Here is a 55758-nt window from a genome sequence, read left to right on the forward strand (position 1 = left end):
GGGCACCCCCCCCTACAACGCACCACCCGTTGTGTTAATAATCTTCACCCCCCCCCGCCGCACCCCAAACACACCCCGCCGGTGCAAAGCGCGGCGGGGGGCCGCGGGCGCCCCCCGCGGCCCCCGATCCGCTACGGGATGCACTTGATGTGAACCCCGTACACGTTCCCCCAGAACCCGTAGCGCTGCTCGTAGTTGACGGTCATCCCCGCGCTCAAGGGGATGTTGTGGTTGACCCCGTGCACGCTGATGTCGGTCACGCTTCCGCTGTTCCCCGAGCTCGTCTTCCACACCTCTGAGATGTTTGCCCAGCCGTCACCGACGCCGGCTTAGCAGTAGTCGTGGGTGTGGCTGTACTCATGCAGGGTGTTGTTGCAGCCAACGTTGGCGATTGCACCTGCCGGTGGCTGCCGTACGGCTGCTGTCGGCTGACGCGGTGCGCGCGCTGAGTCTGCTGGGTCTGCTCGGCGCCTACACCCTGCCCGGCTGGGTGGTCGGCCCGCTGCTGGACCGCTCGGACGGCGAGGAAGTGCTGGACACCCTCGTCCACGCCAGCCTGGTTCGGCTGACCGCCACCGATGCCCTCGGCGAGCCGCGCTACCGGCTGCACGACCTGATCAGGACGTGTGCCGTGAAGATCGCCGCCCCGCTGCCGACGGCGGACAAGCGGGACGCGATCACCCGGGTGCTGTCCGTTTGGCTTGAGCTGATCGGGCGCGGCACTGATTGGCTGCCTGGCGGGCTGCTGGCCGCCGCTCCCGGTCTGGCACCGCGCCGGTCGCTGCCCGATGCGGTCGTGGACCGGCTGATGGCCGACCCGGTCGGGTGGTTCGACACAGAGCGCGGCAACCTGCTCGGCGCGGTGAAACTGGCCGTCGACTGGGGCCTGGACGAGTTGGCCTGGGAGCTGGCGGCGGGCGCGGCGACCTACTACGACCACCGGTGTCTCTATCAGGACTGGCAGCATGGGCACCGGCTCGCGTTGGACGCGGCCGAGGCCGCCGGCAACGTGCGCGGCGCATCGGTGCTGCTACGCGGTCTTGGCCAGCTGCATATCTACCAAGACGAGTTCGACCGGGCCACCCGCGCCCTGGAGTCCTCCCTCGGGCTGTGCCAGGACGGTGGGGACAAACACGGCCAGGCGCTTTCGATGGCCATGCTGAGTACGGTCAGCCGCGTACAGGGCCGTGACGACGAAGCCCTCGAACGTGTCGAGCGCGCGCTGGCCATCGCGGCCGGTGAGGGCGACCGGCACATCGAAGCGCGGCTGTCCTGCTCCATGGCCGTGATGAAGCTCATGCAGGGTGAACTCGACGAGGCGGAGTTCTGGTTCGACGCGGCCTTGAGTCAGGCCAGGGCGCTGGGCGACGGGCATCGCGTGGCCGTCGTGCTGCGGCGGTTCAGTCGACTGCACGATCGGCGCGGTAATCCGGACGAGGCGCTGCGCTGCCTGTGGCAGGCGTTGGCCACCTTCGAGGAACTGGCCGACGAGCGGTGCGCCGCGTACACGCTGCTGGAAGTCGGCCGCGTGTACGCCGGTCAACACGACCGGGACCGGGCGAGTCCGGCATTGGAGCGCGCGGCGGGTGTTTTCCAGCGGCACGGTGACCGCCAGGACGAGGCCACGTGCTGGCAGCTGATCGGCGACCTGGACGCCGCCGCGGGCTTCCACCACCTGGCGCACCAGCACCGAGGGCGGGCGCTGCGGCTGTGGCAGATGATCGGCGACATGAACCAGACGAGAGCTCCAGCGCGACCGTCGTCGCCGTGAGGCGGCCACGCCTGTGATCGGATTTGTCTGTCCGATCTGTAGTCACTGCTGTGATGTGGGACCGGATCGAGCCGCTGGTGTCAGCCGATCCGGTCCGTGGCCGGCGATGGACCGGCCACCGCCGCACGCTTGAAGCCAGCGTATGGAAGTGCCGAACCTTGCTCGCCCTGGTGCGATCCGCCCGATGAGCTCGGGTCGTTGGACGACATCGACTGGACGGTCTCGGTCGGCTCCACCGTCTGCCGTTCCGGCTCGGCCCTGCCGCGCCCGACCTCGACCCCACCTATTCCTGGGCCCTCTCCCAACGTGGGCGCGCCCACTGTGCGGTGGGCAGCTATGACCAGGCCGTGGCTGACTTCACTGCCGTGCTCGACCTCGACCCCCAATGACGCCTGGGCCCTCACCTCCTGCGGAGAGTCCCACCGTCACGCCGGCCGCTATGACCAGGCAATCTCCAGCTTCACCGCTGCCCTCGACCTCTACCCCGGTGGGGCCGTTGCCGTACGGGAGTGTGAACGCGGCGTTTACGGCGTCACGGTCTCGTTCCAGGCCCCGGGTGAAGGCGTGCAGGTGGGGCAGACCGGCTGCGCGGACCTTGGTGATCCAGAGTTCGAGCGCGTCGGCATTTGCTGGGTGAGGCTTCAGGCGCTGGGCGAAAGCCCGGGTGAGGCTGGCAAGTTGGGTTGTCTCCGGGCATGCGGCGGTGAGCTTGGCCGGGAGCTCGTGATGCTCGGCCTTGAGGTTGTCGGGTCTGGCGAGCAGCATGCGGGCGAGTCTGCGTGCGGAGATGTGGCTGCGGGGAGAGTGCAGGAGCGAAGGCCTCGCGTGCTGGACAGCCGATTCCGGAAGCCCGAGCAAAACCCCTTGCCTAATGGTCAAGAAGTGTTGACCATTAGGGGCATGCCTACCGATGATCTTCCCGAGACGTTCCACGTCACCACTGACGAGCAGCTACGCGCCGTTTCCAATCTCACGCGTCACCGGATCATGGCCGTGCTCCGCTTCGAGCCCGCGACGATTACGCAGATCGCCGAGCGAGTGGGCCTTGCGAAGGGGAGTTCCAGCTACCACGTACGGCTGCTGGAGCGGGCCGGCCTGGTGAAGGTGGTACGAACGCGGAAGGTCCGGGGGGTCACCGAGCGGTACTACGCAATGGCCGCGCGGGCGATCGTGCTGCCGGATCCGGGCGAGGGAGGGCCGGATGTGCTGATGCGGCATGCGGTGGCGGACCTGGAGGCAGCGCCGGTGGATGGCGAGCGGCACGTACGGATGGCGCATCTGCGGCTCACCGAGGAGCAGTTCGCGGAGCTGGGCGCGCGGCTGCAGGCACTGGCGGACGAGTACCGGGAGCTGTCCGATCCGTCGCTGCCGGACGCGTCACTCGTCTTCGCGCTGTTCCACCCGACACCGCGCGAGCAGGCCGAAGGGGACGCCAAGTGACCTCAGAAGTCCGGAAGTTGCCGACCGGGTTCGCACGGCTGTGGACCGCGCAGACGGTGTCCTCGCTCGGTGACGGGGTGTCGCATGCCGCCCTGCCGCTGCTCGCGTTGACGTTGACGCGGGACCCGATGGCGCTCGCCGTCGTCACGGCCGCCGGAACGCTGCCGTGGCTGCTCTTCGGGGTGCTCGGCGGTGCGCTGGTGGACCGCTGGGACCGTCGGCGCACGATGTGGGTCGCGGACGCGGCGCGTGCGGTGCTGCTCGCGATACCGGCGGCAGCGGCCGCGCTCGGCGTGCTGAGCATTCCACTGCTCGCGGCCGTCGCCTTCCTGCTCGGCCTCGGCGGACTCTTCTTCGACACGGCCGCCACGGCCTATCTGCCGGATCTGCTCGGCCGCGACCCCGCGCTCCTGGAGCGTGCCAACTCCCGCCTGCGCGGCACCCAGACCGCGGCGTCCGGCTTCGCGGGGCCGCCTGCGGGCAGTGCCCTGCTCGCGCTCGGTCGGGCGGTTCCGCTGCTCGCCGACGCGGTGTCGTTCGCGCTCTCCGCACTGCTCGTACGGTCGCTGCCCGCCGCACCCCGGCCCGTACCGCAGGCCCGTGAGTCGCTGCTGCGGCAGGCGCGGGCCGGCGCCTCGTACGTATTCCGGGATCGGTTGCTGCTCGGGCTCGCGCTGCGTCCGGCGGTCGGGAACATCGCCTTCCTCGCCGTGGAGACCGTACTCGCCCTCTTCGCGCACGACCGTCTCGGCATCGACACCTTCGGCTTCGGCCTGCTCCTCACGGCGGAGGCCACCGGCGGTCTGCTCGGCGCGGGCATCGCCTCCTTCCTCGGCCGGCGACTCGGCACCGGCACCGCGCTGACCTGCACGGCCGCAGTCGAGGGACTCGCCATCCTGGGCCTTGCCGCCGCCCCGAACCCGTACGCCGCCGGCCTCGCCCTCGCCGTGTGCGGAGCGGGCATGGGCGCCACGATGGTGCTCGGCCCCTCCCTCCGACAGGCGATCGTCCCCGCCCACCTGATGGGCCGGGTCGCCTCCACCTCCCGCATGCTCGCCATGTGCGCCGCCCCGTTCGGCGCCTTCCTCGGCGGCTGGCTGGCCACCACCTACGACGTACGCACCCCGCTCTACACCGCCGCCGGCCTCCTCCTCACCATGACCGCCGTCACGTCGACCATGACCAGCAACCGCCAGGTTGAGGCGGCGCTGCGTGCCGCCGCTCCGGCCGGTGATCCAGATCACCCGGAATCCCGGGACCCCGTTCAGGAGGGTGCCATTTAGGGTTCCGCGAGGTCGTTGAGCCAGTGCTGAGCCCAGCTCGGCGTTGCCCGCCTCGGCCCGGAGCGTCGGGAGAGGCGGGCCACGTCCTCGCCCTTGATGTCGTGGCCCTCGGCGCGGAGCTGGGCGGTGGCGGCATCCAGGTGGCGGGTGTTCCACAGGACGACGGCGTTGAGGACCAGGCCGAGGGCGGTGAGCTGGTCCTCCAGGCCCTCCCCGTACGCCTGGCGATCTGGCCCCGGCCGCCGTGGCAGATCGCACGGGCGAACGCCGCGCCGAGCGGGGTGAGGTGGCCCTCGCGGCCGAACATCCGGATCCGAGCGCTCGTTGAGCCAGGTCCCGGCACCGCGATTGTGGTCCCCCCGGGGTGCTGGCACCGCCTCGTCGTCGACGAGCCGTGCGATCTCGTCGCGGTCATGTCCGGCCCAGCACCAGCCACGAGCCGGCCCCAGACGCTGCGAGTCAACACAGCGAGAGTGTGCTCCTGCGCCACGCCGGATGTGACGTTACGTGATCTTGTGAGCCAGATCCGCGATCGTGCCCCGTCGTGGCGAGGACTGCGACACAGCGGGTGGTCGAGGACCGGCTCTGGGATCTGATCGGGCCGGTCTCCCGCAGAACTTGGCTGCCTGGGCGTTGGCGAGTGCCTGGCCTCCGCTGGTGAGCTCGTCGTCCCGGGCCGCAACACCCCACCCATACCGGCAAAATGGCCCGCACCGAGCCTTCTGCAACACGCTTGAGCGCGGTGTCTGACCGGGCGCCGTTATCCTCGCTTCCGTGGGCGAGATCGTGGTGGTGCGCGAGGGCTCTGGGCCGGAGGTCCTGCTGGTGCATGGCGGTGCCGGCCCGCGGACGACGTGGGGTGCTGTCGCTGCCCTGGCGGAGAGGTGGACGCTGGCATACGTCCATCGCCGCGGCTATCCGCCGAGTCCACCACCGCAGGAGCGTCAGGACTTCGAGGTGGATGCCCTGGACCTGGCGCCGTTGCTTGCCGGCCGCCCGCATGTGGTCGCCCACTCCTACGGCGTCCTCGGGACGTTGATCGCGGCCGCTGCCGCGCCGGGCAGCGTGCGCTCGCTCACGTTGATCGAGCCGCCGCTCAACTACCTTGTCCCTGACGATCCCGAGGTGGCGCGGCTCGACCGCATAGGCGATGCGGTCCTCACTCACGGGATGGACATGGACCCGGCCGAGCTGCGAGAGTTCCTCCATCTCGCGGGCGCGCCCATCGGCGACGGCCCGCTACCCAAGGAGGTGGTCGCCGGGGTTCGGCGGGCGCACGGTGGTAGGCCGACCAGCGAGGCGCGCCCACAGCTCGTCGCGATCCGGGACGCCGGCGTCCCGGTGCTCGTCGCGTCCGGAGACCACGCGGCCGCGTTCGAGAGGATCTGCGACGCACTCGCGGATGCCCTCGGTGGCAAGCGCAGCGTGCATCCGGGCGCCGGTCACTTCGTCGCCGGAGCACCGGGCTTCGCCGGACAGCTTGAGGCCTTCCTGCGCAAGAGTGCCACGTGGCGAGGTTCTTCCAGCGGATGAGTGTGGCGGCGAGGGTGAGGGAGGCGGCGGACAGGTTGGCCGAGCGTTCATAGCAAGCGGGGCCCTGGACAGGGCTGTCAGCGGATGTTGGGAGGATGCGTACGTGAGTTCCAGGGTGTTCCAGCGAACGACGGTCGATGGAGTCGAGACCGCTTACCTCACGTCCGGCGAGGGCGAACCGCTGGTTCTGCTGCACGGGGGTGAGGGGCACCGCGGCCAGTTCGACACCTTCCGGCCATGGTTGGGCGACGGTATCCGCGCGATCAGCTACGACCAGCGCGACACCGGCGATACCCGCAACGGGCCCGAGCCGTACGACCTGGCCCGGCTGGCCGACGACTGCGCCAACCTCGTTCAGGCGCTGGGCCACGAGCGCGTACACGTCCTGGGTGCCTCGTTCGGCGGAATGATCGCCATGCAGCTGGCACTCCGCCACCCGGGACGCATCGCCTCGCTCATCCTGGCCGGGACGACCCCGAGCCTGGCCATGACCGAGAGCGTCACCGACCGCATCGCCACCCTCCAACCCGGCGAGCACACGCAATTCATACTGGACCTGGTGCTCACCCCCGAGGGCCAGGCAGCCGACCCGGAACTCGTGGCCGATCTTAGGCGCGCCCTGCGCAGCCGCCCCGCTGACGCCGACGCGCGCCGCGCGGCAGCGGCGCACGGCCATGACTGCACCGCCCGCCTGGCGGAGATCACTGCTCCCACGCTCGTTCTGCACGGGGCGGACGACTTGGTCATCCGGCCCACGGTCGCCGAGTTCATGGCGGCCCGGATCCCGGGGGCGCGCCTGGAGATCCTGCCGCACACTCGGCACGGCGTCACCTTCGAGGCTCGCCGACACGTGGCAGCACTCGTGCGCGATTTCGTCCTGGGCCATCCCGTCGCATAGGGGCGCGGCACCGTCCACGTCCGACGGTGGCTTTGGCCTGGTCGACGCTCTCAGCTTCGCCCGTACCAGCTACCGGCGCATGGGACCGGCTTCTGTGCTTCAGCACCACACGTGACCGTTCCGACGCGTACCGCGCCGACGTCGATGTCCAGGTTCAGTTCCCGCCGCTGTCGACGTACTTGCGGCATGTTGATGGCCGCCGCTGTTGCCAGGGCGTGGGGCAGCCGGGCCGGAAGCGGCCCGGTCGCCCCTTGCCCTGTGCGGGAGAGGTCACCTGCCCGGTTTCGGCAGCGAGCAGGTGGCCTGGGCTGTCTTGGCCGGGTCGCTCTCCGAGCGGGCGGTGAGGATGACGGCGCCCGTGCGTTCGGCGCCCGGCTTCGCGGTGACGGCGACGTCGACGGGGACGGAGGTGCCGGCGGCCGCGGCGGCGAGGCGGTTGGGGAGCCAGGCCGACCAGCCGCGTTGCGAGGTGGTGGCGGTCAGGCGGTAGATGTCGGAGGACAGGTGCGGCTGGTTGTGCGGGTCGGGCTGCCCGGTGTTGGCGAGGCTGAAGGTGCACACGGCCCGGCCCGTGGCGGGCGCGCTCGTGACGGAGCCCTTGCCGAGGGCGACTGCGCGGGGCTGCGGGCCGACTCCGTCCATGGACTTGATGCCGATGTCGTAGGAGAGTACGCCGGTGGCGTCGCGTCGCACGTTGAGGACGTAGAAGTGCAGCCGGTTGGCCTCGTCGACGTACTCGTACGAGCTGCCGGAGTCCGCTCCCGCGTGGAAGAGCGCGTCGCTGAGCTGCCGGTAGTCGCCCATCGTGATCTTCTGCGGAGTGCCGTCGGGGCGGGTGAAGTCCACCAGGCCGATGTCTTCGGGGTGGGCGTCGACCACCCAGGCGAACGGCGCGCGGTCGGCGTTCTTGGTCTTGCTGAGGAGGACGCCGCTGTCCGGTGTGAAGGAGTCCATGCCCATGCGGTCGACGACCTCGACGGTGTAGTTGTCGTAGCCGCCGCCGTCGCACAGCGGGTCGGTGGCCCGGTCGCAGGCCGGCGACTGGTCGCGGGCCATGGTGATGTTGACGCCGGTGAGCCCTTTCTCTCCGGGCGGGGCGGAGCGGGCGGTGACGCGGGCGACGACGGGGCCGGAGTCCTTGAGGGCGTCGCGGTCCAGGCGCAGGATGTTCCGCTCGTCGACCATGCCGAGTTTGAGCTTGTCGCGCAGGACGTGCTGGGCGCCCATGGAGCCGCCCGCGGTGGCGGGAACCTGCCAGCGGGTGTGCGGCCCGCCGGGGCCGTTGAACGAGCCGCGCGAGAGCATGCCCCAGATGCCGGTGTAGGAGCGGCTGAGTGGTGTCCCGTAGGGGTTGTTGTAGTTGTCGCCGATGCCCAGGATGTGGCTGAGTTCATGGGCGAAGGTGGCCATGCCGGAGCTCTCGGCCTGGGTGGAGGAGCCGTTTGCGGCGTTGGGCCAGATACGGGCGGCCGCCTGCCAGGACGTCCATGGCACATAGCGGGTCCGTGCCGCGTTTTGTCCGGAGGCGATGGGTGACGGGGGTCCCCAGGCGGCCGGCACGTCCTGGGCGGAGGCGAACTTCATCGGCCCGAACTCCTGCCAGGCGGAGGACTCGTCCACTCCGGCGGTGAGGTAGAAGACGAAGTCGAACTCGCCGGCTCTGCCGGCGCCCACGTCGGCGACCCAGGCCCGTTTGCCGTCGGCGCGGATGTCCTTGCCGCAGGTTTCGCCCACGGGGCAGGCTCCGGGGTTCATGCCGGGCTCGATGCCGTACTGGTAGGACTTGCCCGGCATGCGGTAGGCGCCGAAGGCGGTCAGGCCGACGCCGAAGCGGCCGCCGGAATCCTCCATCCAGTACTCGTTGATGGTGTGGCCGTGGTTGAGCGTGCCGGGCTTGTTGAGGAAGTCCTCGTAGAACTTGGGGAGCTGGGCGCGGGGGATGCCGGACGCGCTGGGCAGTGGATTGCCGAACTTGGCGGCGCCGGCGGCCTGGGTGACCGAGAACTCCTCGTCGGAGTAGTCCAGCAGTACGAGAGCGCCTTTGAACTTGCGCCGGGTGGGCTGGCGGTCGGGGTTCGCCCAGTCCGTGCCCGGGACGGAGCGGTATTCGGCCCAGGTCATGTCGTCGGGGTTGCGCCAGTGCTGAGGGTCGACCGGCCGGACCAGGGGCGGGCCCCAAGGCGCGGCATCCGGCGTCGCCCGGGCGGGCCCGGCTGCGACGGCTGCGACGACGCCGAGGAGCAGGGTGACGACACTGAGCCGACGCAGTCGACGTGGTCGTTGCGGGCGTCTGCGGTGCACGAACATGGCTCACCTCTTGCCTGGAGTCATCAGGGTCACGGTGTGCGGTGAATGACAGGGCAGGGAATGGCGCGTTCATGACAAATGATACGAACTGTGGTGGGGTGCGTTCCCGGTGCCACGGTAGAGCCGTGGACAGGCATGACGCCAGAGCGCCTGCGCGACCCCGGCCGGGGTCGCGCCACCGCGGCCGGAACACCACCTGCCGGGCAGACGGTGCTCCGCGAAGCGGTCGCGAGGCCGCGGGCGTGACCGGTCCGGAGCCTGGACGCTGTCGTACGCCGGTGATGTCCTTGAGACGCGCCATCGTCCACGCGGCCGGGGGGATGGAGTGGCAGGCACTGCGCGGCTGGTCGGGCGAGTGCGCGAGGTGGCGATGCTGGACCGGACGGTCCGAATACACGAGGCGCCGGTGTGCAACGCGTAGTGGAGGATGGCCAGTTGCCCCGGTGTGACCGAGAAGGTCTCGTTCACGGGGACGTTGTCGGTCTACGGGAAGGCGCGGTCGTATCGGTACGGTGAGCCGGTGCCGGCCGGGCTCTTACCGGCCAATATCACCTGGCAGTCAAGCTGTCCGACCGCCCGCACCGAGCCCCGCGTCGGGCGCTGCGCACGGCAAAAGCCCTGGTGGCGCGATTACGTTGAGTCCCAGTCGCGGTGCGTCTAGGGTCGGTTGCTTCGGCATGATCGCCGCGCAGCGCCCCAAGAGATGGAGTTGAATGTGGAACCGTCACCGCCTACCCATGCAGCCGACCGAACGGGTAGCACCGTGGGCCTCTTCTGGGTCAGCGGGGAAAGGGTGTACCTGGGCACGCCTCCCGCAACGGGGGAACCGGGTGTGCTGCTCTCCCCAGTGGGCGTGCGGATCACCGGCCCCGCGCCGCAGGCGTGGCGCTGGTCGGCTGTGATGGATCTCCAAGTGACGGAAGCCCCGGTCCGCTCCACGCTCGTGCGGTGGGCGACCCGCGGACTGTCCGTGGCCGCCGCAGCCCTCGACGCGTGGGTTCCCGGCAGCCCGGCCGAGATGACAGTCGCCATCACCACGACACAGGGGGACCGTATCGAGTCCCCGGTGTTCTCCGGCGCCGCGACCGCCTATACCCAGCGAGAAGTCGATCTGTCTTTGGGGCTGCTCGCCCGTTTCACGCGCGGCGAGTCCTCGCCTGCCGCCCTGACGAACTGGTGGAACGACGCCCAGCCTGGTGAAGTCCTGCGATCCCGTGAGCGCGAGGCCGTGCTGGAAGGCTGGCTGGGCATGGCATGACTCCCGCGAACCCAGGTGCAGGCCATCCGGTGCTCCGAGGCAATGGCGGTGCGCAACGCTCCCTCGGCTGCGGCCAGGCCTTCGAGTGTCAGCGTGAGTCGGCCCAGACAGGTGTGGGCCTGGGCACTCACCCCCGCGTTGCCCGCGGCCTCGGCTTGTTCGTGGGCGGCGACCGCGCCCCCCCACCGTGAACGACGACACGTCCGTCCGCCGCCGGTGGATGTACGCGGCGAAGGGCAACAAGGGGTGGTGTACCGCAGCATCAACGTGCAGAAGGCGAAGGTGACTATGAACAACCAGGAGACCGGCGTCAGGCTCGTACCGGTGAGGTAGGGCACCCCCGCAGGGCCAGCCGGCACGCGACGGCCGTCACCGGAGCCGGGCCGGCACGCGGCCCGTGGGCGGGCTTCGCGCCGAGGAAGCCAGTCAGATGCCCGGTTGCCGGGCGCCGATCTTGGTGTGTGGGTGTCGGCGTTCGGGAAGCTCTTGTCCGCAAGGAAGTTGATCTCGTCGAAGCCGGGGGACCGGCCACGCACAGGAAAGGGTGACCGCAAGGGGCACCGAAGGGTTCGCACAGCGGTCTGGTCGCCGCGATCCGAACCGTGTTCGCCTTCAGAGGCGGCGTTCCTGTCCTCCATGAGCTGTTCGGCTGACCCGGGCGGGACCGGGCAGTAGTGCTCCGGACAGGCCCAGTACCGCTGTTTCAGGTGCCTATCCGGCATCGCGAAAGGTGACGTCCAGGCAGTCCGGAGCATGGCCGAGTGGGGGCCGTGCGGGAGTGTCGTCGAGGTTCATCGTTGGCACAGCCTCGGGGGGTTGGACACCAGGCCGGCGTCAGCGCCTTTCGCCTGGCCTTCTGTCAGACCAGACGTACCGGGCTGTGGTTTCCCAGCCGTGGCGGAGAGCGGCACCATGTCCCGGAGCCCGCCGGGGAGGTGGTCTGATCGACCAGCGGCTACTCTGACCGGAATTGGTCAAGGGGGCAGCTGGAATGACATCCGACGGATCGTGGTACGTCCTGATTGAGCAGGACGACGATGTGGGCTACGCCGACGGCCATGACATCTACCGCTGGCAGCTCGCCGCCGAGCACAAGGCGCGGGACAAGGAGCACGCCTGCGCCTGGGCCAGGGAACTCCTTCAGACACACCTTCCCACGCGGCGGTACTACCGCGCGGACAGGCCGCACATACGCAGGATCTACCAGTTGGCCGATCATTCCTGGCTGGTCGCGATCAGGGAGGGCTATCACTCCCAGCACTTCCGCCTCTCCGTGGCCCAACTCGTCGGAACCGGCAAGGTCGCACCGGCACCCGAGCCGCCGCGACCGGAGAAACGGCGACGGCTGTTCGGCTGAGAGCGGCTGTATGTCGCCCGCGTGTCAACGGCACGGCTTCCGTATGGCTCAGGGCCCATTTTCGCTATGCGTCGACTCCGGCTACCGCGGGGCGGGCCCCCAGGGGTTCGGTCGATGAGGTGGGTCAGGATGGCAGCATGACGACCTGGTCCCGCGCGGTGCCCTGTACGTCGGCACCAGGCAGATCTCCAGGCCGCGCTGACCAATCTCCCGAGCTGCCCGACGAGCTGGTGCCGTCTCGCAAGCCGCGAGGCGGCACCAGCGTTTCAGCTTGACGGTTGAGAGTGGTGGCGAGTTCCTGTTCCGGGGCTGCCTTGCTGTGCGGGAGGCGGATCTCCCCGACGCGGTCGCCGCCTGCCATGTCCGAGCCGGGCTTCCACCACCACAGCGACAGGAGGCGAGCATCGCGGCGGGGGTCGGTGGGCGCCTCGTAAAGGGCCATGAAGCGGGCGGTCATCGGGCGGCCCTGCGGTGGCGGGTGAGGGCGGCGGCGCCAACCTGTTCCGCGGACAGGCATTCCAACTCCGCCTGAGGGCTGCCGGCGGGGAAGAGCCGGTCGCCCGTGCCGAGGACGGTGGGGAAGGTCAGCAGCCGGTACTCGTCGATCAGGTCCTCGGCCATGAGCTGATGCACGAGGCTGAGGCTCCCGGTGATGACCACGTCGCGTGCTTCGCGCTTGACGGCGTCGAGGACGTCCTCTGTGAGGACCCGCGAGTTTGCCCACGCCGCGGTGTCGGCGTCGGTGAGCGTGCGGGAGGCGACCAGCTTCGGGACGGCGTTCATGCGCTGGGCGAACGGGTCGTGGCGTCCGGGCCACAGCCGCGAGAAGAGCTGCCAGGTCGCGCGCCCGAGCAGCAGGACCCCGTCGTCCAGAGTGCGGCCGAGTCGGAACTTGTGTCTCCGGCGACGGCTTCAGGGCCGTACCGGAACGCCCAGCCGCCCAGCAGCGTGCCGGCAGAGCCGTCGGGGTCGGACACGATCCCGTCCAGGGTGATGAACTCGATGACGGTGACGCTCACGGTGAATCCTTTCGGTCAGGTGCTCACCGGTACATACCGGCGGCACCTGCTGGACTCATCGTTCCTGCGGGAAATCGTCGACGAAAATCTGCTGCGGGAGCCCGAAGGCGTCGAAGACGCGCGGGTCGGCGAAGACGACGTTGTACGTGACCTGGCCGCCGGTGACGGTGAGCACCTGGAGGGTGTGCAGCCGGTGCCCGCCGCCGGGCTCCGGCGCGTACGCTGCGAGCATCGGCTGCCCGTTCGCCGTGAGCTCCCGCATGACCCAGCCGGTTCCGCGCGTCCGGAAGACGCGGGCCAGGAACAGGCCGTAGTCGCTTCTGCCCCGGTACCACAGCGGGACCGGCGGCATCTCCAGGACCGCGTCGTCGGCCAGCAGCCGCACCAGTGCGGGCACGTCGGCGGCCTCGAACGCCCGCACGTACCGCTGGACCACCGCGCGCACCTCGGGATCGTGCGGCTCGCACACCGTATCGAGATCACCCACACCCGCGAGGGCGGCACGTGCGCGTTGCAACGCGCTGTTGACCGCCGCGACCGTGGTCCCCAGCTGCCCGGCGACCTCGGCCGCGGTGAACTCCAGCACTTCCCGCAGCACGAGCACGGCGCGCTGCCGCGCCGGAATGGACTGCACCGCCGCCACCCAGGCAAGGCGCAGGTCGGCCCAAGCCTGCACGTCGAACCGCGCGTCGGGAAACGGCTCCATCCAGGGGACGTCGAGCGCCGGCGCCAGCGGCGCCTCCGGATCGTCGCTCGGCGCGCCCAGCCCGGAGGGCAGCGGGCGCCGACCGCGCCCTTCCAGCGCGGTCAGGCACGCGCTGGTCGCGATCCGGTACAGCCACGTCCGCACCGACGCGCGCGCCGGGTCATACCGCTCCCGGGCCTTCCAGGCACGCAGCAACGTCTCCTGAACCAGGTCCTCGGCCTCGTGGAACGAACCCAGCATCCGATAGCAGAACGCCAGCAGCTCACCCCGGTACAGCTCGAAATCCACGGGCTCATCATGCCGCACGCCGCTCTCGGCCTGCCCGCAAGCACGCTTCGGCAGAACCTGACGGCCCTGTCCTCGTATCGCCGCGGCGAGCGGACATGTACCGCTGAGCAACTGCACGGGGCCGCGGTCGCGCTGCTGAAGGGACGCGAAGCCAGCGTGTGCCGTCGCGACGGCCTCCGGGTGCGCCGGGGTCTTCTCGTGCTCGGCGAGGGCCAGTACATGCTGGCGACGGACGGGTCCTGTCCCTCGCGCTTGCCGGTGGTTCGCGCCCCTGACGCCAGCTCAGTTCAGCACGCTGAACTTGATGGAGAAGGAGTCGGTGGCCAGGCGGCGTTGGACGTCCAGGCACACGCGCCAGTTGTCGGGGCAGCGGCGGCGAAGGTGGACTGCCGGAGCCTGGGGGACCGGTGAGGCCGGGTTCTCCCGCGAAGTCCGCCCTGGTGCCTGCGCGACGAACACCTCATCGAGCACGTCCGCCGCATCCATGACGCTTCCGGTGGAACCCACGGAGCCCAGCGCATCCACCGCCAGCTGCAACGTGAGGGCATTACGGCGGCCCGGTGCACCGTCGAGTGCCTCATCAGGGACGACGGCCTGGACGGCGTGATCCGCAGCCAACGGCGCCGCACCACGATCCCCGAACCGTCCGCGCCCAGGCCGCCCGACTTGGCCAGCCGGTGTTGCACCGCGAGTCGGCCGAACCAGCTGCGGGTCGCCGACCTCACATATATCCGCACCTGGTCGGGCTGGGCAGACGTCGCCTTCGCCCTGGACGTGTACGCGCGGATGACCGTCGGATGGCAGCTCGCCACCCACATGCGCCCCCCGCTGGACGTACTGGAGATGGCCCTGTGGCGGCGAGGCATCAAGAAGGGCGCGGGTCTGGTTCACCACAGCGACCGCGGTTCGCTGTCGCGGCAGAGTATGCGGCGGCCCAGGGCGGGGCGATGGCGCGGTAAGGGAGCGCGTGACACTCGGCGGCCCCGCGCGAAACGCTGTGCTGTCCGAAGCACCTTCAGGGTTGCAGTCCGGAGACCCGCTACGACGGTCCGGCGATCGTGCTGACCCGTCTGGCAGTTGGTCCGGCTCGCGCCAGGATGCCAGCGTCCCGGCGGGCCGACCACGACGTACCCGGCGATGGACGGTATCCGTGTCGGCAGGGCGTCCAAGGAGGCCTTCGCCCGGCGCCGCAGGGAGCGGGACGCCGCAGTGGCCGTCGAGGTCCAGCAGCTGTCGCGCGAGAAGTGCGGCGCCACCGATGGCGAGCAGTGCAGCACGGCCAAAGGGCTGGCCCGCCGACAGGCCGCACGATTGTGCCGTCGGACAACCACACGCCGCGGCCGCGGCCCGGGCTCGCCTTCGTGAACGAGAACTCGCACAGTCTCGACGAGGGCGACCACGGTCAGTCCCGGGTCGAGCACACGTCTGATCGCGGTGGCCCGGGCCGGCGACAGCTTCTAGGATCTGCGGCATGGCAACACGACTTGTGCAGATCAATATGAAGGCCCAGGACGACTCCGTGCTCGGCCGGTTCTGGGCGGAGGCACTCGGCTGGGGTATCGACAGCGAGGGACCCGGAGTGACCAACCTCGAACCCGTGGGCTTCGCCTACCCCGACCCCGTGGCCGTCTGCATCGACATCATCGCCCGCCAGGAACCCAAAACGGTCAAGAACCGGGTGCACCTTGATCTGGCCACCACCTCGACCGCCCATCAGGCGGAGTTGGTCGCACGCCTGAAGGATCTCGGCGCGACGCTCGCCGACGTGGGTCAGGGCGACGTCCCCTGGACGGTCATGGCCGACCCGGAGGGCAACGAGTTCTGCGTCCTGGAGCCCCGCCCGATCTACCAGGACACCGGGCCGATCGCCGCGGTGGTGGTCGACTGCACCGACCCACGAGAGATGGCCCGGTTCTGGGGCGAGGCGATGGACTGGACGCTGCACGAGGTCACCGACGACCACGCGACCATGCGCTCCGCCAAGGGCGTCGGCCCCTACCTGGAATTCCTCCGCACCCCCGACACCAAGAGCGTGTGGAACCGCGTCCACCTCGACGTCTGCCCCTACCCCGGTGACGACCTGGCAGCAGAGGAAGCCCGACTACGCGCCCTGGGAGCCACCGACCCCGGCATCGACCAGTCCGCCATCTCCTGGACGGTTCTGGCCGACCCGGAAGGCAGCGAATTCTGCCTCCTCACCCCTCGCTGACCCTGAGCAAAGGCTCCGGCCGGTTTCGGGTCAGCGGCGCAGACCACGTGGCGTCAGCGCATGCCGCCGGAGACGGGGACGGTGTCCCCGGGTGATCCAGCGCGCGTCATTGGACACCAGGAAGGCCACGAGCGGGCCGTAGCCGTCGGTGCCCGTACGGCCCCGCCGCCTACGGCGGCGCCACCCGCTGGCCCTCGGCCACCATGGACAGTCCGCCCCGCCCCCGGAACGGGTTGTCCATCGGCCGGCCGCCCCTGTGACGCCCGGCCAGGCCAGGCATGGCTGTGGAGAGCCATCGAGCATGTGTGGGGCAACTCCCGATCAGGGGTGGCCGCATCCAAGGCTCTGGCCGCTATTCCGTGACGCTGCGGACGCATGCCGTCAGCTCTCCCAGGGACCAGTGGCCGAGGCCTGTCTCATCGTCGGATACGAGGGTGATCCCCTCGATCTCCTCTTCGACGACGCCCCACTTCTGATCGGCCGACCACCAAGCCCGCACTGGTCGCCGAGCCGGCCGGCCTTCCCCGGGCCCGGCTCGCAGCCAGCTGGTCAGCGGCGAGCGGTCACAGCCCAGTGAGATCGGTCAAACGTTGCCCGGCAGGCGGAGTACCTCGACTACGGGCGCCAGATCCGCACCGGGATGGCGCACAGCAAAGACCACCCACGCGGTGATGCCGCCGGCCCTGGCGGCGCGGATGGTGACCACCTCCTTCGCGATCCTCACCGAGGTCTGTGCTGCGCCGGCCTCTCGCGGAAAAGCTTGAGTGATTCTCAGTCGAGGCCGGTGACGGGGGTGTCCTGCCCCAGGCCCCGACGGATCGCGATCTCCACGGGCGAGTACGCGCCGTCGGCCCGCTCCAGTTCGTACGGCGCGGCCGGCATCAGAGGCGGTTGCGCCATGAAGCGCGGTCGCACGCCATGGTGCGGTTGCGCAGCGTGCACCAGGAACGGATGACACAGGAAGACGTCGCCCGGAGACCCGGTGGCGAGGGCGAGTGGCCGGTGGTCGGACGCCGCCACCAGATCGGGCGCAAGAGCCAGCCCGCTCGCTCCGTCTTCCCCGTACTGCTCCAGCACCTTCGGCACGTCGAGGTGTGAGCCGACCCGGATCCGGGTCGGGGCGTCCTGCTCACCGACCTCGCTGAACAGGAACAGCATCAGCAACGCCCGGCCCCGGGAGCGCAGGTTGGTGAAGTACCAGCTCTCGCCGTCCGGCAGGTAGCTCCCCTCGATGTGCCACCCGGCGTCGTCCGGCTCCTCCTCGTGCGGGAAGCGCAGCGGGAACGTACCCAGCGAGTAGCGTGGCTCCCAGCGTCCCGCGCCGACGAGCAGGTCGTACGCGCGGTGCAGGGCGGGGGAGTTGGGTGCGGCGGCGAACGGGCCCTGCGCCATTCCGGGCACCCAGTGCACGGGCTGCGTCCACGTTGCTGCATTGTCTGGGGCGCAGCCCGTCTCTCGCCACAGCAGCCGTGCGCAGTCCGCTGCCACGCGTGGCGCGACGGCGCCCTTCAGCATCACGAAGCCGTCGCGCAGGAAGCGGGATACCAAGGTCGTGTCATCCATGCCCTTATCATGCGGCGGCACTGGTTCCGGGCACCCGACATTTTCCGCACCACCATTGTCGGGTGATCACCGAGCCGCTTCCGGCTCCTCCGCCCGACCGGAAGCAATCGCCCCGCAGGCCCAGGACCACGGGGCTGACGACGGACTCGGCGAGCACGAGGTTCAACGTTCGCCGTCGCCTGCCACTGGCCTTCAGGCGCTGACGGGCTCGGGCCGCACCCGCGCGGCTGTCATGCCCGACGCCACATCGACGCTTGGCGGAGAGCGGAGTGGCATCCTGTGGTTCGGGCTCGTACGGGGCCCACACGGTCAGCTGCTCATGGACCAGTTCGGCGACCGCTGATGCGGCACAGGATCTTCTGGTGGCCGCTGCCCAGCCTGGACAAGCCATGGACCGTCGGCGATCGTGACCCTGCCAACCCGCAGACCTCAGCAGTTGCACGGCCCCATACGTTCGCCGGACCGGCAAGACAGATCCGGCCGTACTCGCTCCACGAGCGAGCCGTGTCGCTGGTGAATACGACCCTGACGACATCCGCATCGATCGGGTGGAAGCAGATCTGCGAGAGGAGATGGGCACGGCGGGTGTCGAGGTGCTGCTCGCCCGCGACCCGGAGGGCCGGGTGGCGGGCGTGGTGTCTCTGCTGCACGAGCACCCCAAGGACGGATATCCATGGATCGGTCTGCTCATCGTGCACGGAGATCAGCAGCGACGCGGGACGGGCCGCCTCTTGGCGTACCTGATCGAGAACCGCTTCCGGAAGCAGGGCAGGAACGCCGTCCGTCTCGCGGTTCTGGAGAACAATCCGACGGCTTCGGCCTTCTGGCGCTCGCTCGGCCGGCAGGAGATCGACCGCCGCCTCGACGTCCAGCACGCCCGGCCCTGCATCGTGATGCACAAGCAACTGACCTGACCGGATAGATGGCGAGTCCCGGGCCCCGGGTCGCCGAGGCGGCCGCAACCCGCGATGAACCGGCGATGCCGGCACGTGGACGCACAGCGGTGACGGCCGGGCGAACACCCACGGTCCCGGCGGAGACTACTCCGTACCACGGTCGGGCCTCAGCCGCCGAACCGGTCGTCGAGGTCGGTGTGGAGGTCGGCACCGACGAGTTGGGAGAACTCCGTGTAACTGTGTTGCGGGGGACCACCGGCGGGCGTGCCCGCGGCCCGGAGGTGGGAGAGGGCGTCAGCGACGGCCCGCGTGGCGGTGAACAGAGCCGTCACGGCGTAGAAGGCCAGGGAGAAGCCGAGTTCCTGGAGGTCCGTGGCGGTCAGTCGGGTGGTCTCGTTGCCGTCGACGACGGACACCACTTTCGGGCCCTCGACCGCCGCGGCCACCGCCTCCAGTTCGCTGATCTTCTTGATGCCGTCCACGAAGACCAGGTCAGCACCCGCGTCCTGATAGAGGCGGGCGCGCCGGACCGCTTCGTTGATTCCCTGCGCGGGAAGGGCGTCAGTGCGGCCGATGACCAGCATGTCCGCCGACCCACGTGCCTCCAGCGCGCACCTCAGACGCTTGACGCTGCTTTCCGCGTCGAGCAGCCGCACGCCGCTCGTCTGGCCGCACCGTTTGGGCATGGCCTGGTCTTCGAGGTGGATCGCCGCCGCACCGGCGGAGAGGAATTCGTGCACGGTACGGTCGATGTTGCTGGGGCCGCCGTAGCCGGTGTCGGCATCCGCGATCACCGGGATCGCTACCGCACGGGTCATGTTGCGTGCGTGCTCGGTCATCTCCGTTTGGCTGAGCAGCCCGATGTCCGGCATTCCCAGTCGGCTGGCGGTCGCGCCGAAACCCGTCATATACACCGCGGGGAAGCCGGCCGCCTCCACGAGCCGAGCAGTGATCGAGTCGGGCGCTCCCGGGGCCAGAACGATCTCCCGGCCCTCCAACAAGGTCTTCAAGGTCGTGCCACCAGTCAACAGAACCCCTCCAGCCACATGTGGATCATGACGCCATGGCAAGGAACGCCTCTACCCGGCGGCTTGCCACGTAACGGTAGCGATTCCCGTCAACGGCTTTGGCTGGAGGGGTAGTTGCAGGGAGATGATGTTCCAGTCGCGGCCGTCTCCGGACGTCCTGCGTGCAACAGCAGCCGCCGAGGTCGTTGACCACGGCCTGCGGCAGCGGTGATTCGCACCCGCGCGCGTCATATCGGCGCACAGGGGCGAGGCAGCGATCCCGCCCGGCTCAGCCAGACCATGGGTGCGCCTGCCGATCCGGTTGCGTTCGGGTACCGGTCGTGGCGCTCGCGATCGCCGGTATCCGCATCGGCGTCCCGGCCGACGACGAAGCCGACCTGCATCGAGCGCCGGCGGACCTGACCGGCGGCGTGCTGGGCACCGCAACGATCGTGCTCGCTCTCGTCGCCCCCACCCTGTTCGAAGACATGGGCTCCGGATCGTGGGCACCGTGGGCCGTCGTCGCCGGGGGCAACGTGCTCAACGGCCGGCCCCGCAACCGCACCTACACCGGCGCGGCGCTGATCGACACCGCCGCCGAGGTCGCCGCAGCGGTCGGGGTCGCTGTGGTCGGCACCGTGCTCGCCGCCCTGTTCGCCGGGAACGCGGGGCGCTGGAGCCCGGAGCAGACCGGCCAGTTCCGGGAAGCGGTCACCGTCTCCGGGACCGTGCCCACCCTCGTGTCCGCGGCCCTGGTCGGCTGGGCGATGTACCGCACCCGCCCTGTCGAAGGCGACCAGCAGGACCCCGTGCCCACCGAGACCCCGGCCACCCGGACCTGACCGAGGACCGTGCGCCCATCACCTGTCCGGTCACCACGGTGAGGAGGGGACTTGCTGGAGTTGCTGTGCCCGCATCTGACGACGGTGGTGGTGGAGCATGTGCTGGTGGAGAGCGGCGAGCACGAAGGACGCGGTGACTTTCGCGGGTCCGGGGCGCGGGACGCTGTCGACGCGCTGCGCGGACGCACAGCCGCTACGGGCGCAGGATCACGGAAGCGCCGGGCGGACTACGACTGGTGCCGGCCAGAGGCGGGCGAGGGTCTAGGTGTTTTCCTGCGGTCGTTGTGATCGTGGCCCGGGTGTCGGGGTGGGTCAGGTGTAGTGGAGAGGGCAGGCGTTGCGCAGGCTGTGTTCGGCTGCGCGGAGGTATACCGCTGCGTAGAAGGCGGCGTCGAGGTTGTCCTGCCAGGAGCCTGGGCGCGTTTCGGCTGCTCGCTGGACTTGGGTGCTGTCGAACCAGTTGGTGAGGTTGAGGTTGTCGCAGTATGCAGGGATCTGCGGCGGCAGTGCCAGCTGGCTGGCCAGTGTCTGGGCGGCGGCAAGGACTGTGTGGGCGGATTGCGCGGTCGTGGTGTCGGGGTGGAGCGAAGGCACGCGCAGTTCGATGGGCTGGGGAAGGCTGATCGGCAGGAGCAGGTCCCAGCCGAGGAGTGCGTCGGTGTGATCCTGGCCGTCGGGCTGAGTGCGGCACAGGGTGCTGAAGCTGTCCATGGGGCGGTTGAGCTTCTCTTCGAATGTGGTGCCTGATCCAGGGACGAAGTCGTGTGGCTGTGGGGGCATGAGTGGCGGCAGCTTGAGACGTGTCAGTTCGGCGGTGAGTGCGCGGGCGGTGGGCTTGAGGACTTCTTCGTCGTCCCAGTCCTCGGAGGCGATGCTGACCAAGTAGATACCCATGGTGGGGAATCTACGGTGCGGCACTGACAACGGCGCTGGGCTCGGCCGCGCGAACAGCCCGCTCTCCTGGTTGACCACGACGGCACCAACTCGTAGCCGTACCGGCTGACGGGCCCCTGCCGGACGCGGGCCGCGACCCGGATGCCGCCGCCTTGCCGCTGGGGCCGTTCGTGGCGGTCCTCGTGTCGGCCCAGAGACCGAAGTTGCTGCCGTCATCCATCGTGTCGGCGAACAGTTGCGGTAATGCTGATGCCCCGGCGAACCCTTTTGTTTCCCAGCCATGGGCACTGAGCCCCCCACCAGGTCCGGCCGTAGCGGACGGCGAGGCTCGCCGGGTCGCCGTCCTGGAGGGTGGCCAGTGGGTCGGCGCCGGGCGTCTGCCCGTACCAGGTGAGTTCGTCGGCGGTGGCGCCGAGGTGGTGGAGGATCTTGGGCCAGTGGCTTTCGTCGGTGCCGGAGACGGTGATGTCGTGGAGGCTGCCGTCGGTGTAGAAGACCTTTCACATCCACGGCTCGGGGAGTCGGCAGATACCCTGGCGTGCCGGGCAGCGGTGTGTCGGGTCCGTCATCGGCGGGGGTATTCCTTGATCGTCGTCCTGGTGCGAGCGTAGGACCTCGGATGCGGTCGAGGCCGAGTGGGTCGAGTGGGGAGTTGTGGGATGAGTGAGAAGGCGCGGGTGCTGTTCGAGGCGTTGGATCTGGATGCCGATGGGCGGCTGACGCGGGTCGAGGTGATTTCGGCGCTGCGGGACCGGGGGCCGACGCTGGCGGCGCGGGGGGTGCTGCCGTTCTGGGGTGTGCAGGACGCGGAGGCGTCGTCGGCGTTGTTCGACGCGGCGGATGCGAACGGTGACGCGGTGCTGACGTTCGAGGAGTTCGCGGCGGTGGTGGACCGGCGGTTCGGCTGGTAGGCGGGGCCGTGCCGCGCGGGAACGGCCGATGCCGTTCCCGCCGGGTAGGGCTTGTGCTGGGCCTTCTCTTTCGCGTCTGTCGGCCGAGCACGTGCTGGCTGGCGCCGTGCGTGGCAAGACGGAGGGGCGCTCGTGTACTGGACGTACTCGGGCGGCCCCGATGACGCCGCCAGGTGCGGTACCGGGCACGCGGGCCTCGGCGAGCGAGCCGTTGAAGTACACGGTCGCCGGGTAGGGCAGACCGGCCCAGCCGGAGCCGGTGGTGCCGGAGACGGCCTAGCGGCAATACCGGTGACTTTCGAGGGCTGTTGGTCGTTGGGAGTGGTGTGCCAAGGCCGGCTCTGACTGAGCCTGTGCCGGTATGGAGGGTGCCGGAGATGCCTCGGTCCCGCGTGACGGCGGATGCAGTACAGCCGGGGCCCCACCCACACCATTGCGGTCACCCGGCCCCGTGGCCCTCTCCTCGCTCCGCGCGCACGTGGTGCGCACCGAGGACGTCCTGCTGCCCCGCACCCCTGGCCTGCACCAGCGCGGCTTCGCCACCGCCGTGTTGCGCTTCGGCCAAGCCCGGCTCGGTGTGCTCAGCTGTCATTTGAGCATCAACGCTCAGGAGCGCTACGAGCAGGGCCGACTGCTCCTTGAGCGGCTGTCCGCGATGGACGTGCCGCATGCGGTGGCCGCGGGCGACCTCAACGACCGGCCCGACGGCCGAACCTTCGGCCTGCTCGCGGGCGCTCTGCAGGACGGCTGGGCGACGAAGCCGTGGGGGCGGGAGCACACCACCCGGCTGGGCGATCCGCTGCAGCGCATCGACGCCGTCTTCGCCACGCAGGGGGTTCAGGTGCTGGGGTGCGGAGTACCGATGGGGCTCTCCGGGGTCTTGGAACGAGACCTGCGAGCAGCCACGGACCACCTGCCAGTGCTGGCTGTTGTGCGGGAGCCCGCCATGTAGCACGGGGCCGGCCGCAGGGGAGTTCGGAGGTAGTCGGATCCGCTCGTCGGGCCTTGCGGGGTTCTTGGGTTGGCGCGTTGGCCGCGCCATGGCCTCGAAGCTTGGAGAGCGGTCGGGTTGCGGGGCTGCCGAGCGGGGGGCAGGCGGTAGGTGGACACTGATGCCTTGGCGGTTGACCGCGAAGGCATCAAGAACGTGCTGGACCTGAGCCGTCTCTTCGCTGCGGTAGCGGCACTGGCGCCATGCCGTGGCCGTTGACGAACTCGCTGATCGTGCTCGCGATGGCACGGTCGCTGGGGGAGAACTCGACGTTGACGTAGGACGTGAGGGACGGCGGTGTCGATCACCGGGCAGGTCACCCCCGACAGCGTCAGGCGCTCAAGCAGGGCTGTGGGTGTCAAAGGCACTCAGGGGTCAGCCAAGTACGCTCGTAGTTCACCCCGTTCACCGTGACCCAGCCAAAGAAGTGGACGCACTTCGTCGCCGCGCCGTACACATCGATGTACCCGGCGTACTCGTTGTAGGTGCCCGAGTCGTACCAGGGAGTCTGCCAGTCCCCGCGGCGGACGACGATCTCCATGTGATGTGCACCGGAGATCCCGTCGCCGGCCCGCGCGCAGTAGGTACCCCCCTTGTAGCTGCCGGAGTACCAGATCTGCATGTACCCGAGTTCCGCGGTGCCGTGGCGCAGGGGCACGGTTTTCCACGTCTGGCCCGGGCACGAGCTGAAGGGCCCGCCGTAGCCGGGCGGAGCGTCTGCCGGATCGGTCGCCGACGCGGTCGGCGCCTGCAGCAGGCTCGCGATCGCCACGAGAGTCCCCAGCACGAACGCCCTTCGCCCAGACGTCGGCCCTTTCAGAATCTTCATCTCGTACCCCCGGCTCTCCTCGCCCAGGCCGTCATGCCGGGCGCGGGCCCCGACGATGACAGTCGGCGTCCACGGGGGCAAGGCCTGCGGCGCAGTTGGGGAAACCTGCCGACGGGCGACTGAGCTGCTGGAGGCGGGAGATTGGGTCAACTCAGTTCCGGGTCAACGACAGGATCGTGCCCTGCTCGCGCATGCTCCTGTCTGCCGAAGGTGCGCGGCCGCCCGCCCGGCCCTTCGGTACGCCTGCGACTAAGCTCCTCTGTCCCGTCGTCCCCCTGCTGCCACCATCCCGTGCAGTACGTCGAGATTCAGCGCCGGGTTCGCCGCGGCTTCGTGGGCCAGTTCCTCGTCGTCGAGAAGTTCGGTCAGGCGGGTGGGCGGCAGGTTGGGGTGGCGTGCCAGCGCGGCTCGTACGGCCGGGTCCGGGTCATGGGTGAGGTGTTCCACGACTGCCGGTGCGGTGTGGGGGGCGCGGGCGGTCAGGGCGCGGGCCTCGGGGTCCTCGTGGTCGGCGAACGCGGCCAGGCCCGTGGTGGGGAAGTTCGGCCGAGTGGTGAGGTGAACGCGCTGGTGGCCGTGGTACTCCAGGAAGCTGCCCAGCGGCAGCGACGCCGAGGCGTGCGGGTGGTTCTGGGCCAGGAGTACGCGGACGCCGAGGTCGTCGTCGGCGGACAGGCGTTCCACGAGATCGGGCGGCCCCCCTGATGGCGTGTGGTCGCGCCTTCACCAGCCTTCTTCGTGGAGAGCTCCCGCCCGGATACGACAGTTCCGCGTGCTGATCTCGCTCGGGCAGAGACTCTCACCTGGTTGAGGACGGGCATCCGGAGGAGTCGGAACGGCGCCCAGCCGACGCGAGGCGCGCCGGGGTGTACTGCGGGACGGGCGCGCCGAGGCGGCGGCCCGGATCGAACCGGTGCTGGTCGCGGCGGTCGTCCTTGTCCCGGCGTCCTCTCGGCGGTGCCGGACCCGCGCGGGCTGGTGCTCTGATCGGCGGGGGAGGACAATGGGAGGTGTTCCCCCCCAATCCCCTCCCTCCTTCCCTCCCTCATGTTCTCCGCCGTGCGGCTGGTGCGTCGATTGTTGATGGCGGTACTTCTGAGCGCCGCGATCAGCGTGGGACCCCTTGCTTTTACGCCCCTGGCGGCGGTCGGCACGCAGCTGAAGGTGGAGGAGCTCTCCCTGTCCACCCATGAGGGCGATCCCGGAACAAGTGTGTCGGTCACCGGCACCGGCTTCGAGGCCTGTGGCAGGGCGACGCTCACTTTCGACGGCCAACACGCGACACCCGCGACGGTGAACGTCCCCCAGATCTCCGGCACCATCGTGGTTCCGCAGGACGCCACCGCGGGGCCGGATCACACGATCGAGGCGGCCTGCGACCCGGACGTCGACTCCGGAAACGCCTACCACGCCGAGGCACCTTTCACCGTGACCAGCGGTGGCGGCACCACGCCCGCCGAGACCCGGACGCTGACGCTCGACCCCGACCACGGGCCGGTCGGGACCCGGATCGACGTCCAGGGCAAGGGGTTCACGCAGTGTTCCGCCCAGAGCGTCGACCTCTACGTGGTCGGCGGCACCACCATCAAATCCGAGATCGCCGTGGCGGACAACGGCGACTTCTCGTACACGGAGGTCGTCCCGAGCGAGGCGATCCCGAATACGTACACCTTCCAGGCTGCGTGCACCGGCGAGCCGGACATCTACGCGGACGCCGACCTCGTCGTCGAGAGCCCCGCGAACCCGGTACTCACTCTCGACCCGGCGCGCGGCGCGAAAAACGCGACCGTACAGGCGGACGGCACCGGGTTCAGCTGCCCGGACGTCGACTTCCAATGGGACGGCGGAGAGCCGCCGTTCGCTGCCGCCCCAGCCGCGGACTCCGACACCTTCACCGCCGAGATCACGGTCCCAGCCGACGCACAGCCGGGCGCGCACACGGTGCGGGCCGTCTGCACGGCCTATCCCGAGCAGTACGCCGAGGCCCCGTTCACAGTCACGGACGAGGGCGGTACGGAGACCGGTGGTACGGAGACCGGTGGAACCGACACCGGTGGCACGGAGACTGGCGGTACGGAGACTGGCGGTACGGGCACCGGCGGCACCGACAACACCAGCGCCGTCGCCTGGGTCGTCGGCCCTGCCTCCCTCGGCGGCGCACTGATCCTGGCCATCGCGGCAGCCGTCTACTTCGGTCGGCTGCACCGCGGCCCGCGCTGGGTCCGCGGCCATGTCCGCGCCACCCTCCGCCCGGCCACCGCGACCGCCGACCTGACCGAACAGAGCCCGTCCGGCGAACCCCCCACCCGTACGATCCGGCTCGACCCCCACGCGGACCCCGGCTCTTCGACCATCGACGAGGTGGACCGATGACGACCTTCACGACCGCGACGACGGCCCCACCCCCCTTGACCGTCCGCTCGTTCCTGCTCGGCGCGGGCGGGGATCTCGACACCCCGCTGCGCGCCCATGGAACGGCTGGTCCGCTGCTCGGCCCCGTGCGTGGCAGGACTCCCGCCGCCGACCGGGCCGTCGAACACGAGCTGGCCACCGTCATCGACGACTTCCTCAGCCTCGACATGCTCGACCTGGTGGCGGATGGCTGGCGGAGGTACGCCGCCCTGCGTGATGCCGCGCGCCGCACCCGAGACACCCCGGGCAGCGAGGAGGTCGTCGCGCTGGCGACCCACCGGGTCACCTCGGTGCACCGGCCCTACGTCGATGTCTTCGTGGACAGCGTGAAGATCGGCACGCTGGAGGTGGAGCTGACCGCGGTCTTCTGGATCTCCGGTCTCGTCTGCGTCATCCGCGACGCCCACCTCACCAGCGTCCGTTCGGGGGAGTGCGGGATCGACGCGAGCCTCGCGGTGCAGGGGGTCACGCTCACCGAGCAGCGGGGCGGCCGGCTCGACCTCCCCGGCGCCTTCGCCCTGCGCGCCCCGGTGCCGTTGCTGCGGGACGAGCCGGACCCCCGTCAGGCGCCGACCGTCCCGGGTGTCGGCACTCGATGATGTTCGCGACGGGATCCGGCGGCGCAGACCGAGCGGGACCTCCATCGCGTGCCGCGCGGCACCACGAGACCTGTTTCGTACGCCGTGACGACGGCTTGGGCGCGACTGCGCAGGTCCGGTGAGGACGTCCGCGTCTGGTTCGGCCCGGCCGAACCACCAACCTGGCCGATCCGGTGGCTGCGGCTGGAACCCGTGGCGCAGTCGTCGAGTGCGACGGCGACAGCCGGTGCGGCATCGGCGTGGGCACGACGCTGTACGGCGGCGGGCCGTCACGATGCGGTACTCAGCCGGCAGCGGACTCGACCACGGTGGCGATGAGGTCCCGGTTCTCGGGGGCGCCGCCTCCACCGCCGAAGGAGAAGTGGCGGCGGGTGTAGCCGTAGGCGATGCCGCTGCGGGGGTCGGCGAACGACTGGGCGCCGACCGCGCCGCTGTGCCCGAAGGCGTCGGCGCCCAGGCTGGGGTAGCGGACCGCCTGGGCCTCGAACCCGAGGAGGAAGTGGTCACGCTCACCGGTCACCACGTCGGTGCCGGAGGTGTGCGGCGTGGTGAACTCGGCGAGCACGTCCGGCTTCAGCAGCGGCGCATGGCCGTCGAGTTCACCGATCGCGGCGGCGTACATCCGTGCCAGACCACGGGCGGTGCCGACACTTCCGGCCGAGGCAGGGCCGAGCGCACGCACGGCGCGGGTGTTGGCGAACTCGACGAGATCGGTCGGCGCGGTGGCGTTGAAGTTGAAGGCGATACCGGTGAGGGAGTCCGGGGCGGGCGGGTTCGCCTGGGCGATTTCCTGCTGGTGCGGCAGCAACGGCTGGACCGGCAGGTAGCGGTGCTCCTGGTCGGCGGGCAGGCCGAGGTGGAAGTCGAGTGGTGGGGCGCGCGGATCCGCTGCTCGAAGACTTCCCGCAGCGAGTTCCCGGTGACACGGCGCACCACCTCGCCGGTCAGGGCGCCGATGACGAAGGCGTGATAGCCATACGCGGTGCCCGGGGCCCAATAGGGCTTCTGGGCGGCCAGCCGGGCAGCGAGCAGCCGGTCATCGGCGAGTTCGGCGGGCGTGAAGCCGCCGTCGACGCCGATCAGTCCGGCCTTGTGGGCCAGCAGATCGCGCACGCTGATCCCGGCCTTGCCCTCGGCGGCGAATTCGGGCCAGTACGCGGCGGACCGCGGTGTCGAGATCGATCACGCCGTCCTGGACCAGCAGCGCCAGGACCAGGTGTGCGGCACCTTTGCCGGACGAGAACAGCCCCAGCAGCGAGTCCCCGGTGAGGCCGGGGCCGGTCCACAGATCCACCACCTGCCGGCCTCGGTGGTAGACGGCGAGCTGCGCCGAGAGACCGGGCTCCGCTGCGGCGGCCGAGGCGAGGCGGTCACGTACGCCCTCGAAGCCTCCGGCGACAGTGCCGTGCACAACGGTGCTGGTGGTGGACATCTCACGCACCTTCTTTCTGGTCTGAAGGACGCAACAGGCGGTATGAAGCAGCTCTGTGACTGCGTCCTCACGGCTGGGCCGGTCGTGATCAACAACGGCGACGGTATAGTCACCGAAGATTACCGTCAATATTGGTGACTAACTTGAGGGGTGGCCGACCGATGCGTCGGAGTGAGACCAAACGCGACAACCCTGACCTGGGGATCCTGGCCGCCGGCCTGCTGTTCGGCATCCAGCGTGAGCTGTTCGCGCGGCTGGCTGAGGACGGCTTCGGTGACCTGCGCCCGCAACACGGCGCGATCCTGGCATTCCTCGACGCCGAGGGCAGTCGCGCCACGGACCTGGCGCGCCGCTCTGGCCAGCACAAACAGGTAGTCGGCAAGCTCGTCGACGAGCTCGAAGTCCTCGGCTACCTATACCGGGAGCCGGATCCCGCGGACCGCCGCGCCAAGCTCGTGCTGCCCACCGAGCGGGGCCTGGAGCAGATGGAGCACTCCGACGCCATCCTCGCCGACATCGAGCGCCGCCACGCCCACGAACTCGGCGCCGACGACTACGCCGCGTTCAAGCACGCGTTCAGGAAGGTGGTTGACGACCAACGCGACCAGTCGACCAAGGGCGGCTCCTGATGTTGGGCTCCTGATGTTGTCGTCGAGAGTCGTCGAATGTCGTCGATGACGGGCTGAACCGGCGCGACGCCGTGGGTGCGGAGCCGTTGCCGGGTATGGGCCGGCTTGCGAGCTCGCGGCGCAGAGGAATACGTGCTGTCCTGGAAGAAGTCGCAGGAGTACACGCCCATGCGCCACAGCCAGACTTCCGCCCCCGCATCCGCCCGGTCGGCCGCGCCGACCGCAGCGGGCGGGGGCCTGCTGCCGAAGCGGGATCTCGCCGCCGCCTGGTTCCTGGTCGTACTGATCGCGGTGCCCGCATGGGGGCTGACGATAGGTCAGGCCCGGGACATGGGGGTCGAGCCGGGCACGATGGGGATGGCGCTGCCGCTGTTCCTGCTGCTGTGGGTGACGATGATGGCGGCCATGATGCTGCCGTCGATGGCGCCGGTGGCCATCACATGGGTGCGGGGGATCGGTCGGCAGTCCTCGGGCTGGGCGCGAACCGTGCGCACCGTGGAGTTCGTGGGTGGGTATCTGCTGGTGTGGACCGCCTTCGGACTGCTCGCCTACGGGGCCCTGGTCCTCACCGGGGGCCTGGTTGAGGACCATCCCACCGCCGGACGCTGGATCGGCGCGGTGTCCTTCCTGCTCGCGGGCCTGTATCAGCTCGGCCCCCTCAAGTACGTCTGCCTGCGGCACTGCCGCGACCCCATGAGCCACCTGGTGCGCTACGCCGGGTTCCGGCGGCCGGCCCGCGACCTTCGGGTGGGTGTCCATCACGGCGCCTACTGTGTCGGCTGCTGTGCGGGGCTGATGGTCGTCCTCGTTCCCCTCGGGGTGATGAACGTGGCGGCGATGGCCGCACTGGCCTTGGTGATCTTCGTGGAGAAGCTGTGGTCCCATGGCCCGCTGCTCGCCCGGGTCGTGGGCGTCGCGTTTCTCGTGCTGGCCGTGCTCGCCCCGTTCCAGGACTGGCTGCTGCCGGGGTTGCAGGGGTCGATGCCGTCCATGGGCGACATGTGACTCACCGACAGACATGTGACTCACCGACAGGTGACTCACCCGGCCTCCGAGGGCCGCGTCGTTCGCGCAAGAGGCCGCCGACAGCGGAAGAATTCGCGCTGGACATGCGTAACGGCACCAAGTAGTTGAACAGTGCCCGAAGTAGTTGAACAGCACCCGCAACCGGGCTCAGACCCGGCCCTGGCCTGCCTCAGCGGTCTCCTCGCTGCTGAAGACGTAGTCGGCCGTCTCGCCGTACGACGCCTCGTAGCTCAGCCCGAAGGCATCGGACCGACCGGAGGTCGTGCCGACTTCGAATTCGGGCGCGAACCCGAACATGGCGTTCTTGATCTTTGTCGAGCTGCCGTCGGGCCCGGTGAGCGGCTGGTAGGAGAGTTCCGTCCGGCCCTCGACCGTAAGGCCGGGACTGTCCCCGCCCGTGAGGGCCACCCTCGCCCGCTCCATGCCCAAGTAGTCGCCGTAGAACTGGGACAGCTGGCCGAATGGTCCGCCTTCACGGCCGGACAGAATGCGTTCCAGGCCCTCGGCCTGCTCGTCGCTGGCCGCGCTGTCCACGACGATCCCGACCTTCCAGTCACCGGAGGACAGATTGGAGGGGAAGTGGTTGTAGAACGCGAAGTCCACGGCCGACAGGTCCAGGTCGTCCAGGTTCCCCTTCGCCACATGGAACACGGCGGTGCCGAGGCACTCGGTCCCGCCCTTGGCGTCCCGCGGCTGGCCGTCGTACGGACAGCTGCACAACACCGCGCAAGAGCAACCGGCCACATACGTGCCGGAAATTGTCCACGACATGACTGCTCCCCTTCTTCCCAGGTGATGGCGGCGAGCGTCGTCTGTACTTTTACGCTAGACCTGTCAAATTGGCCTGTAAATGGCGTTTCCTGGCAACCGCTCGAACCCTGCGCCGAAGGGCAGGCACACTGTGGAAGCGATCGGCCACGCGTTGTCCATCGCCGGGTCGATGACCTGGGAAGTCACCTGGGCGCTGATCCTCGGTTTCGCCTTGTCGGCCGTAGTGCAGGCGGTGGTGCGCCGCTCGACCGTCGTCCGGCTGCTCGGCGATGACCGGCCGCGCACTCTCGCCCGGTCGGCCGGCCTCGGGGCGGCCTCGTCGTCCTGCTCGTACGCGGCCGTGGCACTGGCCCGTTCGCTGTTCCGGAAGGGCGCGGACTTCACCGCGGCGATGGCGTTCGAGATCGCCTCCACCAACCTGGTGGTGGAGCTCGGCGTGATCCTCGCGCTGCTGATGGGCTGGCAGTTCACGGCCGCCGAGTTCGCAGGCGGGCCGATCATGATCGTCGTACTCGCCGTGCTGTTCCGTCTCTTCCTGCGCGAGCGGCTGCTGACACGGGCGCGGGAGCAGGCCGAGCGTGGGATCGCGGGATCGATGGAAGGCCATGCGGCGATGGACATGTCGGTGCGGGGGGAGGGCGGTTTCGCGCGCCGCTTGTTCTCCCGTGACGGCTTCACTTCCGTGTCCCACATCTTCGTCATGGAGTGGGCCGCGGTGGTGCGGGACCTGGTGGCGGGGCTGTTGATCGCGGGGGCGATCGCGGCCTGGGTGCCGGACGACTTCTGGCGGACGTTCTTCCTGGAGGGGCATCCGCTCGCCGCCAAGCTGATCGGCCCGCTGGTCGGGCCACTGGTGGCGGTGGCGACGTTCGTCTGCTCGATCGGCAACGTGCCGCTGGCCGTGGTGCTGTGGAAGGGCGGCATCAGCTTCGGAGGTGTGATCGCCTTCATCTTCGCGGATCTGTTGATCCTGCCGATCCTGAACATCTACCGGAAGTACTACGGCGCCCGGATGGCCGTCTTCCTGCTGGTCACCTTCTTCGCCGCGATGGCCGTCGCCGGATACGTGGTGGAGTTCGCCTTCGACGGACTGGGGCTGATTCCCGACCAGGCCGATGCGACGATCCCCGAGGAGGGGGTCACCTGGAACTACACGACGTGGCTCAACCTCGCCTTCCTGCTGCTGGCCGCGACGTTGCTCGTACGGTTCTGGCGCACCGGCGGCCCGGCCATGCTGCGGATGATGGGCGGCTCACCCGGAGACGGCGAACAGGGGCACGGGCACGTCCCCGGGGCATCGGGTCCGCGCTAGTCTGGGCCGCTCCAGTCGAACGGGAAGTATTTGCTCGACTTCCCCGACCGCTCCCACGAGAAGCCGAACGCCTCGGCGCGGTCGGCAGTGGCCCGACCCCAGGTGGCTACCTGGCCTGGTCCGACCTCGGCGCCCGGGGCGTTGTGGACCTGGACGCGTGCGCCGTCCGGCGTCGTCGGGCCCGCGAGCGCCTCGGCGGTGGCCGTGACCTTGCCGGGAATCTCGGCCCGCCAAGTGCCGAGGTCCTCGTCGATCTCGACGGTGATGGGGACGAAATCCAGGCCGCGCATCTCAGGGTGGAACATCTCCCCGAACCGAGCCGGCCATCCGCCCGCCTCACCGCCGAAGATGGCACCGAGTGCACCGCGCTGCTGCTCGCCGGCGCGCTCGTCCAGGAATACCGCGGCGTACGCGTCGGTGTGCTCGCCGGTCCAGACGTTGCCGACGAAGGAACCGAGCATCAGGACGTTGAGATCGTCGAGCCGCACGTCGCCGAAGCTGCCTTCCCGGATGTGCCAGACCAGTACGCCTTCGCAGTCGCCGTAGGTCGGGGGCTGCGCAAACGTGCAGGGGCACGGTATGGCGCACTTGCACACATCGAACCAATCACCGGCCAGGCGCCAGTGCGTACCGGTGGTGACGTTTTCTGTCATCTCGCTTCCCTCCTACCGAGCCCCAGGGGGCTTACTCGGAGTGGCGAGACCGCGGGTCCAGAGCCCGCTCCCGGGGTGGCGAGGCGGCCTCCCTTCCAGCTTGCACCTCACGCCCCGGTTTTGTGGTCTCTGCCAGGGAGGGACCGGCACGGCTGGTGGGAGCCGCCAGCCGGTGCTTTGCGCGCCTTTGGGGATGTGGGAACAGCGGGGTCCGTAGCAGCGAGGCACGGGCGCACCCTGGGCTTTCGCTGAAGAGCAGGTGCCCATACGGTGGCCCGGTGATGTCGATCAAGAAGTTCCAAGTCACCTTCGACTGCGCGGAGCCTGAGCGCCTCGCCCGCTTCTGGTGCGAGGTGTTGGGGTACGTCATACCGACGCCACCGGAGGGGTTTGCCACCTGGGACGATTTCAAGCGTTCCCAGCCACCTGAGCAGCAGGACGCATGGTTTGCCTGCGGTGATCCCTCAGGTGTGGGCCCGCGGCTGTACTTCCAGCGCGTTCCCGAAGGGAAGGCTGCCAAGAACCGGGTGCACCTTGACGTGCGGGTCGGTACCGGGCTCGTGGGTGAGGAGCGCCTCGCCGCACTCCAGGCCGAGTGCGCACGGCTGGTCCCGCTCGGTGCGGTACATGTGCGCACGCTGTATGACGGCAATGATTCGTGCATCCCGATGCTGGACATCGAGGGCAACGAGTTCTGTATCGACTGAGGGGCCGCGAACGTGCCCTCGTTCGGTCGGGTAGCAGGCAGCCGCCGAGGCCGAGCAGGACCGGCCAGGCTTGTCGCCGCCGCCGTCGAACGCGACCGGCTGCCGACCGGTCACGGCCTGTCGATCCGGTAGGTCGCTCAGGCACCTACGCGGTGGCGGTGCCGCCGATCGCCGGCCTTTGGGCGGGCCAGCCTCGGGCGGTGCTGTCAAGGTCAGCAACCGGCAGTCCCGAATAGTCGTAAACCCCCGCTTAGTCGTAAACCCCCGCTCTCGGCGTGCGGCTTCCTTTTGGCAGACGGACCATGAAGCCAATGAGCGGAGTAGCCGTGACCAAGGAAAATCCCACCCCGGCCACGGGCGATCTGGTCGTGCTGAGCAACGTCAACAAACACTTCGGCGAGCTGCACGTCCTCCAGGGCATCGACCTGGCCATTGCCCGTGGTGAGGTTGTCGTCGTTATCGGGCCGTCCGGGGGCGGGAAGTCCACGCTGTGCCGCGCCATCAACCGCCTGGAGACCATCGATTCCGGTGAGATCGTCATCGATGGAAAGCCCCTGCCCGCCGAAGGCCGCGAGCTGGCCGCGCTGCGGGCCGATGTGGGCATGGTCTTCCAGTCCTTCAACCTCTTCGCGCACAAAACCGTGCTGCACAATGTGACGCTCGGCCAGGTCAAGGTACGCAAGAAGGACAAGAAGGCCGCCGAGGAGAGGGCGCGCCAACTACTCGACCGGGTGGGTGTCGCCTCCCAGGCGGAGAAGTACCCCGCGCAGCTCTCCGGTGGCCAGCAGCAGCGCGTCGCGATCGCCAGAGCGCTGGCCATGGACCCGAAGATCATGCTGTTCGACGAGCCGACCTCTGCGCTCGATCCCGAGATGATCAACGAGGTGCTGGAAGTGATGCAGCAGCTCGCCCATGACGGAATGACCATGGTCGTCGTCACCCACGAGATGGGATTCGCCCGTTCGGCCGCCAACCGCGTGGTGTTCATGGCGGATGGCCGCATCGTGGAGGAGACGACGCCCGCTCAGTTCTTCAGCAACCCGAGCAGCGAGCGGGCCAAGGATTTCCTTTCGAAGATCCTTCACCACTGATCCGGGGCCCTTGAGCACTAGGAATGAACACCATGAAGCTTCAGAAGGTCACTGTCGCGGCCGCCGCTGCGCTCATGCTGTCCCTGACCGCCGCCGGCTGCAGCTCAGACGGCGGCGGCGACACGAGCTCGGGCGACAAGAAGGTCACCATCGGGATCAAGTTCGACCAGCCGGGCATCGGCCTGAAGACCCCTGACGGCAAGTACACGGGCTTCGACGTCGACGTGGCCACGTACGTCGCCAAGGAGCTCGGCCATGATCGGGGCGACATCGTGTGGAAGGAAGCCAAGAGCGCCGACCGCGAGACGCTGCTCCAGCGCGGCGATGTCGACTTCATTGCCGCCTCGTACTCGATCACCCCCAAGCGCGCGGAGAAGGTCGATTTCGCCGGCCCCTACCTCCTTGCGCACCAGGACGTCCTGATCCGGGCGGACGACGACTCCATCAAGAAGCCCGAGGACCTGAACAACAAGAAGCTCTGCTCTGTCACCGGCTCGACCTCGGCGCAGAACGTCAAGACAAGGATCGCGCCGAAGGCTCAGCTGCAGGAGTACGGCGGCTACTCGGAGTGTCTGACCGGTCTGGAGAACAAGGTCATCGACGCCCTGACCACCGACAACGTGATCCTCGCCGGTTATGCCGCGCAGCCCGAGTTCAAGGGCAAGTTCAAGCTCGGCGGCTTCAAGATGAGCAATGAGAACTACGGCATCGGCGTCCAGAAGGGCAGCGATCTCAAGGCACAGATCAACACCGCCCTGGAGAAGATGGTCAAGGACGGCTCCTGGGCCGCGGCCGTCAAGAAGAACTTCGGTCCGGCCAACTTCCAGAGCGGGCCCGCACCCAAGATCGGCGTCATCGTCAGCTGAAGCGGGTGACCCACGGACGGCGCGCCGCCCTCGAAGCGGCGCGCCTCGCCCTTCACTCACGCGGAAGGCCGGGAGACCGTGTTCGATTTTCTTGAGGGCTACAACCTGCTGGGAGCCTTCTGGGTGACGGTGCAGCTCACCTTCTACTCCGCCGTCGGCGCTCTGATCTGGGGAACGGCGCTGGCTGCCATGCGCGTCAGCCCGGTGCCCCTGATGCGTGGCTTCGGCGCCGCCTACGTCAACGTGGTCCGGAACATCCCCCTAACCGTGATCATCGTCTTCACCTCGCTGGGCTTGTTCCAGACGCTCGGCGTCACGCTCGGCGCCGACAACTTCACGACGATCAACTTCCGGCTCGCCGTGCTCGGGCTGATCGCGTACACCTCGTCGTTCGTCTGCGAGGCGCTGCGGTCCGGCATCAACACGGTGCCCGTCGGTCAGACGGAGGCGGCGCGTGCCATCGGCCTGAACTTCCCCCAGGTGCTACGGCTCATCGTCCTTCCGCAGGCCTTCCGTTCCGTGGTGGGCCCGCTGGCGAACGTGCTGATCGCCCTGACCAAGAACACCACGGTGGCCGCCGCGATCGGTGTCGCCGAGGCTGCGGCGCTGATGCGGGAAATGATCGAGAACGAGGCTCAGCTCATCCTCATTTCCGCCATCTTCGCGTTCGGATTCATCTGCCTCACCCTCCCGACCGGGCTGTTCCTCGGCTGGGTGAGCAAGAAGGTGTCGGTCAAGCGATGAGCTCCTCGTCCGCCCTGTACGACGCCCCGGGGCCGCGTGCCAAACGGCACAACGTACTGCTCACGGTGGTGTTCCTGACGGCCCTCGCCGCCCTCATCTGGTGGGTGGCCCGGAGCCTCGCTGACAAGAACCAGCTCGAATGGGTCAAGTGGCGGCCCTTCTTCACGGACTCCCGCGCCTGGCAGACGTACCTTCTGCCGGGGCTCAAGAACACGCTCATCGCCGCCTCACTCGCCATGGTCATCGCGCTGCCGCTCGGAGCGCTGTTCGGCATCGCCCGGCTCTCCGACCACTGGTGGGTGCGGGGTGCGGCCGGCACGGTCGTGGAGTTCTTCCGCGCCATCCCGGTGCTGATCCTGATGCTGTTCGCGAACGCGGCGTACTCCGAGTACACCGATGTCAGCTCCGACAGCCGGCCGCTGTACGCCGTGGTCACCGGTCTCGTCCTCTACAACGCCTCCGTGCTCGCGGAGATCGTACGAGCAGGAATCGTCTCCCTCCCCCAGGGCCAGACCGACGCGGCCAAGGCGATCGGTATGCGCAAGAACCAGGTCATGCGCTACGTGCTGCTGCCGCAGTCGGTCACCGCGATGCTGCCGGCCATCGTCAGTCAGCTGGTGGTCATCGTGAAGGACACGGCGCTGGGCGGTGCGCTGCTCGGCTTCTCCGAGCTGCTGGCGTCGGTCCGTCCGATGAGCGCGAACTACGGTGCGAACACCATTGCCAGTTTCACCGTCGTCGCGGTGATCTTCGTCGTGCTGAACTTCGCGCTCACGTCCTTCGCGAGCGGGTTGGAAGGCAGGCTGAGGCGCGGCAAGAGGTCCACCGGCGCGGTGGTCGGCGCGGACGCGGTCGACCAGCTGGCGACGCCGGGCGAGCACGCGAGCCATGACGATCTCGGCGGAGCGGGCGACACCTCCGGTAAGTGACGACCGGCCGCGTGATCCACAAGTTCAACGAGATCGGGTCGGCCTGTCCGGACCCTCGGTGGGCGGGTGGCCGCCCCCGCCTGCTCACGGTTGACGACGAGGACTTCGTCATCCAGATGGCCGCCACCCGCCCGGTCAAACCCGGCAAGCCCTTCACCTGCTGGTCGATCCAAACGCGCCGACCACCTGCGCCGCGACATCGCCCGCCCGGTACGGATCGGCCGCGAGGCGCTGCGGACGCTGCTCGCCCGCCGCGGCATCACCTTCCAGCGCGCCAAGGCCTGGAAGGAGCCCATCGACGCGGACTTCGACGTCAAACCCGAGCAAAGCGAGTACGCGATCGACGAGCGGCCCGACCGCACCCTCGCCTTCGACGAGTTCGGGCCGCTCGGTAGCCGTCCGAGCGCGGGGTCGTACTGGGCCGGGCGCAGGTCGTGCCCAGCCCGGCCGCGTGGTCTGGCGTCGGGTCGTAGACATGAGGGGCAGCCGGTTCCGCTGACAGGCCGGGCTGTTGCGACCTGTGGTCGGGGAGCCGTGCCACCCCATGAGCGTCGCGACTCCCTACCCGTGAGCGAGGTCCTGGTGGTGCTTGGTCCGCCGGTGCAGCCGATGCTCGCCCAGGCACGCGAGACGCTTCCCGGCCCCAAGGTGCTGCCTGGCGAGATGGTGTTCCGAGGCGAAGTTCGACGGTTGCCGGTGGCTGCTGTTCACGCAGCCCCGGCCGGGCGGGCCGGGGCTGCTGCCGTCGAGGCGCGGCAGCCTGATTCAGCGTCATTTCTCCGACCTCGTCCGTGTCCGCGAGCCCTACGGGGTCGACCAGCAGCGGCAGGTGCACTGACCAGGCGGTCTGTCGGGGCGGCCGGTCGGGTCGCCGGTCCCTGGCGGCTGGGACGGCGGACGCAGGAGTGTGGCGCATGAGCACGGAGGCTGCTCAGAGGCTGCTCAGAAGGTTCAGGAGGTGGCAGCCGTGCCTCGGATCCAGATCGCCCGGCCCACTCGCCGCGCCGCCCACTCGCTGACTCGTCGGGGCGTGCCCGCGTCCGCCGCTCGACCTGCGCACGCCCTCCGGGCGCCTGCTGCCCTACTGAGCCCGACGGTGGTCCGCAAGGGTCAATCCAGCAGCCCATCCGGGTGTCTGACGACCGGTCGGGCACCCGGATGGGCAGGCCGGGCGTATACGGTCGACGGTGGTCCATCTCCGGTTCGGTGAGCACCCCAGGAGTGATCATGGCCACGCCAACCCCGCCACAGGTCTGCATGACGCTGTCCGCCCTCGCGGCCACCGCGGCGACCCCGCGACCGTCGGGGGAGACCCGGGACCAGCAGACGTGGCGCGTGGCCGCCGGTATCTCCCAGCAGCTGAGGGCCATCTGGCTGGCGACCCGGGCCAGCTGGCAGCTGGCCTGGCTCGCGCTGAGCCCGGACGACGCCAACATGGTGTACATCGCCAAGAGCATCGGCGGCTCCAACCAGTTCGCCGTGGTCGCGCGCGGCACGACCGGCAACATCACCGACATCCTGGAGGACCTCGACGTCGGCACCGTGGTCCCGTTCACCGCGAGCGGTTCGCCGACGCCGGTTGCCGTCTCCAAGGGAGCCATGACGGCGTTCACCCAGGTCGCCAGCATGGTCTCGATCCCGCCGCCGGGGGACGTGCTGGGTGTGCCAGTGCCCGAGGGTGCGTTCGCCTACCAGGGCGCCACACTGGCGCAGGCGCTGGCCAGCCTGGTCCAGGCGGCGCCCACTACCCCGCAGCCGACGGTGTACGTGACCGGTCACAGCTTGGGTGGCTCCATCGCCACCATGCTCGCCCCCTACCTGTACACGCAGGCGCAGAGCTGGACCAACGTCCCGCAGTTCGCGCTCGAGACCTTCGCGGCGCCCACCGCGGGGCTGCAGAGCTTCGCGACCTACGTCAACGGACTGCCCTTCAGCAACAACCATCACGTCAACGTCTGGGACGCGGTGCCCCTGGCCTGGAGCAGCCTCGACGAGGTGAAGCAGGACAAGTGGTACCCGTCACCCGGCCCGGCAGGCAACATCACCGTGCACCGCCTGTTCGACGTACTCAACGGGCTCCCCAAGGGCAACGTCTACGTGCAGCCCGGTGTGCAGCAGCAGTTGCCATCGGACGGGAACTACTCAACGTACGACCCGGCGCTGACCAACAGCACTCTGGCGGACTTTATGGGGCAGGTCGCATACCAGCACGCCAACAACACCTACCTCGGCCTGCTCCAGACCTCGCTCCTCTCTCCTTCCGGGCCGATGGTGACCAGCGTCAGTCCCAGCTGCGGCAAGAGCGGGACCACGGTCGTCATCGAGGGCAGCGGCTTCGCCCCGGGCAGCCTCCTCGACTTCGGTCCCATCCCGTGCACAGACCTCACCATCAGCCCGGGCGGCAACCACATCAGCGCCACGGTGCCGGACGGCGTCGGCATCGCGGACATCCGGGTCACCAATGTCCTCGGCACGTCGCCCGTCGTGCCGCTCGGGCAGTTCGCCTATGACGGGCCGGCACCACTGGTGGTCACCGGCGTCAACCCGACCAGCGGTCGGGCGAAGACGACCACGGTCACCATCACCGGCGCGGGCTTCCCCAAGGGCGTCGGCGTGAACTTCAAGGACCAGGCGTCGAAGTCGGTCACCTGGGTCTCGGACACCCAGCTCACCGCCACCGCGCCCCCGCAGATCGACGACAACCAGACGGTGGACATCACCGTGACGGTCGGCGACGTCACCTCCGCCACCAGCCCGGCCGACGAGTTCACCTACACGGGCCTCTGAGCCGAGGGCCGGCCAGTGTTCGACGAAGAATGCGAACGACGGGTAACGGTCGGCGGCCGGTGTCGTGCCGGATTCGCCCGGAAGGATCAACCGGTCGGTGTGGATGGCTTGAGCATCGGCCGCTCGGCAGCGATCAAAACCGCTCCATCGGCAGGGCTGCCCAGCCCCGCGTGAGAGGAGATCCTCAACGCCACCGGCAGCCTCCCACCTGCCCTCAGTCACGGCTACCGGGTATGGGCCGCTGGCGGCTCGCTCTCCCCGTCCCCGTCCCCGTCCTGGTCCTCGTCCGTGTCCTCGTCGTGGGCCTTGGCCCGTACGTCCGGCGGGGTCGGTGCGGTGATGTTCCGCTGCTCAGAGGACCGCTCCCGCGCCTGCTCGTCAACCCGCGGGTCGTCTTTCCTCTCCTCAGGAGTGCTCACAGCGATCATCCCTTTCGTCGGTCCGTCCACAGTGGCACCTGAGCTCGTCCGGCGCATCCGCCCGAGCGATCACGGGTGAGTTCTTCCGGACCCGATGCCGGACGGCGCGGCCCGGGAGCTCGCCGGGGCGCTGCGCGGCGACGCCCTGGTCGGCGTGAACGGCGCGACCGCCACCGCCCGGGCCTTCGGTAGGGTCTGGGGGCCCTACCGGGTGGACCGTCAGGAGCGGCTGTTCCGGCTCGCCGAACTCGCCGACCCGGCACCGGTGGCGGGCCACGCCCGTCTGGCGACCGAGGAGGATCTGACGCTGGTCACCGCGTGGCTGACCGCGTTCCTCGACGAGGTGGCGCTGCCGCCCGGCCTCGGCGCGGCGGCGGCCGCCTTCCGGCGCACGGCGGCCGGGCAGCTGATGTTGTGGGAGACGGACGATGGCCCGGCGTCACTGGCCGCCGCCTCCGGGGTGCTGGCCGGCCAGTCCCGTATCGGTCCGGTCTACACCCCGCCCGCGCGGCGCGGCCACGGCTTCGCGGGCGCCGCCACCGTGGCCGCGACCCGGCTGGCCCTGGGGTGGGGAGCCGCGGAGGTGGTGCTCTTCACCGACCTGGCCAACCCGACGAGCAACGCGCTGTACCAGCGGCTGGGGTACCGGCGGGTCCAGGACCACCTGGTGCTGGACTTCACGGACTGAGGCGGCTACGGCGGCTGGGGGCTGGGCAGCTGACGGACCGCGGCTCACCCCCCAGCCGCACGAGATATCCGAAGCTGACTCGCCGACTGGAACTACAACCCACGTCCCTTCGTCTGGACGAAGACCGCCGACGACAACCTAGACAAAGTCGCCGCGTACTGCCAGCGAATTGCTGAGCCCGCAGGTGAGCGACCAACTCACTACCGGATCACGGCCCTCGATGAGGCCGCGGCGGCGACCGGAAAGCCCACCTCGCCTCCACCACCTCGTGTTCACCGTTTGTGGGGCATCAGTCAACGACACGACCAGACCAACGATCAGATGATCCGAAAGAAAATGGTCGAGCTCAGTCGGACTGCGCGAGCGGGGACCATACGCCGAACCACTGCTCGGCGCCGTACTCCTCGAACCGTTGCTTCTCGGTGAATCCCAGCTTCGCAGCGAGGCGCATCGCGCGGATGTTGGCGGTCTGGGTGCAGAGGACCACCGGCTCGCCGGGAAGCGCATCGGCGAACCAGTTGAGTGCCGCTGTGCACGCCTCGGTGGCGTACCCGCATCCCCACTCCTCCGGCAGGAACATGTAGCCGAGCTCGGCCTCCCCGGCATCCGGACGGACATGACCCGGGCGCTCGGCGTCGCGTCGATCGAGGGTGATCATGCCGATCATCGCTCCGTCGAGATCGATCACGAAAAGGCCAGGGCGGCGCCCGGGCACCTCAGGCACCGCGCGTTCGAGCTCATTACGCGGTCGAGGGCCACCGATGTAGGTGCCCACCTCTGGCGAGGCGAACAGTTTGATGAACGCTGCACGGTCTCGGGCCTTGGACTCGCGGAGCACGAGTCGTTCGGTCCTCATCGGGGCAGGTGGCCAGGCGACGGCTCCGAGGTCAGTCATGACGGGGAACCTATCGCACACCTGTGCGGATGATTCGAAAGAGAGGCTCTGGTGCTGCAACGGTGCTTGCCGTCAGCAGTGGCCAGTCTTGTCGTTGGAGGAATAGTCAATACCAGTGGATCCGGCGTGGGTCAGCGACAGCGCGGTAGTCCGCCGAGGTCCGGGAGCCCGTCCTCGAAGTCGCAGGCGGCAACGGCGTCGAAGCCGCGGTTCCAGGCCGCCCGGAGCACTCGTGACACCGCTCCGGCGAGCAGAGGTCCGGGTTCGCCGGCTTCCGCGCTCCGACTGACATCTTGGCATCCTCGTGGCCAGCGGAACCCCGAGTCGGCCATCGTGGTGCTCCACCACCTGGACCGCATGTAGGTGAAGGCACTCACGACGAGCCCGCTCAGGAGGGTGCCGAACCTGCGGTAGCGCCCCCACTCATCCCCAGCGCACCTGCAGAGGTTTCCCACGCTGGCAGGGTGGCGGCCGTTACGGCGACGGCGCCAGCATCCGCTTGCTGATCCACTCCAGTGGGCCGTCCGCGAGGGATTTCGCGTACTGCCGTCCGCTGTGCTGACCGTTCTGGATCATGTGCAGACTGGTCTTGATGGGACCCTTGCCGTACTTGGCGAGGAAGTCCTTCACATTGCGCTGCCCCGATTCCTTGGTGCCCAGCATGATCGAGAGGTTCACCGTTGGGCCGCCCTTGTTGATCAGGTCCTGGGCCAGCTTCTCCGGGTTGTTCGCCTGCTTCTCCTTCTCGTGGCCGTTCCACAGAGGGGAGTCCGGGCGGGTGTCGGGGCCACCGGCGATGACGGCGCCGAAGCGGTTCGGGTATTGCAGCATCATCTTCATCCCGACGTATCCGCCGGACGACGAGCCGAAGAAACCCCACCCCTTGGGGTCCTTGAAGGTACGGAAGTTCTCCCGGACCAGGTCCGGGACGTCGTCCGACATCCAGGTGCCCATCTTCGCCCGGCCGGGGATGTCACTGCCGTCGTAGTAGTTTTTCTTGTCCGCGTTCAGCACCGGCATGATCACGATGAACGGCAGGCTCTTCCCCTTGCCCGCCTGCTCGGCGATGGTCTCTTGGAGCTTGAGGTCACCGCCGTACCAGTAGTTGCTGGGATAGCCGTTGCTGCCGGGCAGCGCGATGAGCACCGGAAAGGCGCTGTTCCTGTACTTGTCCTCGAAGTACTGCTTGGGGGCCCACGCCCACACCTTGCCCTCGAAGCCCGACTTTCCGCCCTTGAGCGTCGTGCGCACGACCTTGGTGCCGTCGTTGAGTTCGCGCTGGGTGGTCCACTCGCGCGGGTTCGTCGGCAACTGCACCTTGCTGTTCTTCGGCGGCGCCTGGCTCCGGGTCGTCCCTCCCTTGGCGTCGTCCTTGCCGAAGTTCACCGGCTTGCTGTCACTGGAACAACCGGCAACCAGCACGGCCGAGCACACGGCCAGCACCGCAGCCGACGCCGTGGAGAGGCGCTTCATACACAAACTCCGAAAGTCGAGGGGCGGTGCACCGCGGAAGACGGCACGGGCGGGAAGGGAACACCCGCGCCGTACCTCCGCACACACGCCGATCGAAATCCCCGCTCCAGGCAAACAGATGTAAAGAGATCCAAGGGCGTTCCGCCGCACCTGCTGTGATCCCACTCACCCGGCACCCTCGAACGACCGCCGCTGTGACCTTGCAAGGTCTGCTCTCATCGACTCCATGGAGGTGCTACGGACCTTTCTGGAGGGTTGCCATGGGGGAAGCCTTGCTGATCACGCCATGTCAGCGGCGCGTGCGGTATACGCAAGGGGACGGCTGACAGCCTGGTCCCAGACAGCTCGGGAACGAGTGGGGATGCGGGCAGCTGAGGTTTCGAGCGAGGTGAGACGAATACGGCGACCGCGAAGGACCTGCTCTGAGCGGGTCTCCGCGCGGTGCGCACCGTAAGGGCGGCGGCGGTGGGAGAGAGCGAGTTGCTTGGATGGGTGCATGGAGAACTCGATCTGGGACGCGTTGCTGCCGGTGGTCCGGGAAGAGGTGGACGAGCTGATCAGGAGTGGTCGGCGGCTTCACGCGGTGAAGGTCATCCGGGAGGCCCACCCCGGGGCGCGCCCTCAGCTGTCCGACGCTGTGGAGGTGATGAGCGAACGAGCGGCGGAGCTGCGGTGCTGACCCGGGTGTCTGGGGCCACAGCGAATCCGTGGGTCCAGCTGCGACCGCGGGGTTTCGTGACGACCGGGGCCGGACTGCCGCTGCCACGGGACCGCAACAAGACACTGACGTCTGGCTGGCACCGAACCGGTCGGCATAGGCCCCCAGCGGGCCAGGCGCGGGCGGACAGGGCAGCCGCTTCGTCATCTGGGCCTCCCACAGCCGCAGTTGACGCCCCCACCTGCGGTCTGCTCCCACACCCGCCCGCCGTCAACCGGCTGGCGATGTATTGGATCTCCGGATAGAGCGGTGAAGCCCCCATGAGGAGGTGCCCGGTGCCGGGGCGTCCGCGCAGGTGCGCGTCGAAGAAGGTCCGCACGGTCGCGCGTAACGCTGGCACCGCCCGTTCGGCCGGGATCGTGCCCAGCTGCAGGGGCAGCGACACCCCCAACTGCGGCCCGATGGAGACCAGGCCGGTGAAGGAGAGGTGGTTCGCGTCGGCCAGACGCAGGCACCGATGCCAGCCGCGCAGGTTCTTCCAGAGTGCGGACCAGGTCGGATCCTGGCGGAGGCCGTCGTGGACCACGGTGTCCACCAGCAGGAACGGCCGGTCCAGGCCCCGCTCCACCACCGGCCCGCGAACGGCGCCATCGAGGCTGACGCCCGCTCGCACCCGAGGATCCTCCTCCATGACGGCTGCCGCCGCGGCGCCGCCCTGGAAGTGGCCGAACACCGACCCCGCCGAGGCGAGCCGCGGCGGCCGCCATGGTGGTGGGGCTCGCCCACGACTTTCACGAAGCTGACGTCGACGTGACCTGGGAGCCGACACGGGAGCCCGGACCCTGGAGCGCCCAGGTCACCGTAGCCGTGACCCTCCCGAACGCCTGATCCCGTATCCACACCGTGTCGCCGCCCGTCGTGGCACAACGGCAGGCCGAAGCTGGCGGAGACCGCCGGAGCAGGAGCGCCTGGGTCGGGAGGCGGAATCGGGAGGCGGGGAGTTCTTCCCGGCTGAGCCGGTCCGCCGCCATGGCTGCAGCCGGGACGCTCCGAGCGTCGGCCCCCCGGCCAGCCGGGCTTTCTGGTCCCGCTGCTCCGCGCAAGGCCGGCCCACGCGACGAGGACGGCTCAATCGGCACCGCGGGGCTACCGGCCACGCTTGTTGGCGCTCCAGAAGCACCGCGCAGTCAATGCCGTTGCGCACGCACCGTCAACACGAGACGAGGGGAAACCGTGTCTGCACTGCCCAGAGCACGCAAGTTCCGCCGCACCATCGCCATGACCACCGCCGTGCTCGCTCTTGTCGGCGGAACCGCATTCGGCGCCGCCACCACGGCGACCGCCGCTGACGCCGCGCCCGCAACCATCAGCGTCACCAGCGGCACGGCTCACCCCGCGCAGCACCACATTCCGCGCACGAGCACGACGACACCGACCTTGACCACCTCGTGCAACTCGCGGGTCTGGATCGGGGACCGGGCACCGTACGGCTGGCAGGGTTGGATCACCGCCGGATGGGTCCAGCAGTACTGGAACCAGTGCAACGATCACGTGGGCGTCTACTGGTGGTGGAACCAGGACTTCATCAACCGGGTCGGCGGTACGGCGACCATCAAGGTCAGTTCCCCCTATGGGCCGCTCCTGGCCTCTGGCACCGTCAACACGAGCAACACCCAGTGGTACTTCGAGGCGTCCCAGTGGACCCACGGCACGCCGAACCCCGACGCCTGGCGTGCCGGTGTGGAGGTCAACTCCAGCGGCTGCACCGAGTGGGCCACGCTCCACTGGTACGGCGGCCAGGACTGGGATGGCGACCGCGGCGGCTGCAACGACCCGCTGATGGAGCCGCGCACCGACCTCTGCGACTGACCACACCGCCGGCGTGACATGCCCCGGTGGGGAGGGGTGTGATGTGGCCGCGAAGTGCTGCATCTGCGCCCGGCACCGCATCAAAGAACTCGCCGGGGAAGTGGCGCGATGTCCCGAGATCGATCGGTCGTGATCCAGACAGCGCGGCCGAGCCGGATGCAGCGAAGAGAGGCGATTGCGGCGGCGACGGCGACGAGCTTCAGCACCTCCGGCTGCACGTGGAGCAGGTAGTAGAGGCTTGTTGCCACGGCGAGTTCGGACACGTGGGGACGTGTCCACTTGACGCTGCTGCCACGCCAGCTCTGTGGTTCCGTGGATGGAGTCCTTCCCTTGTCGGCCCACCTGGAAGGACACCTCCGTCGTGAAGCTCACCGTGATCGGCTGCGGCTACCTCGGCGCCACCCACGCGGCCTGCATGGCCGAACTCGGCCACGAAGTCCTCGGCATGGACTCCGACATGGACTCCGACATGGACAAGGTCCACGTCCTCAACTCCGGCAAGGCCCGTTCTTCGAACGCGACCTCGACGGTCTCCTGGCCAAGCACACCGCGTCGGGCCGTCTGAAGTTCACCGTCTCCTACGCGGAAGCCGCCCACTTCGCCGACCTGCACTTCATCGGGGTGGGCACCCCGCAGACCCCCGGCGCCGACACCTACGACCTCACCCACCTCTACTCCGCCGTCCGCCAGCTCGCCCCGAGGATGACCGGCCCGGCCGTCGTCGCGGTCAAGTCGACCGTACCGTTGGCACCGCACCGCACCGCACCGCACCCCGCGTCCGCGACCTGCTGCATGAGTTCGCCCCAGCCGGCGACCAGGTCGAAGTCGCGTGGAACCCCGAGTTCCTGTGTGAATCGTTCGCCATCGAAGACCCCCTCCGCCACGATCGGCTCGTCCTCGGCTTCGAGGCCGAGCGCACCTGGGCCGAGACCATGCTGCGGAGGTGCTTCGAGAAGATCATCGAGTCCGGCACCCCGACCATCGTCACCGACTGGGCGACAGCCGAACTCGCCAAGGGCGCCGCCAACTCCTTCCTCGCCACCAAGATCTCGTTCATCAACGCGATGGCTGAGATCTGCGAGAAGTCGGATGCCGACGTCCACCAGCTCGCCAAGATCCTCGGCCACGGCGGCCGGATCGGACGGCGCGGCATGCGGCCCGGCCTTGGGTTCGGCGTCGGCTGCCTGCCCAAGGACCTCCGCGGGTTCGTCGCCCGGGCCTCGATCCTCGGGGCCCAAGCGGCCACCGGCATCCTCCGCGAAGCCGACGCCGTCGAAGCGCTCCCCGGCACCGGCAAGCTACGGGCGCACAAGCTCCTTGCCCAGCTGGAGATCTCCGAGAGCTGCCGGGTACGGGGTCTCGGCATCCAGCAGCGGGAACTTCCCTGTCAAGTTCTTCTGTTCAGCCCCGCGGGCTGATTCTTTGGGGCCTGTGGTGCGTCCGGTGGGTCGAGCGAGACCCCCACAGGGATGCCGTATGGGCCAAACACAGGTTCGCTGGGGCGCGGGAGGTTAGGGGGGATTGCTGGTGGACAGATCCGTGTCATGACTTTTGAGTTCAATGGCATGTTGCTCCGTGCCGCCGGCAACCAGCGGACGGTTCGCGTCGAGGCCTCCACCTTGTCCGAGGCCCTGGCCGAACTGACGTCAAAGCATCCTCAGTTGAGATCCCTCCTGCTCGACAACGCCGGGCAGTTGCGTCAGGCCCACAGGGTTTGCCTCAACAGCGAGATGCTCAAGCAGCCTGACGCGAATATGCCGCTCTCTGAAGATGACACGATCGAGTTCTTCACCGCCATCGCGGGTGGCTGAGGCCGTCACCCCGCCAGCAACGTCATCGCGCCGCGTCGCGTAAGCCATCTCCCAACGTCCCTCTCTCGACGGGCTGAGGCGTGAGCAGGGCCGCTCCGGGTGTGCGTATGACCGGGGCGGGCCCTGTGAGGTGGGGGTCTCAGGCGATGGGCGGGCGGAACGGGATGACGTTGTCCGGTGCCAGAACTGACCGGCAGCAGTTCAGCCCGCACCCCCAGCTGCCCGTAGGCGTTCCGCAGCGTCGTGCACGCGTCCACGCATATGTTCGCGGGGGCACGGCCATCGGCAAGGGACACCCACAGATACGGCAGCACGAGTTCCACCAACTGGTCCGGCTTCGCGTGCTGCAACATCCGCGCCGTCTGATCCAGACTTCCCCGCAACGGCAACCCGCCACCCTGCAACGCCGCACGCGGCCCCAAGTCCGGGGAACGGCCCGGGACCCGCTTCTGTGGCGTTCGGTGATTCCTGCCCCGCTTCCGCTTCGACATGAGAGAGCCTAAAGATCCCAACCCGCACCGCGACAGACCGCGTTCACCGCGTGACCGGCCCACTGCAGCCCAGCACGCAGGCACGCAGGTGCGGGTGTCACCGATGTGCGCTGCGGTACTCCTCGCGTGTAGCGTGGTGGGCGACCACGGCGCCCGCGCGCAGGACGAAGTGGCCCATGGTGATCCGCCCGCCGACCGAGTAGTCGACGGGAATGCGGCAGAGAAGTCCCTCCCGTCGTCACCGGTGGCACTTCGGCGCGGGGTGTCGCTTGTCGCAGGTCAGTCCGATTCCGATTCCGAGCCCTGCCCCCGAAGGAGCGCGTTGTTGCGCGCATAGGAGTCATACGTATGAGCGGTGGACTTGTCGATCCAGGCGAACACCTGCTGCGCCCGGTCCTTGGGGGACACCGTGGTGCTGTCCTTGTATCCCGGGACCGTCCGGTTGGCGTCCTCCCTGGAATAGAACCTTCCCGGGCGCACCAGCTCCTTCCCTCGCCGCCCTTGGGCGAGCCATGGGGGTAGAGGGTGGCGAGGCAGGTGGCACACGGCCTCTTCGTCCCGCCCAGATACGGCGGCGTCTTGCCGTTGTTGCTCGCGAGTATGCGGAGCTCCGCGTGCTGCCCCGGCGCGCCTCCGGCGGCGACCACCATGCCTTGGGCGAGAGCGGTCCGCAGGGCAGCGGGCACCGGCGCCGCGCCGCTGTGCATGTCGGACGCCTGGTCGAAGTGCCGGTTGACCCGGTCGACCCTGGCCCTTTCGTCCATCGCGCTGCCCGCCCGCGCCTCGGGGCGCGCGGCGTTGCCGAGCATGTGCCCCAGGGAGTCCGTGGCGCCGCCGTTCGCGGCCAGCTCGGCCAGGTGTTCATTGGCGCTCTTGTCATTGGCCGCGACGATGAGCCGTCCCGAATCGTCGATCGCCGCCTGCACTTCGATCGGCGGGAGCTTCACGGTCGTCAGATACTCCTTGATGACGGTCGAGATCCACCGCAGCCGTCGGACCTGCGGCTGATCCTCGTAACTGTGCGCCTTCGACTTGCCCCTCTCTTTGGTCGCGGCCTCGAAGTCGCCCTCCGGCGTGGACTTCTCGATCTTCCACTTGCCGCCGGAGAAATGACTGCGCAACAGCCGGAGGAACTCTCGATGCCGTCCCGCCAGGCCCAGCTTCTTGAGGCGGTCCAGCTCTGCCGTGTCGACCGCGTCCTGGCGGTCGAACGCATCCGTCATGGCTTCGTCCAGGTCCTCGTCGGACCCGAAGTGGTCGACGTCCATGGCGTCGCCCTGCGGTCGCGCGGCGCGCTGCACGAGCTCGGCCCGCACCGGCTCGGCGCCGGAGTCCGCTGCCACCGAGCGCTGTGCGGTGACCGAGGGGGCCGTGGCCACATCCGCCGCGAAGTCGTTGCCCTCTGTGTCCGCAGTCCGCTCGGAGGGCTGGTTGGGGTTGGTGACCTTGAGCCCGGCGCCGTTGTCGGTGCCCGTCTCGCGTTCGCCGTTGAGATTCTTGTTGAGGTGGCTGAACTCGTGCCCGATGAGTGCCATGTCCCGGGCCCCGGGCGGAGGGAGGAAGACGTGGTTGTCGATGGTCAGGGCCCGGGCGCCCATGGCCTCGATGGCGCGCTGGGCCACCGGACCGTCATGGAAGCGGCCACGGGAGAAGTCGTTGCCGAAGAAGGACTCGGCCTTGCCGCGGAGCGGATCAGGGATCTGGCTGCTCTCCGACCTGATCGCCGAGGCGATCAGAGCGCTCTGCGCCTTCGCAGTACTGTCCTCGACGCCGTCGTGACCGCAGCCGGCACCGTGGGTGTGCCGCTCCTCCTTCAACAGGCGCGCGACGACACGGTTGCCCACCTGGCCACTCAGTGCCGTGACCTCGGAGGCGCTCCTCGGGACGCGTGCCGTACTTCCGGGCACGGACACCGCCCGGCGCGGAGGCCGTGCCTTGTTCCCGGTTTTCTCTGCGGGGTCCTCTACGTGCGCGCGCATGGCATGTCCCGATCCTGATCGCCTGAATCGCAGCCGATGAGCAGCACCGGCAGCACCGCGGTGAGGGGATCAGCGTTCGGCCGCGGCTCCCTGTCATAACCGTTGTAGTCGCCAGCTATGCGCGTGGACAGTGCCGCCGGGGCAGCCTTTCGGGCAGCCCAGCACGTCACCATGGCCCGTACAGCACCGCTCTGGTGCCCCGTCAGGGGCGTCCGCCGGCTCGGGCGGGACTACTGCTCGGCGATCTCGGCCAAGGTGTGCGCCACCAGGGCAGGTGACTCCACGCCCGCCCTCTTCCAGGCGGAAGCAGGAGTGGCAGTGAGGAGCACGGCGGCACCAAAACCCGGGAGAGGACGCAGCACGTCACAGGGGAGGAGCGGCCAGGCTCACTAGGTGTTGCTCCACCCGGCCGTGCTGGAATACGAGTCGAGCAGGTCCACCACGAAGACCAGGGTCGAGCCCGCCGGGATCAACGGCGAGGGCGACTGGTTGCCGTAGCCGAGACGCGGGGGAACGATGATCTCGCGCCGACCGCCGACCTTCATTCCCCTCACCCCCCGGTCCCAGCCCTTGATGACCCTGCCACTGCCCAGGGCGAACTTGAACGGCTGGCCCCGGTCCCAGGTGGCATCGAACTCTTTCCCGGACTCGAAGGTCACCCCGACATAGTGGACCCTGACCACCATGCCCGGCTTCACCTCAGCCCCGTCCCCGACGACCAGGTCCCGGATGGTCAGCTCGGTAGGAGCGTCACCCTCCGGAACGTTGACCGCGGGCTTCGTCAGTTCACTCATTGCAGCCTCTTCACTCTCCGTCGAGCCCGCGAACGGACCAGCCGGACACATGGACACCCCATGCAGCAGATGGTCACGCTACCGAGAATGCCGAGCCCCGGAGCACACCGACTCCAGCGGCCACACGTGATGATCTTTCGCATAGCCGATGAACCCGACGTCCATGCACGGGTCACGCAGCAATCGCCCGAACGAGACGAGGCACAAACGGCTGCCGGCACACTGCGAGATGCCTCGATTCGCTCGGTCGGACAGTCCGGCGTCATGGCGGAGCACCTATGTGGACCGCGTCGTGGACCAGCTCAACAGTGACCGCCCGGGCTTGGGATGGTGTCCCTCGTCGTGGTGTACGGGATCAGTGGCCGGGAGTGCGCGGGCGTCTGCCCGGGGCGCACCTCCACGGGTGAATACCGCTCCCAACGCGGGGCGGGCCACCCCTGCCACCAGCCCACTCACACAAAAGCCCAGCTCAGCCAGTCACTCGAAACGAGCCGGACCCTTGTTCAACGGTGCGCCCGTGTCCGCCGAGCCGCACGGCCGCAGGTCGCTTCCCGCGAAGTGGTGTGGCGATGACTCCGCAGGTCGCGGCGGGTATACATCCGCATCGCGGCGGGGCTGACGGTCGGCGCCGGGATCAGCGCGAGGACGTTCTTGGGCGCCGGCGCGGTTGGCGACCCTGTAGCGATCCGGGCTTCCGGAGCCCCGGAAGAGGGCTCGCCAGGGCATCGGTCCGGCACGCCATCGCAGGGGCCTGGACGCTGCTCTGGCCTGACTGTTCACTGGGTCTTGGCGCTACGTGCTGGACACTGGATTCGCGTGCGGGTGGGATGATCCGGATTGATTTGGGCTCGGAGGGGCGGCTGGCGCGGCTGGCACGGACCGGGTTCGTGGTGTCTCCGCTGCATCTGGTGTGCGAGCTGCTGTACAAGGCGGGGCACTACCCGAACTACCTGCCCAGGGCGTGACAGTCACGCGCGGCGCGATCATCAACGTGGAGGGCTGCCTTCCCCCTCCCGCACCGACCTGCGCTGCTGACGATCACGGGGTGACCGGACATCAAGCGCGAAACCGCAGAACAATTTCGCCCGAGTTCCAATAGCGAGGCGCCCTGCGTTCTCGGACAGGGGTTTTGCGGGATTGCCGTTGTGACGGGGCGCTCCACTTGTCCCGTGAGCGCTGGACTTGTCGTGTTGTGCGTTGCGGGTGGCTGGTGGACTGGCACCCGCGGGGCGTGGCGTGCGTTGTTTGGCCGGATACCGTCCGGTGGCCTCGGTAGCGGGGTACCGCGTGCGTATCACGGAGCGCCAGATGTGGTCCCCGGTTGTCGACGTTGTCGTGGTCGCGAAGCCGATGGATACGGACCACGCCGTGGCGGGCGGCAGACCAGTCGCTGTGGATGGTCTGCCGCCCACCACGGTGTGCTGTGGGTGCTGGCCGGATTACCTACCAGCGATACCAGCGGGCGCTGCCCGTTTTGGGACGGGCGACGAAGCCGATGAGCCAGACCACGAGCACGATGACCGCGATCCACCACAGAGCCTTGAGCGCGAAACCGGCGCCGAACAGGAGCAGGGCGAGCAGAAGAACGAGAAGCAGGGGAACCATATGTATCAACCTCCGAGCCATCGGATGCCCTGACTAAGCCCGGACAAGCGCTCAGATTGGCTTGTTTCTTGTCTATGTTGCGGGGCACTTTGAAGGGTTCGCCCCTGGCTGGGTGTGAGGGAGCTGTCCCTCCGCCCGGCCCTGAGGGTGCCCGGACAAGTCCCTCGCCTGGTGACGAGGGCGTGGAGGGAAATAGATATGAACCCGTTGCCGAGCGCCTTGGCCCTGGCCGATGTCCGGACTCGTCGGTACCGTCCAGGACTCTCTGGCGTCCGGAGCCGAAGGACGGCGGTTCGGACGGTGCGGGCGCCGTCCCTACACCGGGGTGCCCAGCACATGCACGATCGGGAGTGCGGCCGCTGGTGCGGCGACTACGCCCGCTCCTCCGGAGTGGTTGTCTCCGAGCCGCCCAGGTCCAGGCGGAACGGTGGGTACTTGTCCGTCATCAGAGCGGCGTACGCGGTGACTCGCAGGACCCACCGGTTGAGGCCGATGATCAGGTCGAAGAGATCTTTCGGATACTTCTCGGTGAAGGCCAGGATCACGGCCGCGATGACCGTCAGCAGGACGATCAGGCCGCCGGACCACCGGCCGAGGTGGGCGCCGCCGAGGAAGAAGCCGATGACCATGTAGTGCGGGATGGCCAGGAGCCACCACTTCACCAGCACCAGGCCGCGGGAGAGCCTCTCCGGGTAGGCGATATCCAGCCGTGCCGGGTAGTCCGGTTCCTCGCCCAGGCTGAACGGGGGATATCGGTCGGTGCCCAGGGCGTCGTACGAGTAGTACGCGACCCGCCAACTCCAGCGCAGTACTCCTAGGTTGAAGTCGAACAGCGCGCGCGGATAGCGCTCGGTGAACAGGATGGCGAAGAACGCGATCACGGTCACCACGGTGAAAGCGATCCAGAGGAAGAACAGCACCACGTAGTGCGGAATGGCGAGGAGCCACTTCACGAGCCACAGCCATCGGGACAGTGGCGAGTCGATGTGCGCGTTTACCTGGACCGGGCGGTAGTGGAATCCCACCGGCGTCGTCATGGTGATCAGCTCCCTTCTCCCGGCGTGTGCGTCGCCGGGAGGGCTCGTCACCAGCCTGGCCGCTTCCGCCCCACCCCGCGAGGGCAGGCGGGTCCGTTCCCGTGGCCCATCATCGGCCTACGCGGCCGCCGGCTCGGGGCACACCTGTGCGGAGACGCGTAGACGGGGCGACGGTGTCGAGCAGGGCCGCACTGGGGCTCACCACCCGGGTGGTCGGTCCGCAGCAGCCGTGCCCCTATCCGCAACATGCGGCCTTACGCCTCCACTGCGGTCCGGCCTGGTCCCACTCACGGTCCCCTTGTTCGCAACGCCCCTGGTCGTGCCGCCACTGCGTGAGGCGTCCGGCGGCGTATGTCCGGCCACCGAAGGTGAGCGCAGCCCCGGTGCCGAACAGGGCCGCTGCGAAGGCCGCCGCGCCCTCGGTCGGCGGCTCTGCGGTGAGTTGCCCGCGGCTGTTCAGCCGGATCACGGCCTTCGATCCGGCCCGATGCCCTGAGTCGACCAGGGTCACCCACACTTTCCCGCTGGAGCGTACGGAGGAGGCATACGACGTCTTCACACGGGTCGGCGACACCGGTCGCTCAGGGTCGTTCTCGGCGGGGAGCAGCACGGTGCCCTGACGGGGTCCGGGCGTCCTGAGAGGAGGAAGTGCAGGCCCCGGGGCCGTGCGCTGCGGCGGCACTGCGTCCTGCGGCTGCGCGACGGCCCTGCGGGGCCGATCTGGCGGCGGAGCGGAGTGAGCATGACGACGGGGTCCGGCGGCGTTGGGCCGCCGGGCACCTGCTCGCCGGGGGTGTTTCCAGTCGGTCCTTCCTGAAAACCTGAAAAGCGGTGGCCGCACGCCCGGGACCCCACGGCTGTCATTGGAACGCTTGGATCCCCTGCTCAGGGGCGGTGTGGCGACCAGGAGGAGTGGGTCGTCGGCTCGGAGAGCGAAGGCCGATGTGGGGACGGTCGCTGGTCCGTCGCCGATGACGGTCTTTGCCTTTCGGTAGCGGCACATCGGCGGGGGTGTGCCGCTACCAAGCGGTGGACCTTCCTGGAACTCGGCGTCGACCGGACGCGGGTCTGCTCCGGCCACCCCGGTGTCGTACGTATCGCGATGACAGCCGACATTCTCCAGACAGCCTCTCCTGTGTTTTGGGGAGCTGGACGAGGTCGCCGAGGTCGCCCGCATGGTCGTGTGCATCGTCGCCGAACGGCCTACGCAACGAGGTGATTGTCGGGATCGACCCACGCCAGCAGTCCGTTCCGGCGCTCGCCTGGGCGGTCGACGAGGATGTCCGCAGGCGGTTGTCCCTCCGGCTGGTGACGGCGGTACCGCCCCTGCCCGGCGGGCAGCACACCGACGCACCCTGGCGTCGCACGACGCTCAGGGCCCAGGGCGACGACGCGCTTGCTGAGGCGGTCGCCACGGTGCGGGCACTACACGCGGAGGTGCCTCTGACGACGGAACTGCTCGACGGCACGCCATCGGCGGTGCTCTGCCAGAAGGCGGCGCGGGCCCAGATGACCGTCGTCGGTTCCCGTCGGCTCACTCGACCGGAGGAGCTCTTCAGCGTGGGCTCGGTGGCCGTTCCGGTCAGTGCCCAGGCGGACTGCCCGGTCGTTGTGGTCAGGGAGCCGGAGCACGCGGGGGAGCGGCACCCCCATCTCGTCGTGGGCGTTGACGGCAGCGAATCCTCCAGGGCTGCCGTGGAGTTCGCTGTGAAGAGGCAGCGCTGCACGGCGCTGCCCTGCGGGCCGTGTGGGTGTGGCGGCGGCCCGTAGTGTCCTTCGGCGACGAAGCGGCGGGCCTTGAGGAACGGCGCCGGATGCTGTCCGAGACCGTGGCGGGATGGGCGGACAAGTACCCGGATGTGCAGATCACCCATGAGGTCCTGCGCGGCCATCCAGTGGAGGAACTGGCACTCGCTTCGGTCAGCGCGTTGCTGGTCGTCGTCGGCAGGCAGGGACGTGGCGGGTACTCCGGCATGAAAATGGGGTCGGTGGCTCATGGCCTGCTGCACCGAGCGGAGTGCCCGGTGATCACGTGCCCGAGTCCGGGCACGGCTGAGCCGGGACTCGGACCGACGCGTG

General features: G+C 69.0%; 54 protein-coding genes and 8 pseudogenes (1 of these 62 cut by a window edge). 38 read left to right on the top strand and 24 right to left on the bottom strand.

Annotated features, from left to right (window positions below; translation table 11 throughout):
• Window positions 1-131: 131 nt before the first annotated feature.
• A complete protein-coding gene (locus ACFWA7_RS03860) occupies window positions 132-260 on the bottom strand; it encodes a hypothetical protein (protein ID WP_385533713.1) in 129 nt (42 codons plus the stop codon).
• A gap of 131 nt (window positions 261-391) precedes the next feature.
• Between ACFWA7_RS03860 and ACFWA7_RS03865 the strand changes: the two genes are divergently transcribed.
• Window positions 392-1771 carry a tetratricopeptide repeat protein gene (locus ACFWA7_RS03865; RefSeq protein ID WP_385820696.1) on the top strand — a complete coding sequence of 460 codons (1380 nt, stop codon included), beginning with the start codon at window positions 392-394 and terminating at the stop codon, window positions 1769-1771.
• Between the two features lie 23 nt (window positions 1772-1794).
• Window positions 1795-2020, top strand: a pseudogene (locus ACFWA7_RS03870) (IS5/IS1182 family transposase); the annotation flags it as partial.
• Between the two features lie 237 nt (window positions 2021-2257).
• Here the strand turns inward: ACFWA7_RS03870 and ACFWA7_RS03875 are convergent.
• Window positions 2258-2569 (bottom strand): annotated as a pseudogene (locus ACFWA7_RS03875) (transposase); the annotation flags it as partial.
• 102 nt (window positions 2570-2671) lie between these two features.
• Here ACFWA7_RS03875 and ACFWA7_RS03880 point away from each other — a divergent pair.
• Window positions 2672-3211 (top strand): winged helix-turn-helix domain-containing protein, encoded by a 540-nt coding sequence (locus ACFWA7_RS03880; protein ID WP_327318749.1) that lies wholly within the window; start codon window positions 2672-2674, stop codon window positions 3209-3211.
• Window positions 3208-4494 (top strand): MFS transporter, encoded by a 1287-nt coding sequence (locus tag ACFWA7_RS03885; protein ID WP_385533723.1) that lies wholly within the window; start codon window positions 3208-3210, stop codon window positions 4492-4494. The genes ACFWA7_RS03880 and ACFWA7_RS03885 overlap by 4 nt, the downstream gene beginning before the upstream one ends.
• Before the next feature lie 68 nt (window positions 4495-4562).
• On the opposite strand, the pseudogene ACFWA7_RS03890 reads toward ACFWA7_RS03885, so the two are convergent.
• A pseudogene (locus ACFWA7_RS03890) lies at window positions 4563-4756 on the bottom strand (Tn3 family transposase); the annotation flags it as partial.
• A 512-nt stretch (window positions 4757-5268) separates the two neighbouring features.
• Between ACFWA7_RS03890 and ACFWA7_RS03895 the strand changes: the two are divergent.
• The gene (locus ACFWA7_RS03895; RefSeq protein WP_385820698.1) at window positions 5269-6027 is read left to right on the top strand and encodes an alpha/beta fold hydrolase; all 759 of its coding nucleotides are present in this window, start codon (window positions 5269-5271) and stop codon (window positions 6025-6027) included.
• 103 nt (window positions 6028-6130) lie between these two features.
• The gene (locus ACFWA7_RS03900) at window positions 6131-6925 is read left to right on the top strand and encodes an alpha/beta fold hydrolase (RefSeq protein WP_385820700.1); all 795 of its coding nucleotides are present in this window, start codon (window positions 6131-6133) and stop codon (window positions 6923-6925) included.
• Window positions 6926-7195: 270 nt separating this feature from the next.
• Here the strand turns inward: ACFWA7_RS03900 and ACFWA7_RS03905 are convergent, their stop codons facing one another.
• Window positions 7196-9226, bottom strand: a complete 2031-nt coding sequence (locus ACFWA7_RS03905; RefSeq protein ID WP_385820702.1) for a M6 family metalloprotease domain-containing protein — start codon at window positions 9224-9226, stop codon at window positions 7196-7198.
• Between the two features lie 838 nt (window positions 9227-10064).
• Here ACFWA7_RS03905 and ACFWA7_RS03910 point away from each other — a divergent pair.
• Window positions 10065-10490, top strand: a complete 426-nt coding sequence (locus tag ACFWA7_RS03910) for a hypothetical protein (protein ID WP_385533737.1) — start codon at window positions 10065-10067, stop codon at window positions 10488-10490.
• 991 nt (window positions 10491-11481) lie between these two features.
• Window positions 11482-11847 carry a hypothetical protein gene (locus ACFWA7_RS03915; RefSeq protein WP_385820704.1) on the top strand — a complete coding sequence of 122 codons (366 nt, stop codon included), beginning with the start codon at window positions 11482-11484 and terminating at the stop codon, window positions 11845-11847.
• 124 nt (window positions 11848-11971) lie between these two features.
• Here ACFWA7_RS03915 and ACFWA7_RS03920 read toward each other — a convergent pair whose 3' ends face one another.
• From ACFWA7_RS03920 to ACFWA7_RS03935, 4 genes are read right to left on the bottom strand one after another with little or no spacing between them, the layout of a single operon-like run.
• Window positions 11972-12304, bottom strand: a complete 333-nt coding sequence (locus ACFWA7_RS03920; protein WP_385820706.1) for a hypothetical protein — start codon at window positions 12302-12304, stop codon at window positions 11972-11974.
• Window positions 12301-12720: a dihydrofolate reductase family protein gene (locus tag ACFWA7_RS03925; RefSeq protein WP_385820768.1), complete on the bottom strand. Its 420-nt coding sequence runs from the start codon at window positions 12718-12720 to the stop codon at window positions 12301-12303. The genes ACFWA7_RS03920 and ACFWA7_RS03925 overlap by 4 nt, the downstream gene beginning before the upstream one ends.
• Window positions 12627-12866, bottom strand: coding sequence for a hypothetical protein (locus ACFWA7_RS03930; RefSeq protein ID WP_385820708.1), 240 nt, complete (start codon window positions 12864-12866; stop codon window positions 12627-12629). Before ACFWA7_RS03930 ends, ACFWA7_RS03925 begins: the two co-directional genes overlap by 94 nt.
• A 55-nt stretch (window positions 12867-12921) precedes the next feature.
• A complete protein-coding gene (locus tag ACFWA7_RS03935; RefSeq protein ID WP_385820710.1) occupies window positions 12922-13878 on the bottom strand; it encodes an RNA polymerase subunit sigma-70 in 957 nt (318 codons plus the stop codon).
• Window positions 13879-14340: 462 nt separating this feature from the next.
• On the opposite strand from ACFWA7_RS03935, the gene ACFWA7_RS03940 reads away from it, so the two are divergent.
• The 3 genes from ACFWA7_RS03940 (at window position 14341) to ACFWA7_RS03950 (ending at window position 16069) form a co-directional block, all read left to right on the top strand.
• Window positions 14341-14925, top strand: coding sequence for a DDE-type integrase/transposase/recombinase (locus tag ACFWA7_RS03940; protein WP_385820770.1), 585 nt, complete (start codon window positions 14341-14343; stop codon window positions 14923-14925).
• A 72-nt stretch (window positions 14926-14997) separates the two neighbouring features.
• On the top strand, window positions 14998-15225 hold the full coding sequence (locus tag ACFWA7_RS03945; RefSeq protein ID WP_385820713.1) for a hypothetical protein: 228 nt from the start codon (window positions 14998-15000) through the stop codon (window positions 15223-15225).
• A 106-nt stretch (window positions 15226-15331) separates the two neighbouring features.
• Window positions 15332-16069, top strand: coding sequence for a VOC family protein (locus ACFWA7_RS03950; protein WP_385533757.1), 738 nt, complete (start codon window positions 15332-15334; stop codon window positions 16067-16069).
• 771 nt (window positions 16070-16840) lie between these two features.
• Here ACFWA7_RS03950 and ACFWA7_RS03955 read toward each other — a convergent pair.
• The gene (locus ACFWA7_RS03955) at window positions 16841-17632 is read right to left on the bottom strand and encodes a phytanoyl-CoA dioxygenase family protein (protein ID WP_385533760.1); all 792 of its coding nucleotides are present in this window, start codon (window positions 17630-17632) and stop codon (window positions 16841-16843) included.
• Between the two features lie 548 nt (window positions 17633-18180).
• Here ACFWA7_RS03955 and ACFWA7_RS03960 point away from each other — a divergent pair.
• Complete coding sequence (locus tag ACFWA7_RS03960; RefSeq protein ID WP_385533763.1) at window positions 18181-18546, top strand: GNAT family N-acetyltransferase; 366 nt, start codon at window positions 18181-18183, stop codon at window positions 18544-18546.
• A gap of 149 nt (window positions 18547-18695) precedes the next feature.
• Here ACFWA7_RS03960 and ACFWA7_RS03965 read toward each other — a convergent pair whose 3' ends face one another.
• Entirely contained in the window at window positions 18696-19538 is an 843-nt protein-coding gene (locus tag ACFWA7_RS03965) for an oxaloacetate decarboxylase (protein ID WP_385533766.1), read from the bottom strand.
• Window positions 19539-19876: 338 nt separating this feature from the next.
• Between ACFWA7_RS03965 and ACFWA7_RS03970 the strand changes: the two genes are divergently transcribed.
• Together ACFWA7_RS03970 and ACFWA7_RS03975 are read left to right on the top strand one after the other, a co-directional pair.
• A complete protein-coding gene (locus ACFWA7_RS03970) occupies window positions 19877-20377 on the top strand; it encodes a hypothetical protein (protein WP_385533769.1) in 501 nt (166 codons plus the stop codon).
• Window positions 20378-20428: 51 nt separating this feature from the next.
• Window positions 20429-20665: a hypothetical protein gene (locus tag ACFWA7_RS03975; protein ID WP_385820715.1), complete on the top strand. Its 237-nt coding sequence runs from the start codon at window positions 20429-20431 to the stop codon at window positions 20663-20665.
• Window positions 20666-20689: 24 nt separating this feature from the next.
• Here the strand turns inward: ACFWA7_RS03975 and ACFWA7_RS03980 are convergent, their stop codons facing one another.
• Window positions 20690-21271 (bottom strand): hypothetical protein, encoded by a 582-nt coding sequence (locus ACFWA7_RS03980; RefSeq protein WP_385820717.1) that lies wholly within the window; start codon window positions 21269-21271, stop codon window positions 20690-20692.
• Between the two features lie 659 nt (window positions 21272-21930).
• On the opposite strand from ACFWA7_RS03980, the gene ACFWA7_RS03985 reads away from it, so the two are divergent.
• Together ACFWA7_RS03985 and ACFWA7_RS03990 are read left to right on the top strand one after the other, a co-directional pair.
• The gene (locus ACFWA7_RS03985; RefSeq protein WP_283145580.1) at window positions 21931-22182 is read left to right on the top strand and encodes an EF-hand domain-containing protein; all 252 of its coding nucleotides are present in this window, start codon (window positions 21931-21933) and stop codon (window positions 22180-22182) included.
• A gap of 445 nt (window positions 22183-22627) precedes the next feature.
• Window positions 22628-23134 (top strand): annotated as a pseudogene (locus tag ACFWA7_RS03990) (endonuclease/exonuclease/phosphatase family protein); the annotation flags it as partial.
• 397 nt (window positions 23135-23531) lie between these two features.
• On the opposite strand, the gene ACFWA7_RS03995 reads toward ACFWA7_RS03990, so the two are convergent.
• Together ACFWA7_RS03995 and ACFWA7_RS04000 are read right to left on the bottom strand one after the other, a co-directional pair.
• Complete coding sequence (locus tag ACFWA7_RS03995) at window positions 23532-23945, bottom strand: hypothetical protein (RefSeq protein ID WP_385820719.1); 414 nt, start codon at window positions 23943-23945, stop codon at window positions 23532-23534.
• 306 nt (window positions 23946-24251) lie between these two features.
• Entirely contained in the window at window positions 24252-24686 is a 435-nt protein-coding gene (locus tag ACFWA7_RS04000; protein ID WP_385820721.1) for a hypothetical protein, read from the bottom strand.
• A gap of 399 nt (window positions 24687-25085) precedes the next feature.
• Between ACFWA7_RS04000 and ACFWA7_RS04005 the strand changes: the two genes are divergently transcribed.
• Together ACFWA7_RS04005 and ACFWA7_RS04010 are read left to right on the top strand one after the other, a co-directional pair.
• The gene (locus tag ACFWA7_RS04005; protein ID WP_385820723.1) at window positions 25086-26375 is read left to right on the top strand and encodes a hypothetical protein; all 1290 of its coding nucleotides are present in this window, start codon (window positions 25086-25088) and stop codon (window positions 26373-26375) included.
• Window positions 26372-27013 carry a hypothetical protein gene (locus tag ACFWA7_RS04010; RefSeq protein ID WP_385820725.1) on the top strand — a complete coding sequence of 214 codons (642 nt, stop codon included), beginning with the start codon at window positions 26372-26374 and terminating at the stop codon, window positions 27011-27013. The genes ACFWA7_RS04005 and ACFWA7_RS04010 overlap by 4 nt, the downstream gene beginning before the upstream one ends.
• A 283-nt stretch (window positions 27014-27296) precedes the next feature.
• Here the strand turns inward: ACFWA7_RS04010 and ACFWA7_RS04015 are convergent.
• Window positions 27297-28445 (bottom strand): annotated as a pseudogene (locus ACFWA7_RS04015) (serine hydrolase domain-containing protein).
• Between the two features lie 161 nt (window positions 28446-28606).
• Between ACFWA7_RS04015 and ACFWA7_RS04020 the strand changes: the two are divergent.
• Window positions 28607-29074, top strand: coding sequence for a MarR family winged helix-turn-helix transcriptional regulator (locus ACFWA7_RS04020; protein ID WP_385533795.1), 468 nt, complete (start codon window positions 28607-28609; stop codon window positions 29072-29074).
• A gap of 168 nt (window positions 29075-29242) precedes the next feature.
• A complete protein-coding gene (locus ACFWA7_RS04025; protein WP_385820727.1) occupies window positions 29243-30079 on the top strand; it encodes a DUF2182 domain-containing protein in 837 nt (278 codons plus the stop codon).
• 168 nt (window positions 30080-30247) lie between these two features.
• Here the strand turns inward: ACFWA7_RS04025 and ACFWA7_RS04030 are convergent, their stop codons facing one another.
• The gene (locus ACFWA7_RS04030) at window positions 30248-30871 is read right to left on the bottom strand and encodes a DUF1326 domain-containing protein (protein WP_385533801.1); all 624 of its coding nucleotides are present in this window, start codon (window positions 30869-30871) and stop codon (window positions 30248-30250) included.
• A gap of 130 nt (window positions 30872-31001) precedes the next feature.
• Between ACFWA7_RS04030 and ACFWA7_RS04035 the strand changes: the two genes are divergently transcribed.
• Window positions 31002-32183 carry a permease gene (locus ACFWA7_RS04035; protein WP_385820729.1) on the top strand — a complete coding sequence of 394 codons (1182 nt, stop codon included), beginning with the start codon at window positions 31002-31004 and terminating at the stop codon, window positions 32181-32183.
• Here the strand turns inward: ACFWA7_RS04035 and ACFWA7_RS04040 are convergent.
• Entirely contained in the window at window positions 32180-32836 is a 657-nt protein-coding gene (locus ACFWA7_RS04040; protein ID WP_385820731.1) for a DUF1326 domain-containing protein, read from the bottom strand. The genes ACFWA7_RS04035 and ACFWA7_RS04040 overlap by 4 nt on opposite strands.
• Before the next feature lie 278 nt (window positions 32837-33114).
• Between ACFWA7_RS04040 and ACFWA7_RS04045 the strand changes: the two genes are divergently transcribed.
• The 7 genes and pseudogenes from ACFWA7_RS04045 to ACFWA7_RS04075 all read left to right on the top strand — a co-directional run bounded on the left by ACFWA7_RS04045 (window position 33115) and on the right by ACFWA7_RS04075 (window position 39960).
• Complete coding sequence (locus tag ACFWA7_RS04045) at window positions 33115-33543, top strand: VOC family protein (RefSeq protein ID WP_385820733.1); 429 nt, start codon at window positions 33115-33117, stop codon at window positions 33541-33543.
• A 311-nt stretch (window positions 33544-33854) separates the two neighbouring features.
• Window positions 33855-34634: an amino acid ABC transporter ATP-binding protein gene (locus ACFWA7_RS04050; protein WP_385533812.1), complete on the top strand. Its 780-nt coding sequence runs from the start codon at window positions 33855-33857 to the stop codon at window positions 34632-34634.
• Window positions 34635-34666: 32 nt separating this feature from the next.
• The gene (locus ACFWA7_RS04055; protein WP_385820735.1) at window positions 34667-35500 is read left to right on the top strand and encodes a glutamate ABC transporter substrate-binding protein; all 834 of its coding nucleotides are present in this window, start codon (window positions 34667-34669) and stop codon (window positions 35498-35500) included.
• 78 nt (window positions 35501-35578) lie between these two features.
• On the top strand, window positions 35579-36244 hold the full coding sequence (locus tag ACFWA7_RS04060) for an amino acid ABC transporter permease (protein WP_385533818.1): 666 nt from the start codon (window positions 35579-35581) through the stop codon (window positions 36242-36244).
• Window positions 36241-37173 (top strand): amino acid ABC transporter permease, encoded by a 933-nt coding sequence (locus tag ACFWA7_RS04065; RefSeq protein ID WP_385820737.1) that lies wholly within the window; start codon window positions 36241-36243, stop codon window positions 37171-37173. Before ACFWA7_RS04060 ends, ACFWA7_RS04065 begins: the two co-directional genes overlap by 4 nt.
• 116 nt (window positions 37174-37289) lie before the next feature.
• Window positions 37290-37656: pseudogene (locus ACFWA7_RS04070) on the top strand (IS630 family transposase); the annotation flags it as partial.
• Window positions 37657-38400: 744 nt separating this feature from the next.
• A complete protein-coding gene (locus ACFWA7_RS04075) occupies window positions 38401-39960 on the top strand; it encodes an IPT/TIG domain-containing protein (protein WP_385820739.1) in 1560 nt (519 codons plus the stop codon).
• A 224-nt stretch (window positions 39961-40184) separates the two neighbouring features.
• On the opposite strand, the gene ACFWA7_RS04080 is transcribed toward ACFWA7_RS04075, so the two are convergent.
• On the bottom strand, window positions 40185-40379 hold the full coding sequence (locus tag ACFWA7_RS04080) for a hypothetical protein (protein ID WP_385820741.1): 195 nt from the start codon (window positions 40377-40379) through the stop codon (window positions 40185-40187).
• A gap of 94 nt (window positions 40380-40473) precedes the next feature.
• Between ACFWA7_RS04080 and ACFWA7_RS04085 the strand changes: the two genes are divergently transcribed.
• Window positions 40474-41067, top strand: coding sequence for a GNAT family N-acetyltransferase (locus ACFWA7_RS04085; protein WP_385820743.1), 594 nt, complete (start codon window positions 40474-40476; stop codon window positions 41065-41067).
• Between the two features lie 346 nt (window positions 41068-41413).
• Here the strand turns inward: ACFWA7_RS04085 and ACFWA7_RS04090 are convergent, their stop codons facing one another.
• A complete protein-coding gene (locus ACFWA7_RS04090) occupies window positions 41414-41962 on the bottom strand; it encodes a GNAT family N-acetyltransferase (RefSeq protein WP_385533836.1) in 549 nt (182 codons plus the stop codon).
• 474 nt (window positions 41963-42436) lie between these two features.
• Window positions 42437-43435, bottom strand: coding sequence for an alpha/beta hydrolase (locus ACFWA7_RS04095; protein WP_385820745.1), 999 nt, complete (start codon window positions 43433-43435; stop codon window positions 42437-42439).
• Between the two features lie 496 nt (window positions 43436-43931).
• Between ACFWA7_RS04095 and ACFWA7_RS04100 the strand changes: the two genes are divergently transcribed.
• Window positions 43932-44114: a hypothetical protein gene (locus ACFWA7_RS04100; protein ID WP_385820747.1), complete on the top strand. Its 183-nt coding sequence runs from the start codon at window positions 43932-43934 to the stop codon at window positions 44112-44114.
• 1212 nt (window positions 44115-45326) lie between these two features.
• Complete coding sequence (locus tag ACFWA7_RS04105) at window positions 45327-45962, top strand: hypothetical protein (RefSeq protein WP_385820749.1); 636 nt, start codon at window positions 45327-45329, stop codon at window positions 45960-45962.
• 80 nt (window positions 45963-46042) lie between these two features.
• Here ACFWA7_RS04105 and ACFWA7_RS04110 read toward each other — a convergent pair whose 3' ends face one another.
• On the bottom strand, window positions 46043-46225 hold the full coding sequence (locus ACFWA7_RS04110; RefSeq protein ID WP_385820751.1) for a hypothetical protein: 183 nt from the start codon (window positions 46223-46225) through the stop codon (window positions 46043-46045).
• Window positions 46226-46377: 152 nt separating this feature from the next.
• On the opposite strand from ACFWA7_RS04110, the pseudogene ACFWA7_RS04115 reads away from it, so the two are divergent.
• The 4 genes and pseudogenes from ACFWA7_RS04115 to ACFWA7_RS04130 form a co-directional block, all read left to right on the top strand.
• Window positions 46378-46637, top strand: a pseudogene (locus ACFWA7_RS04115) (UDP-glucose 6-dehydrogenase); the annotation flags it as partial.
• A gap of 113 nt (window positions 46638-46750) precedes the next feature.
• Window positions 46751-46825: pseudogene (locus tag ACFWA7_RS04120) on the top strand (hypothetical protein); the annotation flags it as partial.
• A gap of 69 nt (window positions 46826-46894) precedes the next feature.
• Window positions 46895-47380: a hypothetical protein gene (locus ACFWA7_RS04125; protein ID WP_385820772.1), complete on the top strand. Its 486-nt coding sequence runs from the start codon at window positions 46895-46897 to the stop codon at window positions 47378-47380.
• A 126-nt stretch (window positions 47381-47506) separates the two neighbouring features.
• Window positions 47507-47773, top strand: a complete 267-nt coding sequence (locus tag ACFWA7_RS04130; protein WP_385820753.1) for a MoaD/ThiS family protein — start codon at window positions 47507-47509, stop codon at window positions 47771-47773.
• A 499-nt stretch (window positions 47774-48272) separates the two neighbouring features.
• Here the strand turns inward: ACFWA7_RS04130 and ACFWA7_RS04135 are convergent, their stop codons facing one another.
• Both ACFWA7_RS04135 and ACFWA7_RS04140 read right to left on the bottom strand, forming a co-directional pair.
• Window positions 48273-50108 (bottom strand): DUF4157 domain-containing protein, encoded by a 1836-nt coding sequence (locus ACFWA7_RS04135; RefSeq protein ID WP_385820755.1) that lies wholly within the window; start codon window positions 50106-50108, stop codon window positions 48273-48275.
• 524 nt (window positions 50109-50632) lie between these two features.
• Window positions 50633-51037 carry an FKBP-type peptidyl-prolyl cis-trans isomerase gene (locus ACFWA7_RS04140; RefSeq protein ID WP_385533860.1) on the bottom strand — a complete coding sequence of 135 codons (405 nt, stop codon included), beginning with the start codon at window positions 51035-51037 and terminating at the stop codon, window positions 50633-50635.
• 827 nt (window positions 51038-51864) lie between these two features.
• Between ACFWA7_RS04140 and ACFWA7_RS04145 the strand changes: the two genes are divergently transcribed.
• Window positions 51865-52002 (top strand): hypothetical protein, encoded by a 138-nt coding sequence (locus ACFWA7_RS04145; protein ID WP_385820757.1) that lies wholly within the window; start codon window positions 51865-51867, stop codon window positions 52000-52002.
• Window positions 52003-52480: 478 nt separating this feature from the next.
• On the opposite strand, the gene ACFWA7_RS04150 is transcribed toward ACFWA7_RS04145, so the two are convergent.
• A complete protein-coding gene (locus ACFWA7_RS04150) occupies window positions 52481-52642 on the bottom strand; it encodes a hydrophobic protein (protein WP_385533863.1) in 162 nt (53 codons plus the stop codon).
• 371 nt (window positions 52643-53013) lie between these two features.
• Complete coding sequence (locus ACFWA7_RS04155) at window positions 53014-53679, bottom strand: DUF4389 domain-containing protein (protein ID WP_385533866.1); 666 nt, start codon at window positions 53677-53679, stop codon at window positions 53014-53016.
• Between the two features lie 1215 nt (window positions 53680-54894).
• Here ACFWA7_RS04155 and ACFWA7_RS04160 point away from each other — a divergent pair.
• Window positions 54895-55449: a universal stress protein gene (locus ACFWA7_RS04160; protein ID WP_385820759.1), complete on the top strand. Its 555-nt coding sequence runs from the start codon at window positions 54895-54897 to the stop codon at window positions 55447-55449.
• Window positions 55449-55758: the 5' portion of a universal stress protein gene (locus ACFWA7_RS04165; RefSeq protein ID WP_385820762.1), read on the top strand. 89 nt of this gene lie beyond the right edge of the window; 310 of the gene's 399 nt are visible here — the first part of the coding sequence; the start codon lies at window positions 55449-55451; its stop codon lies off the right edge, out of view. Before ACFWA7_RS04160 ends, ACFWA7_RS04165 begins: the two co-directional genes overlap by 1 nt.

This window comes from Streptomyces sp. NPDC059994 (assembly GCF_042737755.1).
In the GTDB taxonomy this organism is placed as follows: domain Bacteria; phylum Actinomycetota; class Actinomycetes; order Streptomycetales; family Streptomycetaceae; genus Streptomyces.

Coding starts and splice junctions, on each gene's coding strand:
- ACFWA7_RS03880 (WP_327318749.1), top strand. CDS start 2,672: ATGCCTACCGATGATCTTCCCGAGACGTTCCACGTCACCACTGACGAG.
- ACFWA7_RS03915 (WP_385820704.1), top strand. CDS start 11,482: ATGACATCCGACGGATCGTGGTACGTCCTGATTGAGCAGGACGACGAT.
- ACFWA7_RS03920 (WP_385820706.1), bottom strand. CDS start 12,304: ATGACCGCCCGCTTCATGGCCCTTTACGAGGCGCCCACCGACCCCCGC.
- ACFWA7_RS03945 (WP_385820713.1), top strand. CDS start 14,998: ATGGACGGTATCCGTGTCGGCAGGGCGTCCAAGGAGGCCTTCGCCCGG.
- ACFWA7_RS03950 (WP_385533757.1), top strand. CDS start 15,332: ATGGCAACACGACTTGTGCAGATCAATATGAAGGCCCAGGACGACTCC.
- ACFWA7_RS03955 (WP_385533760.1), bottom strand. CDS start 17,632: ATGGATGACACGACCTTGGTATCCCGCTTCCTGCGCGACGGCTTCGTG.
- ACFWA7_RS03980 (WP_385820717.1), bottom strand. CDS start 21,271: ATGGGTATCTACTTGGTCAGCATCGCCTCCGAGGACTGGGACGACGAA.
- ACFWA7_RS03985 (WP_283145580.1), top strand. CDS start 21,931: ATGAGTGAGAAGGCGCGGGTGCTGTTCGAGGCGTTGGATCTGGATGCC.
- ACFWA7_RS04005 (WP_385820723.1), top strand. CDS start 25,086: ATGGCGGTACTTCTGAGCGCCGCGATCAGCGTGGGACCCCTTGCTTTT.
- ACFWA7_RS04010 (WP_385820725.1), top strand. CDS start 26,372: ATGACGACCTTCACGACCGCGACGACGGCCCCACCCCCCTTGACCGTC.
- ACFWA7_RS04020 (WP_385533795.1), top strand. CDS start 28,607: ATGCGTCGGAGTGAGACCAAACGCGACAACCCTGACCTGGGGATCCTG.
- ACFWA7_RS04025 (WP_385820727.1), top strand. CDS start 29,243: ATGCGCCACAGCCAGACTTCCGCCCCCGCATCCGCCCGGTCGGCCGCG.
- ACFWA7_RS04030 (WP_385533801.1), bottom strand. CDS start 30,871: ATGTCGTGGACAATTTCCGGCACGTATGTGGCCGGTTGCTCTTGCGCG.
- ACFWA7_RS04040 (WP_385820731.1), bottom strand. CDS start 32,836: ATGACAGAAAACGTCACCACCGGTACGCACTGGCGCCTGGCCGGTGAT.
- ACFWA7_RS04050 (WP_385533812.1), top strand. CDS start 33,855: ATGAGCGGAGTAGCCGTGACCAAGGAAAATCCCACCCCGGCCACGGGC.
- ACFWA7_RS04055 (WP_385820735.1), top strand. CDS start 34,667: ATGAAGCTTCAGAAGGTCACTGTCGCGGCCGCCGCTGCGCTCATGCTG.
- ACFWA7_RS04065 (WP_385820737.1), top strand. CDS start 36,241: ATGAGCTCCTCGTCCGCCCTGTACGACGCCCCGGGGCCGCGTGCCAAA.
- ACFWA7_RS04075 (WP_385820739.1), top strand. CDS start 38,401: ATGGCCACGCCAACCCCGCCACAGGTCTGCATGACGCTGTCCGCCCTC.
- ACFWA7_RS04085 (WP_385820743.1), top strand. CDS start 40,474: ATGCCGGACGGCGCGGCCCGGGAGCTCGCCGGGGCGCTGCGCGGCGAC.
- ACFWA7_RS04090 (WP_385533836.1), bottom strand. CDS start 41,962: ATGACTGACCTCGGAGCCGTCGCCTGGCCACCTGCCCCGATGAGGACC.
- ACFWA7_RS04095 (WP_385820745.1), bottom strand. CDS start 43,435: ATGAAGCGCCTCTCCACGGCGTCGGCTGCGGTGCTGGCCGTGTGCTCG.
- ACFWA7_RS04100 (WP_385820747.1), top strand. CDS start 43,932: ATGGAGAACTCGATCTGGGACGCGTTGCTGCCGGTGGTCCGGGAAGAG.
- ACFWA7_RS04125 (WP_385820772.1), top strand. CDS start 46,895: ATGCTGCGGAGGTGCTTCGAGAAGATCATCGAGTCCGGCACCCCGACC.
- ACFWA7_RS04130 (WP_385820753.1), top strand. CDS start 47,507: ATGACTTTTGAGTTCAATGGCATGTTGCTCCGTGCCGCCGGCAACCAG.
- ACFWA7_RS04140 (WP_385533860.1), bottom strand. CDS start 51,037: ATGAGTGAACTGACGAAGCCCGCGGTCAACGTTCCGGAGGGTGACGCT.
- ACFWA7_RS04145 (WP_385820757.1), top strand. CDS start 51,865: ATGATCCGGATTGATTTGGGCTCGGAGGGGCGGCTGGCGCGGCTGGCA.
- ACFWA7_RS04150 (WP_385533863.1), bottom strand. CDS start 52,642: ATGGTTCCCCTGCTTCTCGTTCTTCTGCTCGCCCTGCTCCTGTTCGGC.
- ACFWA7_RS04155 (WP_385533866.1), bottom strand. CDS start 53,679: ATGACGACGCCGGTGGGATTCCACTACCGCCCGGTCCAGGTAAACGCG.